General features: G+C 67.3%; 45 protein-coding genes and 1 riboswitch (2 of these 46 only partly in view). Of the genes, 15 read left to right on the forward strand and 30 right to left on the reverse strand.

Annotated elements, in window-relative coordinates; genetic code table 11:
- From OG394_RS12620 to OG394_RS12635, 4 genes are all read left to right on the forward strand, one after another.
- Positions 1–234 carry the final stretch of a beta-ketoacyl-ACP synthase III gene (locus tag OG394_RS12620; protein WP_328995442.1) on the forward strand. It extends 765 nt beyond the left edge of the window, so 234 of the gene's 999 nt are visible here — the last part of the coding sequence; its start codon lies beyond the left edge, outside the window; its stop codon occupies positions 232–234.
- A 111-nt stretch (positions 235–345) separates the two neighbouring features.
- Positions 346–594 carry an acyl carrier protein gene (locus tag OG394_RS12625; protein ID WP_328995443.1) on the forward strand — a complete coding sequence of 83 codons (249 nt, stop codon included), beginning with the start codon at positions 346–348 and terminating at the stop codon, positions 592–594.
- A 126-nt stretch (positions 595–720) separates the two neighbouring features.
- A complete protein-coding gene (locus OG394_RS12630) occupies positions 721–1,956 on the forward strand; it encodes a beta-ketoacyl-[acyl-carrier-protein] synthase family protein (RefSeq protein ID WP_328995444.1) in 1,236 nt (411 codons plus the stop codon).
- A gap of 98 nt (positions 1,957–2,054) precedes the next feature.
- Positions 2,055–3,500: a carboxyl transferase domain-containing protein gene (locus OG394_RS12635; protein WP_328995446.1), complete on the forward strand. Its 1,446-nt coding sequence runs from the start codon at positions 2,055–2,057 to the stop codon at positions 3,498–3,500.
- A gap of 459 nt (positions 3,501–3,959) precedes the next feature.
- On the opposite strand, the gene OG394_RS12640 is transcribed toward OG394_RS12635, so the two are convergent.
- The 4 genes from OG394_RS12640 to OG394_RS12655 form a co-directional block, all read right to left on the reverse strand.
- Positions 3,960–4,457: a DUF3145 domain-containing protein gene (locus tag OG394_RS12640; RefSeq protein WP_328995448.1), complete on the reverse strand. Its 498-nt coding sequence runs from the start codon at positions 4,455–4,457 to the stop codon at positions 3,960–3,962.
- Between the two features lie 160 nt (positions 4,458–4,617).
- The gene (locus OG394_RS12645; RefSeq protein ID WP_328995449.1) at positions 4,618–5,571 is read right to left on the reverse strand and encodes a VWA domain-containing protein; all 954 of its coding nucleotides are present in this window, start codon (positions 5,569–5,571) and stop codon (positions 4,618–4,620) included.
- Positions 5,571–6,530 (reverse strand): DUF58 domain-containing protein, encoded by a 960-nt coding sequence (locus OG394_RS12650; RefSeq protein WP_328995450.1) that lies wholly within the window; start codon positions 6,528–6,530, stop codon positions 5,571–5,573. The genes OG394_RS12645 and OG394_RS12650 overlap by 1 nt, the downstream gene beginning before the upstream one ends.
- Before the next feature lie 38 nt (positions 6,531–6,568).
- The gene (locus OG394_RS12655) at positions 6,569–7,603 is read right to left on the reverse strand and encodes an AAA family ATPase (protein ID WP_328995451.1); all 1,035 of its coding nucleotides are present in this window, start codon (positions 7,601–7,603) and stop codon (positions 6,569–6,571) included.
- A gap of 198 nt (positions 7,604–7,801) precedes the next feature.
- Between OG394_RS12655 and OG394_RS12660 the strand changes: the two genes are divergently transcribed.
- Entirely contained in the window at positions 7,802–8,662 is an 861-nt protein-coding gene (locus OG394_RS12660; protein WP_328995452.1) for a hypothetical protein, read from the forward strand.
- Here OG394_RS12660 and OG394_RS12665 read toward each other — a convergent pair.
- From OG394_RS12665 to OG394_RS12705, 9 genes are all read right to left on the reverse strand, one after another.
- Positions 8,659–8,907, reverse strand: coding sequence for a CBU_0592 family membrane protein (locus tag OG394_RS12665; protein WP_328995453.1), 249 nt, complete (start codon positions 8,905–8,907; stop codon positions 8,659–8,661). The two genes, OG394_RS12660 and OG394_RS12665, sit on opposite strands and share 4 nt — an antisense overlap.
- Before the next feature lie 23 nt (positions 8,908–8,930).
- A riboswitch (guanidine-III (ykkC-III) riboswitch) is annotated at positions 8,931–8,999 on the reverse strand.
- A gap of 22 nt (positions 9,000–9,021) precedes the next feature.
- Positions 9,022–11,289: a right-handed parallel beta-helix repeat-containing protein gene (locus tag OG394_RS12670; RefSeq protein WP_328995454.1), complete on the reverse strand. Its 2,268-nt coding sequence runs from the start codon at positions 11,287–11,289 to the stop codon at positions 9,022–9,024.
- Positions 11,290–11,348: 59 nt separating this feature from the next.
- Complete coding sequence (locus OG394_RS12675) at positions 11,349–12,263, reverse strand: aldo/keto reductase (protein WP_328995455.1); 915 nt, start codon at positions 12,261–12,263, stop codon at positions 11,349–11,351.
- A 232-nt stretch (positions 12,264–12,495) separates the two neighbouring features.
- A complete protein-coding gene (locus tag OG394_RS12680; RefSeq protein WP_328995456.1) occupies positions 12,496–15,129 on the reverse strand; it encodes a LamG-like jellyroll fold domain-containing protein in 2,634 nt (877 codons plus the stop codon).
- A gap of 359 nt (positions 15,130–15,488) precedes the next feature.
- Positions 15,489–16,589 carry a lactonase family protein gene (locus OG394_RS12685; protein ID WP_328995457.1) on the reverse strand — a complete coding sequence of 367 codons (1,101 nt, stop codon included), beginning with the start codon at positions 16,587–16,589 and terminating at the stop codon, positions 15,489–15,491.
- Positions 16,590–16,674: 85 nt separating this feature from the next.
- The gene (locus OG394_RS12690; protein ID WP_328995459.1) at positions 16,675–18,267 is read right to left on the reverse strand and encodes a CocE/NonD family hydrolase; all 1,593 of its coding nucleotides are present in this window, start codon (positions 18,265–18,267) and stop codon (positions 16,675–16,677) included.
- Positions 18,268–18,396: 129 nt separating this feature from the next.
- The gene (locus tag OG394_RS12695) at positions 18,397–19,308 is read right to left on the reverse strand and encodes an oxidoreductase (protein ID WP_328995460.1); all 912 of its coding nucleotides are present in this window, start codon (positions 19,306–19,308) and stop codon (positions 18,397–18,399) included.
- Positions 19,309–19,378: 70 nt separating this feature from the next.
- Entirely contained in the window at positions 19,379–20,863 is a 1,485-nt protein-coding gene (locus OG394_RS12700) for a M4 family metallopeptidase (RefSeq protein WP_328995461.1), read from the reverse strand.
- 135 nt (positions 20,864–20,998) lie between these two features.
- Positions 20,999–21,970 carry a helix-turn-helix transcriptional regulator gene (locus tag OG394_RS12705; protein WP_328995463.1) on the reverse strand — a complete coding sequence of 324 codons (972 nt, stop codon included), beginning with the start codon at positions 21,968–21,970 and terminating at the stop codon, positions 20,999–21,001.
- Positions 21,971–22,033: 63 nt separating this feature from the next.
- Between OG394_RS12705 and OG394_RS12710 the strand changes: the two genes are divergently transcribed.
- Both OG394_RS12710 and OG394_RS12715 read left to right on the forward strand, forming a co-directional pair.
- Positions 22,034–23,128, forward strand: coding sequence for a winged helix DNA-binding domain-containing protein (locus OG394_RS12710; protein ID WP_328995465.1), 1,095 nt, complete (start codon positions 22,034–22,036; stop codon positions 23,126–23,128).
- Complete coding sequence (locus OG394_RS12715) at positions 23,125–24,222, forward strand: winged helix DNA-binding domain-containing protein (RefSeq protein ID WP_328995467.1); 1,098 nt, start codon at positions 23,125–23,127, stop codon at positions 24,220–24,222. The genes OG394_RS12710 and OG394_RS12715 overlap by 4 nt, the downstream gene beginning before the upstream one ends.
- Positions 24,223–24,240: 18 nt before the next feature.
- Here the strand turns inward: OG394_RS12715 and OG394_RS12720 are convergent, their stop codons facing one another.
- The 8 genes from OG394_RS12720 to OG394_RS12755 form a co-directional block, all read right to left on the reverse strand.
- Positions 24,241–25,110 (reverse strand): hypothetical protein, encoded by an 870-nt coding sequence (locus tag OG394_RS12720; protein WP_328995468.1) that lies wholly within the window; start codon positions 25,108–25,110, stop codon positions 24,241–24,243.
- A 296-nt stretch (positions 25,111–25,406) separates the two neighbouring features.
- Positions 25,407–26,537, reverse strand: a complete 1,131-nt coding sequence (locus OG394_RS12725; RefSeq protein ID WP_328995469.1) for a hypothetical protein — start codon at positions 26,535–26,537, stop codon at positions 25,407–25,409.
- A gap of 14 nt (positions 26,538–26,551) precedes the next feature.
- Complete coding sequence (locus OG394_RS12730) at positions 26,552–27,166, reverse strand: hypothetical protein (RefSeq protein ID WP_328995471.1); 615 nt, start codon at positions 27,164–27,166, stop codon at positions 26,552–26,554.
- 278 nt (positions 27,167–27,444) lie between these two features.
- Positions 27,445–29,445, reverse strand: a complete 2,001-nt coding sequence (locus OG394_RS12735) for a hypothetical protein (protein WP_328995473.1) — start codon at positions 29,443–29,445, stop codon at positions 27,445–27,447.
- On the reverse strand, positions 29,442–32,558 hold the full coding sequence (locus OG394_RS12740; protein WP_328995475.1) for an ATP-binding protein: 3,117 nt from the start codon (positions 32,556–32,558) through the stop codon (positions 29,442–29,444). The genes OG394_RS12735 and OG394_RS12740 overlap by 4 nt, the downstream gene beginning before the upstream one ends.
- The gene (locus OG394_RS12745) at positions 32,558–33,115 is read right to left on the reverse strand and encodes a hypothetical protein (protein WP_328995476.1); all 558 of its coding nucleotides are present in this window, start codon (positions 33,113–33,115) and stop codon (positions 32,558–32,560) included. Before OG394_RS12745 ends, OG394_RS12740 begins: the two co-directional genes overlap by 1 nt.
- Positions 33,116–33,400, reverse strand: coding sequence for a hypothetical protein (locus OG394_RS12750; RefSeq protein WP_328995477.1), 285 nt, complete (start codon positions 33,398–33,400; stop codon positions 33,116–33,118).
- A gap of 28 nt (positions 33,401–33,428) precedes the next feature.
- Positions 33,429–34,583 (reverse strand): conjugal transfer protein, encoded by a 1,155-nt coding sequence (locus OG394_RS12755; protein WP_328995478.1) that lies wholly within the window; start codon positions 34,581–34,583, stop codon positions 33,429–33,431.
- 485 nt (positions 34,584–35,068) lie between these two features.
- Between OG394_RS12755 and OG394_RS12760 the strand changes: the two genes are divergently transcribed.
- Positions 35,069–35,944 (forward strand): aldo/keto reductase, encoded by an 876-nt coding sequence (locus OG394_RS12760; protein WP_328995479.1) that lies wholly within the window; start codon positions 35,069–35,071, stop codon positions 35,942–35,944.
- Between the two features lie 416 nt (positions 35,945–36,360).
- On the forward strand, positions 36,361–36,786 hold the full coding sequence (gene trxA / locus OG394_RS12765) for a thioredoxin (RefSeq protein ID WP_328995480.1): 426 nt from the start codon (positions 36,361–36,363) through the stop codon (positions 36,784–36,786).
- 180 nt (positions 36,787–36,966) lie between these two features.
- Here trxA and OG394_RS12770 read toward each other — a convergent pair whose 3' ends face one another.
- Both OG394_RS12770 and OG394_RS12775 read right to left on the reverse strand, forming a co-directional pair.
- A complete protein-coding gene (locus OG394_RS12770) occupies positions 36,967–38,562 on the reverse strand; it encodes a phospholipase D family protein (RefSeq protein ID WP_328995481.1) in 1,596 nt (531 codons plus the stop codon).
- A gap of 289 nt (positions 38,563–38,851) precedes the next feature.
- Positions 38,852–40,114: an NAD(P)/FAD-dependent oxidoreductase gene (locus tag OG394_RS12775; protein ID WP_328995482.1), complete on the reverse strand. Its 1,263-nt coding sequence runs from the start codon at positions 40,112–40,114 to the stop codon at positions 38,852–38,854.
- Between the two features lie 91 nt (positions 40,115–40,205).
- Between OG394_RS12775 and OG394_RS12780 the strand changes: the two genes are divergently transcribed.
- A complete protein-coding gene (locus OG394_RS12780) occupies positions 40,206–41,750 on the forward strand; it encodes a helix-turn-helix domain-containing protein (RefSeq protein ID WP_328995483.1) in 1,545 nt (514 codons plus the stop codon).
- An 88-nt stretch (positions 41,751–41,838) separates the two neighbouring features.
- On the forward strand, positions 41,839–42,309 hold the full coding sequence (locus OG394_RS12785) for a hypothetical protein (protein ID WP_328995485.1): 471 nt from the start codon (positions 41,839–41,841) through the stop codon (positions 42,307–42,309).
- Positions 42,310–42,558: 249 nt separating this feature from the next.
- Here OG394_RS12785 and OG394_RS12790 read toward each other — a convergent pair whose 3' ends face one another.
- The 4 genes from OG394_RS12790 to OG394_RS12805 form a co-directional block, all read right to left on the reverse strand.
- Entirely contained in the window at positions 42,559–43,392 is an 834-nt protein-coding gene (locus tag OG394_RS12790) for an endonuclease/exonuclease/phosphatase family protein (RefSeq protein WP_328995486.1), read from the reverse strand.
- 237 nt (positions 43,393–43,629) lie between these two features.
- On the reverse strand, positions 43,630–44,652 hold the full coding sequence (locus OG394_RS12795; RefSeq protein WP_328995487.1) for an NAD(P)/FAD-dependent oxidoreductase: 1,023 nt from the start codon (positions 44,650–44,652) through the stop codon (positions 43,630–43,632).
- Positions 44,649–45,176: an isoprenylcysteine carboxyl methyltransferase family protein gene (locus tag OG394_RS12800; RefSeq protein WP_328995488.1), complete on the reverse strand. Its 528-nt coding sequence runs from the start codon at positions 45,174–45,176 to the stop codon at positions 44,649–44,651. Before OG394_RS12800 ends, OG394_RS12795 begins: the two co-directional genes overlap by 4 nt.
- 1 nt (position 45,177) lies before the next feature.
- Entirely contained in the window at positions 45,178–46,230 is a 1,053-nt protein-coding gene (locus OG394_RS12805; protein WP_328995489.1) for a type III polyketide synthase, read from the reverse strand.
- 18 nt (positions 46,231–46,248) lie between these two features.
- Here OG394_RS12805 and OG394_RS12810 point away from each other — a divergent pair, with 18 nt between their 5' ends.
- A complete protein-coding gene (locus OG394_RS12810) occupies positions 46,249–47,094 on the forward strand; it encodes a UbiA family prenyltransferase (RefSeq protein WP_328995490.1) in 846 nt (281 codons plus the stop codon).
- Here the strand turns inward: OG394_RS12810 and OG394_RS12815 are convergent.
- A complete protein-coding gene (locus OG394_RS12815) occupies positions 47,084–47,965 on the reverse strand; it encodes a LysR family transcriptional regulator (protein ID WP_328995492.1) in 882 nt (293 codons plus the stop codon). The two genes, OG394_RS12810 and OG394_RS12815, sit on opposite strands and share 11 nt — an antisense overlap.
- A gap of 114 nt (positions 47,966–48,079) precedes the next feature.
- On the opposite strand from OG394_RS12815, the gene OG394_RS12820 reads away from it, so the two are divergent.
- Positions 48,080–49,615: an MFS transporter gene (locus tag OG394_RS12820; RefSeq protein ID WP_328995493.1), complete on the forward strand. Its 1,536-nt coding sequence runs from the start codon at positions 48,080–48,082 to the stop codon at positions 49,613–49,615.
- A 2,040-nt stretch (positions 49,616–51,655) separates the two neighbouring features.
- Here the strand turns inward: OG394_RS12820 and OG394_RS12825 are convergent.
- Positions 51,656–53,149 (reverse strand): lysyl oxidase family protein, encoded by a 1,494-nt coding sequence (locus tag OG394_RS12825; RefSeq protein WP_328995494.1) that lies wholly within the window; start codon positions 53,147–53,149, stop codon positions 51,656–51,658.
- 237 nt (positions 53,150–53,386) lie between these two features.
- Here OG394_RS12825 and OG394_RS12830 point away from each other — a divergent pair, with 237 nt between their 5' ends.
- Positions 53,387–55,534: a fibronectin type III domain-containing protein gene (locus OG394_RS12830; RefSeq protein ID WP_328995495.1), complete on the forward strand. Its 2,148-nt coding sequence runs from the start codon at positions 53,387–53,389 to the stop codon at positions 55,532–55,534.
- A gap of 71 nt (positions 55,535–55,605) precedes the next feature.
- Here the strand turns inward: OG394_RS12830 and OG394_RS12835 are convergent, their stop codons facing one another.
- Positions 55,606–56,379, reverse strand: a complete 774-nt coding sequence (locus tag OG394_RS12835) for an SDR family NAD(P)-dependent oxidoreductase (RefSeq protein WP_328995497.1) — start codon at positions 56,377–56,379, stop codon at positions 55,606–55,608.
- A gap of 118 nt (positions 56,380–56,497) precedes the next feature.
- Between OG394_RS12835 and OG394_RS12840 the strand changes: the two genes are divergently transcribed.
- A protein-coding gene (locus OG394_RS12840; protein WP_328995499.1) for a hypothetical protein crosses the window boundary here: on the forward strand, positions 56,498–57,671 show its 5' portion. Its footprint extends 11 nt past the window's final position; the window shows 1,174 of its 1,185 coding nt (coding positions 1–1,174); the start codon lies at positions 56,498–56,500; the stop codon falls past the right edge of the window.

The raw sequence follows: 57,671 nt of genomic DNA on the forward strand, positions 1-57,671 counted from the left end.
CCGCACCAGGCGAACAACCGGATCACCGACGCGATGATCCGCTCGCTGAAGCTGCCCGAGCACGTCAAGGTCGCGCGCGACATCGTCCGCCAGGGCAACACCTCGGCGGCCTCGGTGCCACTCGCGATCGACGCAATGCGCGAGTCGGGTGAGCTCAAGAGCGGGGACACCGCCCTCATCATCGGCTTCGGCGCCGGCCTGGTGTACGCCGCTCAGGTCATCCGGCTGCCGTAGCGCTTCCTGCCTTACGCAATCATGTTGTCCGTCCCGGCTCAGGTGGACCGGGACGGCGCAGGACCCCTCCACCAGCACTTGTCAGTAGTAAATCCGAAAGGGAATGCACAGATGGCCAGCACCGAAGAGATCCGTTCCAGCCTCGCCGACATCGTGAACGAGATCGCCGGCATCCCGGTCGAGGACGTCCAGCTGGACAAGTCCTTCACCGACGACCTCGACGTCGACTCGCTCTCCATGGTGGAGGTCGTGGTCGCCGCTGAGGAGAAGTTCAGCGTGAAGATCCCCGACGAAGAGGTCAAGAACCTGAAGACCGTCGGTGACGCGGTCGCGTTCATCGAGCGCGCCCAGAACGGCTGATCCAACAGCCCTATACGTGCTGGCGGATCGTTGGCTCGCCGGATCACAAGTCCGGCGGGCCGCGGCCGCAGCTTCTCGCCATCAACCAGTCGAAGCAGTCTCAACCAGTAGAAAGATGGGGTAACCATGTCGAAGACCCGAGTCGTCGTCACCGGGCTCGGAGCGTCGACCCCGGTCGGGGGCGACGTCCCCAGCACCTGGGAGGCGCTGCTGGCCGGCAAGTCCGGAGCCAAGCGGCTGACCGCTGACTGGGTCGAGGAACTGCCCGTCCAGATCGCAGCACCGGCCCTGGTCGAACCGACCGAGAAGCTCGAGCGCGTGAAGGCCCGCCGCCTCGACCGCAACGCCCAGTTCGCCGTCGTCGCCGCGAACGAGGCCTGGGCCGACTCCGGCCTGGCCGACTCCGGTCTGGCGCCGGAGCGTCTCGGTGTCGCGATCGCCTCCGGTATCGGCGGCCTGCTCACCACGCTGGCCAACTACGACGCCCTGAAGAACAACCCGCGCCGGGTCTCGCCGCTGGCGATCCCGATGCTGATGCCGAACTCCGCCGCCGCGAACGTGAGCCTGGTGCTCGGCGCCCGCGCCGGTGTGCACACCCCGGTATCGGCCTGCGCCTCCGGCAACGAGGCCATCTCGCTCGCCGCCGACCAGATCCGCCTCGGCCGCGCCGACGTCGTCGTCGCCGGTGGCACCGAAGGCTCGATCACGGCCCTGCCGCTGGCCGCCTTCAGCCAGATGATGGCGCTCAGCAAGCGGAACGACGACCCCGAGCGCGCCTCCCGGCCGTGGGACCTCGACCGCGACGGCTTCCTGCTCGGTGAGGGCGCCGGCGTGCTCGTGCTCGAGTCGTACGACCATGCCGTCGCGCGTGGTGCCAAGATCTACGCCGAATTCGCGGGCGCCGGTCTGACCGCCGACGGTCACGACATCGCGCAGCCCGAGCCGACCGGTGCGGGCGCGACCCGCGCGATCCAGCGTGCCCTGATCGAGGGCGACCTCGCGGCCGGCGACATCGTGCACATCAACGCGCACGCCACCTCCACCCCGCAGGGCGATATCGCCGAGTCGCTGGCCATTCGTACGGCTCTCGGCAGTGCCGCGGACCGGGCCGTCGCGACCGCACCCAAGTCGATGATCGGTCACCTGCTCGGTGCGGCCGGCGCGGTCGAGTCGATCGCCACGGTGCTCGCCATCCACCACCGGGTGGTGCCGCCGACGATCAACCTGGACAAGCCGGACGACGCGATCAACCTGGACATCGCGACCGAACAGCGCAAGCTGGGCGACGGGGATATCGCCGCGCTGAACAACTCCTTCGGTTTCGGTGGCCACAACGTCGCACTGGCGTTCAAGTCGCTCTGAGGTTCTTAGGTTCTTCAGTTCGCTCTGAGGTTCTTCAGATGTTCTGAGGTTCTTGAAGTCGCTCTGATTCTTCATGCCGCACTGATTCGGAGACCACGATGACCACAGCCCCCGCCGCCCCTGTCGGCGCTGCCAAACCCGTCAAGCTGCCGCGTGAGCAGGACCCGCGCAATCCCGTCACCCGGCTGACCAACCTGCTGGACGAGGGAACGCTGGAGCTGCTCACGCCGGACGACCTGTCCGGGATGCTCGCCGTGCGTGGCACCATTCACGGCGCGCGGGTGATCGCGTTCTGCTCGGACGCCACCGTGATGGGTGGCGCGATGGGCGACGAGGGCTGTGACGTCGTGGTCAAGGCCTACCAGGCCGCGCGGGCTGAGGAACTGCCGATCATCGGCCTGTGGCACTCCGGCGGCGCGCGGCTGGCCGAGGGTGTGCTCAGCCTGCACGCCGTCGGCAAGATCTTCTACGAGATGACCCAGGCCTCGGGCAAGATCCCGCAGATCTCGGTCGTGCTCGGCCCGGCCGCCGGTGGTGCCGCCTACGGCCCAGCGCTGACCGACATCGTCATCCTCGGACCCGAAGGCCGGATCTTCGTCACCGGACCGGACGTCGTTCGCTCGGTCACCGGTGAGGACGTCGACATGCTGCGCCTCGGTGGGCCCGAGCCGCACGGCCGACGTTCGGGCGTCGTACACATCACCACCGACTCCGAGGCCTCCGCTCTCGCCGAGGCCCGCCGGCTGGCCGACCTGTTCGGCAACCAGGGCACGGTTTCGCGCGACGTACCCGACACCGACCTGTCCGGCCTATTGCCGGAATCGGCCAAGCGCGCGTACGACGTCCACCCGCTGGTCGGCGGCGTACTCGACGAAGGCTCCGGTGTCGAGCTGCACCAGCGCTGGGCCCCGAACATCGTCACCACGATGGGCCGCCTCGGCGGTCGCACCATCGGCGTGATCGCGAACAACCCCCTCCGCCTCGGCGGCTGCCTGGACGCGCTCTCCGCGGAAAAGGCCGCGCGCTTCGTCCGCATGTGCGACGCCTTCGGCGTACCGCTGGTCGTGCTGGTCGACGTCCCGGGCTACCTGCCAGGCGTCGGCCAGGAATGGGACGGCGTCGTACGACGTGGCGCAAAGCTCTTGCACGCGTTCGCCGAGTCGGTCGTACCGCGCGTCACCCTCGTCACCCGCAAGACGTACGGCGGCGCGTACATCGCCATGAACGCGCGCTCCCTCGGCGCGACCCGCGTCTTCGCCTGGCCCCGCGCCGAAGTCGCCGTCATGGGCGCAGTCGCGGCCGTCCGAATCCTCCACCGCCGCAAGCTCGCCGAAGTCGCACCGGAGTTGCGCGCCCAGGTCGAGGCCGAGCTCGCCGCCGAACACGAAAAGATCGCCGGCGGCATCCAACGGGCCCAGGAAATCGGCGTAGTCGACGAAATCGTAGAACCCACCAACACCCGCTCCGCCCTAGCCGCCGCCCTCGCCACCGCCGAATCCACCAACGGCCCCCGCCGCGGCCACCACAACAACATCCCCCTCTAGCCACCGCACCGCACGCCCCCTGCGTTGACACGCCTCCTCCTCACGGCGTCGAGGTCGCCCCTTCCCTCCCCTTGCGTTCATTGGTCTGCATCCGCTCGCCCCTAACCGCGGCGAGTCGTTTGGTCGCCTGCGTGGGCGGGCGGATTCGGACCAATGAACGCAAAGCAGGAAGGGGCGCGCCAGCGGCAGAGGCGTGAGGCGCGGTGGAGCGCGTGGGGCGCGGGAGTGGGTGGGCAAGACGAAGGCGCGGGATCCGTGGGGGATCTCGCGCCTTCGCTTCAGGTGGTGCGGCCGCTGTGGTCGGTCACCGGGGTGTCCCTGCACCCGGTGGCCCAGCGGCCACGGCCCCTCCCGCCCTAGTGATTAGTAAGACTCACCAGGTCCGGGAAAAGTTGCAGCGTTTTTCGAACTCCCCGGAAATTCTCAGTATTCGGCGGTTTCGGGCGCTCATTGTGACGGTCAGACCACTTGGTGCAGCCAGCGGACGGGTGCGCCGTCCCCGGCATAACGGAAGGGCTCGAGTTCGTCGTCCCACGGACGGCCGAGCAAGCGCTCGATCTCGTCACTCAGATCAACCTCGCCAGTGGCCGCCTTGAGCATCGCGGCCTTGAGGCGATCTTCCGGCACCATGATGTCGCCATGGACGCCAGTGGTCGCGTGGAAGATACCGAGGGTCGGAGTGAACGAGTAGCGCTCGCCTTCGATCCCGCCGGCCGGCTCCTCGGTCACCTCGAAGCGGAGTTTCGCCCAGCCACGCAGGGCCGAGGCGAGTTTGGACGCGGTACCGGATTCGGCCTGCCAGGACAGCTCGGAACGATAGTTGCCCTGGGCAGCGGGTTGGGGCGTCCAGTCGAGTTTCACGGGCACGCCTAGTACGCCGCCCGCCGCCCACTCGACATGTGGGCACAGCGCGGACGGCACTGTGTGGACGTAAAGCACGCCACGGGTCGTCGCCACCGGGACCTCCTGTGTTCGAGGGGCGCCTTCCCCAGCGTTCTCGAACAACTCGTGTCTCGACAGACGACAGCTAGTACATCTTGCACCACCACCCCCAACGACACCAGCAACCGGGCCGTAGAACCACATCACGGTCCGGTTGCTGCTAGCCCCTAACCCACTATGGGAAGCGGGAGGCGAGGGCCACGGCGGCACCCGCGGTGGCGAGGGTGAAGAGCATGGCGATACCGGCGAAGCGGGAGGTGACTTCCTTGTCCACCTCGTCGAATCCGACCGACGAGCCGATGTCCTTGTAGACGTCCTCGAGCTCACCCGCGGACTCGGCCGTGTAGGCCTCTCCCCCGGTGATCTCGGCGACGGTCCGCAGCTCGGCCCGGTCCGGTGGCACCCGCTGGCGCATGCCGTCCATCTCGATGAAGCCGGAGTCGGTACCGAAGGTGATCGTGTAGACCGGAGTGCTCTTCTCCTTCGCGGCCTGCGCACCCTCCTGGGCCGTTCGGCCGACCGTCCGCTTCCCGTCGGACAGCAGCACGATCCGGGCCGGGGCCGGGTCGTTCGGGTGGTCCGGGTCCGGTGGGACCTGGGTGAGCGCCTGCAGCGAGGTGAAGATGCCCTCGCCGGTGGCCGTCGACTCGGCTAGCTCCAGACCGTCGATCGACCTCTGCACGGTCGCCCGGTCGGTGGTCGGCGGCACGATAATGGACGCCGTACCGGCGAAGCTGACCAGGGAGACGTTGAATTTGGTCGGCAGCTGGTTGACGAAGTTCTTCGCGGACCTCTTCGCGGCTTCGAGCCGGTTCGGGTCTACGTCGGTGGCCATCATCGACAGCGAGACGTCGATCGCGACCACGATGGTGGCACGCTCGCGCGGCACCTTGACCTCGTCCTTGGGCTGCGCGAACGCGACGATGCAGGCCGTCGCGGCGAACAACGCCATCACCACGGCGACGTGCCGGCGCCACTGCGGCCGGCGCGGGGCGACCCGGTCCAGCAGGGCGATGTTGGTGAAGCGCAAGGCGTACTGCGAACGGCGGTGCTGCATGAACAAGTACGCGGCGATGACGATCGGGATCAGCAGCAGGAACCAGAGTCGTCCCGGTGAGATGAACTGCATCAGCGGGCCACTCCCTTCGGCGGTTGGTGCAGGCGCTGGGCCACCCGCCGGTAGGTCAGCACGAAGCGCACGGTGTCGGCCACCCAGTCCCGGTCGGTCCGCAGCACCAGGTGTCCTGCTCCTACCCTACGGAGGGCGGCGCGGGTTCGTTCCCGCTGGGCCAGTGCGGCCGCGGCGTACTGCTCGCGGACCCGGCGTTTGCGGGTGTCGATCTCGCGGACGGCGCCGGTCTCGGGGTCGCCGATCATGACGACACCGACGTTCGGCAACTCCATCTCGCGCGGGTCGACGATCTCGACCGCGAGCACCTGGTGCTGCGCGGTGAGCTTGCGCATCGGGCGCTCCCAGGACGGCTCCAGCCGCCGGTCGGTCTCGCCGTCCTCAGGGGTGAGGAAGTCGGACACGATCACCCGCAGACCACGCTTGCGCTGGGTCCGGGCCATCGACTCGATCGCGCCGGCCAGGTCGCTGCGGGCCTGGTGCTCCGCGTTGTCCTGCTCGGCCAGCAACGCCCGCAACAACCCGTACAACGCGAGCCGGCCCGAACGCGCGGGCCAGCGACGAAGGGTGGAGTCGCGCAGCATCAGCCCGCCGAACCGGTCGCCCAGGCGATGCGTGAGGAACCCGACCGTGGCGACGGCCGCGACGGCGAGCTCGCGCTTTTCCAGTTGGGAGGTGCCGAAGTCCATCGAGGCGGAGAGGTCGACCAGGGCCCACGTCTCCAGCTCGCGGTCGGCGATCAGGTCCCGCACGTGCGGCACCGTCGTACGCGCGGTGACGGCCCAGTCCATTCGCCGTACGTCGTCGCCGACCTGGTATTCGCGGGCCTCGGCCAGTTCCGTACCCGGGCCGGGCAGCAGGCCGAGGTGCTCGCCGTGCAGGTATCCCTCGAGGCGCCGTACGACGGTCAGCTCGAGCCGTCGCAGGGCGCGCTCGGGTGCGAGCTGCGAAATCGTCATGGCGGCTCGCGGATCGCGCGGCTTTTGTGGGGACATGATCAGACGAACTCGGGACGGCCACCGTTGTCGGCACCATCGCGCCAGACCGGCTGCGGCGGCGGCACGGTCGCGAGGATGCGCTCGACCACGGCCCGCGGGTCGATGTTGTCCGCGACGGCGTCGAACGACAGGCCGAGCCGGTGCCCCATCACGTCCAGCGCGACGGTCTGGACGTCACTGGGCAACAGGTAGTCGCGGCCGTGCAGCAACGCGAGCGCCCGGCCGGCCGAGACCAGGCCGAGGGTCGCGCGCGGGCTGACGCCGAGCTCGATGATCGGGGCCAGGTCGGGCAGGTGGAAGTCAGCCGGGGTCCGGGTCGCCATCACCAGACGAACGGCATACTCCGCGACGAGGTTGTGCACGAAGACCTGCTCGGCCGATCGCTGCAGCTCCATGATCGTCTCCGGCCGCAGCACCTGCCGCGCCTGGGGCGGGTCGACGCTCATCCGGCGGAGGATCTCGAACTCCTCGTGACCGCGCGGATGCGGGACGTCGATCTTGACCAGGAACCGGTCGCGCTGGGCCTCGGGCAGCGGGTAGACGCCCTCGGACTCGATCGGGTTCTGGGTGGCGATCACGATGAACGGCTTCGGCATCGGGAAGGTCTGGCCACCGATGGAGACCTGGCGCTCGGCCATCAGCTCGAGCATCGCGGACTGCACCTTGGCGGGCGCCCGGTTGACCTCGTCGGCGAGCAGGAAGTTCACGAAGGTCGGGCCCAGCTCGATGTCGAAGGCCTCGCGGGTCTGCCGGTAGATCCGGGTGCCGACGATGTCCGACGGCACCAGGTCGGGCGTGAACTGGATCCGCGCGAACGAGCCGCCGACCACCTGTGCGAAGGTCCGCACCGCCAGCGTCTTGGCGACACCGGGCACACCCTCCAGCAGGCAGTGGCCCTTGGCCAGCAGCGACACCATCAGGGACTCGACCATGTGCTCCTGGCCGACGATGACCCGCTTGACCTCGTTGATCGCTTCGCCGATCAACTGGGACTGCTGGGCCACCGACCCTGCCAGAGCCGTGGTTTCAGTCATAAACCTGTCGTCCTTCCGCGGTCCGTCCAGGACCAGTGCATTCGCGTGAACCTGCCGCCATTCCATCAGATGCCCGGGTCCGGTGACGACTCATCCCGCCCGCGAGCCCGTGCTGCTCGCCACCATCCTGCCTCTTACCGCAAACCCGCGGCAGTGCCGGACGGGCGCTGCTACCACCGATGTGGTGGGATTGTCCCGATGACCGCGACCGAGTCCCGTCCCGCCGTACCCGCGCAGGAGGTCCCGACCGCGCTGCCGTTGCAGCCGGAGGACCCGCCCCGCGTCGGTGATTTCTGGCTGCGCGGCCGGCTGTCCGTCACCCCGGCGGGCTATCTGTACGCGGCCCGCAACGAGGACGGCATGCACGCGGTCGTCGCGATGATGGCCGAGGGTTCGGCCGATGACGCCGCGGCGCGCGAGCGGTTCGAGCGCGCGGTCGACGAGGTGCCGGCCGACCTGATCGTCGGCCGCAATACCGACGATGACGACGATCTCGCGCTCTGGGCCGCGGTCGGGCCGGTGGTCGCGGATAACGGCAGCAGCTCCAGCGAGGACTCGCGGCAGATCGCCGAGCGGCACGGCGCCGAGATCCTCTCCGCCGTACTGATGGACCGGATCCCGCAGCTCGGCAAGGTTCGTGGCCCCGACTTCCTGCATTACTGGGAGTCGCGACGCCGGCCCGGCCTGTTCCGGTTGTGGCCGCTACCTTGGCCGGCCGCGCTGAAGTCCGCGTCCTGGCTGGCGATCCTGCTGTCGCTGGTGACGATGCTGCTGCTGATGCTCGCGGCCCTGCTGATCGCGTGGCTGCTGTTCAAGGACAAACCGAACGTCGATCCCGATCCGCTGATCCCGCCGCCGAGTAACACGGTGACGGTCACGATCACCCCGACGACCCCGCCGCCGGGCACTCCGTCGACGAGCCCGAGCGGCAGCCCGTCCACGACCGGCAGCCCGACGACGCCGGGTACGTCGCCCACACCGGGTGGCACCGACGGCACCATCCCGACCAACCTGCCGAGCTCGGGCAGCATCCCGACCAACCCGGCCGATCGTTACTAGGTTCGATCGGGTTTGCGCAGTACGGCGATCAGGCCGACCAGGCTGACGATCGCCCAGCTGCCCTCCAGTAGCAGGAAGCCCCAGGACTGCTGCAGCCCGGCCAGTACGGCGAGGACCGCCGAACCGACCAGGTTGAGCAGTTGATAGGTACGAGTGCGCTGCTCGAGCCGCCCGGCCTGTGACGCGGCGAACGCGGCCAGAATGGTCAGGGCACCGGCGATCTCGATGACGTCGACGATATGCATGTGCCAGCCCCCTCCTCAGGAGGCGGGCGTCGTCTTTACCGTTCCGGGTACGGCGCCATCTCGTCCGGGGTGCTGCCTAAGCGCAGCACCTCGGACAAGGATAGCAACGGGATGTCAGAGCGAGTTCCGGATTGCGGTGGCCTTGGTCACCCACGAGGTGGCGACGGCGGCCGGGATCTTCTTACCGGACTGCGCCTTGACCTCATAGATGAACGCGTTCAGGAAGACCTTGGCGGCCTGCGTGTGCCCCTGCTTGATCGCCAACCTCGCCAGCTCGAGCTTGAGCACCAGGCTGTTCTCCAGCCAGGACGGCAGATCCTGCGCCTTCACCTCGGCGATCAGGTCCTTGATCTTGGAATCGGGTGTCGCCGGCGACTCGACGATCTCCAGGGCGCCAGCGTCGCAGTTCGGACCGGCGGGGCGGACCTGCGTGCGCTGGTCCTCGGCGATCGTGCAGCTCGCCACCGGCACCCGCCCGCCGAGCGGACTCGTTGCCGCGGGCAACCGGGTGAGCCGGCCGTCGTTCAGCGCGAGCGGTCCGAGTTGCGGGTCCGCCGCCGTCACGAGGTCGGACGCGATACTCCCGCAGGTCGCGTCGCGATGCACGTTGAACCCCTCGGACACGCCGCCGAACGCACCACCGATACCAGCACACGACGTACCGGTAATAGGCAGGACAAGCGCACTGCGAGAAATCCGGACAGTTGCCGAGGGCACCGCCGCGACATGCGCACCCGTGGTGGCCGTGTCATCGGCCATCGTGACGTGCTTGAGGTTGACCAGGGTCGCCGTGGTGGCCGCCAGACCGCCACCAGTGGCTGCCTGGTTATGGCTGAACGTGCTGTTCACGACGTCCGCGGCGATTGCCGAGACGCGTACGCCGCCTCCGGTCCCGGTCGCCGTGTTGTTCGCGACGGTGACGCGGTTGAGGTTGAGCACCTCGGTCGCGACGTCGAGCCCCGCGCCGTTCGCGCCATCGTTGTTGCTGATCTCGTGGTCGGCGAAGTCCGCGGAGTACGACATACCAAGCTTGAGTCCGCCGCCATCCCCCACGGCCGTGTTGTCGGCCAAGGCCGAACCGCTGTGCACGAAGGCGGTCACCTGGTGGGCGTAGATGCCACCACCCATACCGCTCGCGCTGTTGCCGCGCACCTCGGTCTCGTCGAGGGTCAAGTCGTACGGCCCGGTCGCGTCGGTGTAGTTGAGGCCGCCGCCGTTACCCGTAGTGGTGTTGTTCGTCAGAGATCCGCGGTAGCTGTGGTACTTGCCGATGGCAACATGTACGCCGCCACCGCCACCAGTCGATTCGTTGTCCTCGACAATCACCCGGTCGAGATTGGTGTCGGCGACGCCGCCACCCGGCTCGACCAGCACGGACGGAACGGAGAGCCCGCCGCCGGGGCCAACGCTGCGGTTGCCGCTGATCGTCGACAGGATGACCGAAACGCTCGCCGGACCGATGCCGTCCCGTTGCGACACCGAGAAGAAGACACCACCGGATGCGTCCACGGCGGTCTGGCCGTTGCCGGTCACGGTGCTCTGCGACATCAGGAGCGTGCCGCAGTTGCCGCATCGGACCCCGCCGCGGCCGTTGTTCTGGATGGTCGAGTTGTCGATCGTCATCCGGTTCGTCGGGAAGCCCTGACCGCTGCTGCTGACGCCGACCCGGGTGTTGTTCGAGATGGTCGAACCGGACACCTCGAGCGGATATCCGTCGACCAGCGACACCCCCGAACCCGTGTTGTCGGTGATCGTGCTGTTGAGGATCTGCATCGAGCAGTTGTCGCAGGTCAGAATGCTGCCGGTGTTGTGATGCAGGTTCACGTTCGACAACGCGGCCCGGTACGGCGTGATGCCGTGGTCCCAGCTCGACCAGACCACACTGCCGCCGGGCGAGAGTACGTTCCGGATCTCGACGTTCGTCAGCGCGAGCTCGCTCTCGGACCGGACCGCGGCGCCCTCGATCCCTACCGCGGCGGCATTCGGCCCGCCGTCGATGACCAGATCGTTCAGCACCAGCCGGCCGTCATGGTCGGAGCTGTCGATGATCGCCGTCGCGTCACAGGTCTGCTCGATCACCGCGTCGTTGCCGTCGACAACCAAGATGTGGTCATCGGCATGCGCGAGCGCCCCGGTGACACATTCGTCCAGCGGGTACGTCGCAGCCGCCGCCAGCACGATGGTGTCGTCGACGGCGTTGGCCCCGGCAGTGGTGAATGCCTCACGCAACGAGGTCAGCCCGTCACCCCCGTTCACGACATCGGCCGTCGTGGTGACGGTGATGGTCACGGCCGAAGCCGGAAGTGGTACTGCCACCAGACACGACCCGATCAGGCCGGCCAGGATGACGGCGCGCAAAGAAGACGCACTGAAGCTCAACATTTTCCCCCCACAGGAATTCGAGGCTTCAGAATTACTTACCGCCTCGAACCTGGCAAGAGTCAAACGGCGTTGATCAAGCCTTGGTCGGAAAGTTCCCGCCACAAATCCGGCGGTACGGCCTGGCGAACCAGCTTGGCGTCGGACCGGATCTCCGCCGGACTCGCCGCCCCGACCAGGATCGAGGTGATGGCGGGATGGCGAACCGGAAACGCCAAAGCCGCCTGCGGGAGCGAGACGCCGTACTGCTCGCAGACAGCGGCGATGCGTTGGCTGAGGATGACGAGGTCCGGGTCGGCCGCGGCCGACGCCTGTCCCGAGAGCAGCCCCGAACCGAACACGCCACCAGCGATGACGGCCACACCTCGCTCCCGGCAGAGGTGCAGCAGCGGTCCGGCCGATTGGTCGAGCAACGTGTACCGCCCGGACAGCAGTACGACGTCCAGGTCCGTCTCGCGCACGAGTGGTGCCAGCTCATCAGGCTTCCGCGTGGTCACGCCGAAGGCCTTGATCGCGCCTTGGTCGCGGAGCTCGCGCAGCACCGGGCAGACCTTCTCCCAGCACTGCTCGGCCTGGTCAACTAGGACGAGGTCAACCGCTTCGAGGCCCATCCGATCGAGACTGGCGGCCAGTGAACGCAGCAGCCCGTCGGCCGAGAAGTCGTACTCCAACTTCCCGTCGACGATCAGCTCGCCTGCACGCGTCGACACCAGGTAGTCCCGGCGCGGGTGTCGCGACAACGCCTCACCCAGACGTCGTTCGGAGGCGCCGAGGCCGTGCCGGGGTGCCGTGTCGAAGTAGCGAATACCCGCGCCGTACGCCGAGTCGATCGTGGCCTGCGCCAGTGCGTCGCCCACGGGCTCGGGCAGTCGGCCGATCGGCCCGCCGCCGAACCCGTACCGAGGCGGCCGGAAGCGAAGCCACGAACCGCTGGTCGCGGTGCTGCGTGGCCCAGGTGATCGGCCGGTTGTCGACACCGGTCTCCTCCCCTGGTCGGGTTGTATCCCTTCCAGCATCAGGGAGGAGCGCCGGTGACGCATCTCGAATGTGTTCCGTCGGTGGTGTTGGTTGACTGATGGCGGTGGTCAGGTGCGTGCATCGCTAGGCGGAGAAGCTGCCTCGATGCTCTTTATCGTGGCTGCTTCTCCAACGACGCGAGGTGCGTGCCTGGGCGCCGCCAGCAGTTGACCAACACCACCGACGGAACACTCAGTTGCCAGACGTGTACAGAGTCTTAACTTCGGTGGGCGTGAGGGCTCGATCAAACAGGTGAACTTGGTCGACCGTGCCGTCTAGGTGGTCGACCGGGTTGCCGCCGAACTTGCCGCGCCCGATGACCGTGTTGCCGGCCGAGGACGCGTCCAGGCTGCATGCGCTGCGGGTGGCGACGAGCTCGCCGTCGACGTACAGCTTGAGCTCGCCGCGGGCGGCATCCCGCACGCCGGTCAGGTGGTACCACTGGCCGACGACGGGTTTCGTCGGTGCCAGTGCACGCTGCCCGGTGAAGCTCATCGCGAAGCGCTGGTCGGCGCCGGAGTACTGCAGGAAGAACGCGCTGTCGCGATCGCCGTCCTGACTCACCACGGTCTGGAATCCACCGTCGGCCTTGTTGAGCTTGACCCATGCGGAGGCGGTGTAGTTGCCGTTGGTGTCGATCAGGTTGGCGCCGGTGTCGATGAACTGGCCGTTGCCGTTGAGCGCGACGCCATTGCCGTTCTTACCCGGCCCGAAAACGGCACCACCGATCAGAGTGGCATCCGCGTCGCCCACGACATCCTCGGTCGTCGTACCGGTGGATTCGTTCAGTGGGTAGAAGTGGATGCCGTCGGCGCCGGGAGTGCCGGGTGGCGGGGTCGGGCCGTTCGTACCAGTGCCGTCGGCCGATCGGATGATGGCCTGGTTCACCGCACGGACTTGCGCGACGTCCATCTTGGTGACTTGGCGGTCGTACGTGAAGAAGCCGTTGAGCTCACCCTCGACATCGGTGATCTGGGTGTAGACCGAGGCGCTGATGCCGCAGGTGTTGGCCGAGCGGATCACGTCGCGCTGGTTCTCGACGTACCGGCGGGTGAGGGTGGCCTTGTCGGGCGTCATCTCGTACGCGAAGCCGTCGCCGAACCACATGTGGTCGGGCGTCTTCAGGCCGAAGCCGCCGTGCTCGCCGTCGACCGCGACGCGGTTCTCGTCCGGCGAAGACGTCGCCGGGCCGAGGTAGGCGTGGTGATCGATCATGTCGCCTCGACCCGAATCGCCCTTGGAGTTGCAGCAGTTCACGCCGGAGTGTGCGTTGACCAGGCGGGACGGATCCTGCGCCTTCACGCTGTCGGCGATCTGCCCGGTCTCCTCGCGAATCCACTCACCCCAGCCCTCGTTGAACGGCACCCAGGTCGTGATCGACGTGAAGCTCTTGTGCTCCTCGATCATCTCGCGCAGCTCGGCCTTGAATTGCGCACGCCACGGCTCGGGCATCGCGTCGGTCTTCGAGGACGGCATGTCCTGCCAGACCATCAGCCCGAGCTTGTCGGCCCAGTAGAACCAGCGATCCGGCTCCACCTTGATGTGCTTGCGGACGGTGTTGAATCCGAGCACCTTGTGCTGTTCGAGGTCGAACCGCAACGCCTCATCGGTCGGCGCGGTGTTGAGCCCGTCCGGCCAGAACCCCTGGTCCAGCGTGGAGAGGTTGAACAGGATCTTGCCGTTCAGCGTCAGCCGAAGCTTGCCGTCGGCCCCTTTCGCCTTGCCGACCGAGCGCATCCCGAAGTACGAGCCGACCTGGTCAACGGTCTTGCCTGCGTCTATAACCCGGACTCTTAGGTTATAGAGGAACGGGTTGTCGGGCGACCAGAGTTTGGCGTTCTTGATCGGCAGGCTCAACGGGGTGTCGGCCTTACCGCGCACCTGGCCGACGACCTTGCTTCCGTCGTACGCCGTTGCCTCCACGTCCACCCCGGCCGGGCCGCTCGTGTCAGCCGTTAGTTTGAGCGCCTGGCCGGGTACATCTGGTGTGAGTTGGAGGCGGTCGATCGCGGCGGTCGCGATTGGTTCCATCCAGACGGTGCGCCAGATGCCGGAACTGCCTTGGTAGAAGATGCCGTGGTCGCCGGTGCGGCGTTGTTTGCCGATCGGCTGGAACGTCGCGTCGGTGAGGTCCTCGGCCCAGACGATCAGCTCCTGCGGGCCGGTCCGGCGCAGCACGTTCGTTACGTCCACGCTGAAGCCGTCGTAGCCGCCGCGATGGGTGGCGACCTGGCGGCCGTTCACCCAGACCTTCGCGTCGTAGTCGACGGCACCGAAGTTGAGCTGGAGGCGGTAGCCCTTGCCGACTTTCCAGTCGGTGGGAACGGCGAACGTACGCCGGTACCACATCCGCTCTTCGCTGCGCTGGATGCCGGAAAGAGCCGACTCGATCGGGTACGGCACGAGGACTCTCTCGGCGAGCGCCTCCCCGATCGGCGGCGCTTCGCCTACTGCCGCACCGGCGAACTCCCAAACACCGTTGAGGTTCTGCCACTTCGAGCGGGTGAGCTGAGGACGCGGGTATTCGGGCAGCGCGTTGGTGGGCGACACATCATTCGTCCACGGCGTAGTAAGCGGCGGCACCCCCATCCGCCAACCACCAGCATTCGCGGCGGACTTCACACCGCTCTCGGCGGCCTTTGCACCGGACTCGGCGGCCTCTGCGCCGGACTCAGCGGCCGAAGCAGGGTCGGTGGGCGATGCGGTGAAAGTGTTGGTGAGAGGGGCGGCTTGAGAGGAGCCGCCGGCGAGCGCAGTCGAGGCCAGGGCTCCGGCGGCGGCCAGCGCGGTGACGCGATGGCGCCACAGTCGGGTCGATCGCTTCATGACACGTTCCTTCGTCTGGGCGGAGAGACTCGGGACCGCTTGGAAACGTTGCCGACACGCGACGTAACCAAACGGATACGCACGTCATTCAACGATTACAACGACAGAAAAACAAGACCCCGCCCAAAAACCAACACCACCCGGCCTCCCAGGGGCAGCCGCGCACCTCCTCAGCCAGACCGCGCACGCCTACTCACCAGAGGGCACACACCCACTCAAGACTGCGACGATCGGTCCCAATTTGCCGCTGCAAGCTCGCCTGCACCTGACAGGTAGCAGAAGAGCGGCAAATTGGGACCGATCGTCGCAGTCTTGTGCACCACCCGAACGCAAGTCGTCGCGCAGCGCCTGCCCCGGGGTTAGACCGGCAGAACGCAGACCGGTACTGGCGTGGTGAAAGTGGGGCCAGCAGTGAGGAGGCCGGTCTGCTTGTCCACCTGGAAGCTGGTGATGCCGTTGGAGCGTTGGTTCGCGACGAACAGCAGATTCCCAGTCGGGTCAAACGCGAGATGCCGCGGCCAGTCCCCACCGCACGACGGAGTCGCCACCCGGCGCAACGACGCACCGCCGCCCTCCACCGCGAATACCGCCACGCTGTTATGCCCGCGATTCGTCAAATACACGAACCGCCCGTCCGGCGACACGACCACCTCAGCCGGGTAGTTCGTCGTACCACCCGGTGCCGTCGCCTGCACCTCCCCCGGCGTGAGCTTGCCGCTCGCCCCGTCGTACGCACAAACCGCGATCGTGCTGTCCAACTCGTTCGCCACATACGCATACGCCCCCGACGGATGGAACGCGAGATGCCGAGGGCCCGCGCCGGCCTTCAACGTCGCCTGGGACTTCAACGCCAGCTTCCCGGCCGTACTCAACGTGTACGTGTAAACCGAGTCAGTCCCCAGATCCACCGCCAACACATACCGACCGGACGGATCCGCCACGACCTGATGGGCATGCGGCTCATCCCCCACATGCTTCACCAAATCCGTCCGCGCCCCCAAACTCCCGTCCGCCTTGACCGGATGAACGGCCACGTCCCCCGAACTGTAGTTCGCACTCAGCAGATACTTGCCCCCAGCAACCAACGCCAAATGGCACGGCGCCGACCCACCTGTGGACTGCCGGTTCAGCACCCGCAACTTCCCGGGCGCGTCGACCGCGATGGCCGTGACGCCGCCGTTCTCCTGCTCATTCACGGCGTACATGAATCGCCCACCCGGCGCGAGAATCACGAACGACGGATCAGCCACGCCGGTCAGCGACCCGGTCGACGTGACCTTGCCCGACGCCGTGTCGTACTTGGCCAACCCGATGCCGGCACCACCACCCGCCTGCGACGTGTACGCCCCGACGTACATCGTCGAAGTCACGCGGCGGCATGCCTGCGCGATCTCGGCATGAGTGAGACCGGCCGCGGCGGCAGCGGTCAGACCAAGGAAACGACGGCGGCTCGTAACCATGAAATCCTCCGAGTAGGTGATCGTCCGACCACACACAGTGGCGCAGGCGATCCCAAATCGCAAGGATTACAACCACGATTGCAAACTACGCAGCGATAGGTACCGAAAGCCAAGACGGATCACCAGCAGGCGAGCTGAAGCTGACCGAACCCCCGAGCTTGCTCAGACCGCGATAGCGCGGATCGACCGTGTCCACCACGAGCACGAGCCGATGCCCCGCGGGCACCTCCCAACTGGTGGACTCCAACCGGAAGTCGACCGTTTTCGCCAGCCCCGGCGTCGCATCCAGCAGACTGAACGGCTTGTGCGCCACCAGCGAGCCAAACCCGAACGCGTCGACGTCGTACAGATAAGCGAACAGCGACGTATCGGCCGCACTCGGCGTCACGGTCAGATGCACCCTCGGCGACCCGTTCACAATGGTCTTCGACGAGTACGCCGGACCCGACCAAACGCCGGCGAAACTCCGATCCACCAGCCCGGTCGCAACCCCAGTCGGGATCGACAGCAAACCCTGCAAAGCCCCGGAAACAAGGATGATCCCGCTATCGGCCACAGTCGGAACACCCGCGCCGATCCGGCTAGACCAGTCGCCCGACGGCACACCGGCCAGCCCGCCCGTACGGCTCAGGCCCGCAGGTTTCGTCAGGTACGACGTACGCGTGGTGCCGACGCTCGCCCAATCCGGATACCCGCGCCACGTTCCGCGCTGGGACTTCAGCTGGACGGGTGGTTCCGCGTCCGCGCCGTTCGCCGCACTGGTGAGGTAGTGCCGCAGCCATCCGGCCAACTCGTCCCACGTCTCGTTCGGCAGCCCGACCGCGCCGGTCCCCTCGGGCGTCGCGTGATCGCCATGGGCGAAGTGCAGCCGCTTCGGCACGGTCAGCCGGGTGAAGAAGTCGGTGTACTGCGTGGGTGGGAAGATCGAGTCCTCGAAGGCGTTCGCGAGGAAGACTGCGGCGCCATTCGCGTTAATGCGGTCGACCACGGTCGACGCCGACCGAACTGGCGCGAGCGCCTTGGCCTCGGTGATCGCGGAATCGATCTCGCCGGTGATGAACTTCGTCTGCAGCGACGCCATCTCGGGACCAGGGCGACCAGTGATGTTGCCCAGGGCAAGTAACGCCGCGACTGCCTGGAAGTTGACCGTGTCATTGGGATCCAGGGACGCGATCAAGTCGGCCCAGCCGCTCAACGCACCGACTGCCTTGATCCGCGGCTCACGTGCCGCCGCGAGCAGCGAGGCCCCGGCGCCGTACGAGATGCCAACCGCGGCGACGCGGGTCGTGTCGGCCGGAGTATGCGTGTCGGCCCAGTCGATCACCGCGCTCACGTCCGCGATCGTCGGCGGCCCGGCGATGTCGATACCGCCCTCGGAGTCCCAGAAGCCGCGACTGGAATACGAGATGACCTGGAACCCGGCCTTCGCCAGCTTCGCGCCCTGACCGACGTACTCGAGGTTCGGCACGCCCCAACTCGACGGCATCACCACCAGCGGAAACGGCCCAGTCCCCTGGCCTGTCGGCGTCAGCACCGCCGCGCCGATGCCGGTCCCGCCCCAGCCCGGGATCCGCTCGTACTCGATGGCGAACCCGGCCGCCTCAGTCTGCGCGGTCGCCGGCGGGGCGACGCCGATGGAGGCTAAAACGAGCAAGAAGGCTACAAATACCCTGCGCATGGCAACCTCCGGGCGGGCGGGACCTGGGCGATTACCGCAGAGTAGCCACGGATTTACGGGGTTGTCACTAGCTCGTTACCGACGAGTTCTACTCGCGGGTCACCAAGGCTCCGGTCACAGCGGCTCCGGTCACAGCGGCAGGTCCACACCCGTCGCGTCGGCGGACCAGGACCAGAGCAGGCGAGCCAGCTCGGGATCGCGCGCGGTCCGCGAGGCCTGGACGACCTTCGGAGTCCCGCGCCACTCGGCAAACCCCGGCCCAACGAACGAACCCGGCGGCAGATCGCGTTTGGTAGCGGCGTACAGGCTGGGCCAGGCGCCGGCCGCGGCCGGTTGAGCGATGACGGCCGTCGCGACCTTCAGCGCCCGGGCCTCGAGGTTGACCCCGCCCAGGCTTGGGCCCGTCGTCTGCAACTCGGTCGAGGCAAAGCCCGGATGCGCGCCAAAACTGCTCAGGTACGAACCGGCGCGGCGCTGCAACTCGTACATGAAAAGGACGTTCGCCAGCTTGGACTTCCCGTACGCGTCCCAGCGGCTGTAATGCCCGGCCGCGCGCAGATCGCCGAGGCTGATCCCCCGCACGGTGCGATGCATGAACGAGCTGACCGTCACCACGCGCGGCGCCGGCGCCTTCACCAGCAACGGCACCAGCCGCATCGTCAGCGCGAAATGGCCGAGGTGATTCGTCCCGATCTGCAGCTCGAACCCATCGGCCGTCCGGCGCATCGGTGGCGCCATCACGCCCGCGTTGTTGACCAGCAGATCGAGCGACTCGTACGACGCGACGGCCTTCGCGGCAGCGGTCTGCACGCTCGACAGGTCGGCCAGATCGAGCTCGAGCACGTCCGGCGTACGCCCGGATTCGCTGGCCAGCCGACGGGCGGCATCGCCAGTCCGCGCGGGGTCGCGCCCGGCGATCACCACGTCGGCGTTCTTGCGCAGCAACGCCAGCGCGGTCTGATACCCGAGCCCACTCGTCGGCCCTGTCACCAGTGCCCGGCGCCCGGTCAGATCCGGTATCAACCGCTCGCTCCACCTCATGCCATCACCCTATCCAGACGGAACGCGGGGCCCGCGCCGCATTGGCACGAGCCCCGCGTCCGTACAGCCTTCAGAGAATCTTGCGAGCCTTGAAAGCGGTGGTGACCTTCTCGGCGGCCGCCTTGCCGTAGAGCAGACGCGCGGACTGCACGGTGACCCGCGCGGCGTCGGCGAAGGAGGTGTCCGGGGCGTAGAAGAACGTGCCCTGGAGGATCACCTTGTTGGCCTTGTCCCGGCCAAGCGCGTTGTGGATGTCCCACAAGGCGTGCGACCAGATCTCGCCGTCGGAGTGCACCTGGCCGACCAGGTCGTCCATGGTCTTACCCGTGTCGGTACGACGCAGGCAGTGCGGCTCTTCCACCGTGTACGAGGTGGCGTCCCAGTCCATCACGCAGGGCAGATCGAAACCGCGGCTGACCGGCACGGACATCGTCACCGCCCAGTAGTCGCCGAAGCCCTCGCCGATCGAACCGGCCTGCAGCGACTCGCCGTACCCGGGCACGATGTCGTCCTGGATGGCGTGACCGTATTCGTGCCAGATGACCTCGGCGTCCTCGCCGTCGTCGACGCCGCCCGAACCCATCGTGATGGTGTCGGTGGACGGGTCGTAGAAAGAGTTGTCACCGGTGAAGGTGTTGATCTCGAAGTCCTGCGACTCGTTGTTGACCTCGGTGAATCCCAACTTGTGGATGTACTCCTGGGTCTGGTTGACCTGGTAGTACGCGACCACCTGCTCGAATCGGTCGTCGTCGCGCTCGTACAGGAACCGGTTGTTCTCACTGACGGCCACACCGCCCTCGGCGGCGACGATGCGGACGTACTTGCCCTCGAGTTTGCCGTTGCCGTCGAGGTTGCGCAGCACCACGTTCTTGTGTGCCGGCCACAACTCGTCGGTGCTGGCGTCGTCCGCGTCCTGGAGCTTTTCGTTGCGCTCGCTGACCACCGGGTTCGGATCGAAGACGGTGCCGCGGCCGTCGGCGTTGCGGGTGATCACCTTCGACTCGACTGCCGCGCCGGACTTGGCGTCGACGAGCGTACGGGTGACGCCCTCGGCCGAGCGGGACGTGACGTTCCAGACCAGGCGGGCGTTCTTGCCGCCGACCACGGCGAGCTGCGCGGTGCCGTGCGTCGCGGTCGGGATCAGCGTCGTGTTCTTGCCGCCGATGCCGCGGCTCCGGGCGGCGCGTTCGGCGACGGCCTCGTTCGCCGTATCGGTCGCGGTCTCGGCCGGGACCTTCGCGCTGGTCGACAGGTTCGCGGGTACGGCGTCGCGGCCGTCCTTGATCGCGGTCACCTTGCCGGCCTTGTCGACGTGCCGGGCGAGGTATCCGCCGATCACGGGCAGGCCGTTGTACGTCTGCTGGTACCAGTAGTGCTTTCCGAGCAATGAAGTCTTGGTACGGATCAACTTCAGCGCCTGCCCGCTCTCGGTGGTCGCCTCCTGACTCGCCGGTGCCGCCCCCGCGGCGTTGGTCAGGGACAACCCCAGGCTTACTGCCACAAAGCCGGCTGAGGCGGCCGCGATCGCCTTGCGGCGATACACGCTCTTCGCCATGCTCTTTCCCTCCCATAATTCGGTGTGTTCGTACGACTACGAACGGTTCGGACCCTAGTTCGCCGACACGGCTGAGGGGAAGCAAGGTTCCTTGCCAATTCGGGGCAACTCCGGGGCAGTTCGATCAACTTCTGGTCACCGCGGCCTTGGTGAGGCTGTCGCGGCGTGGGTGAGTCTGTCGGCGATGGTCTGCAGTGCGGGTTTGAGCTCCGGCGGCTCGATCACGTCGAAGCCGACACCGAGCATCGCCAGGTATCCGGCCGACATCTCGAGGTTGTCCGAACCGGTCGACAACTCGCACGTGTTCTCGTCGATGGCCTCGAAGTCGCCGACGTACATCGGCAACCGGGCGAGCATCTCCTCCTTCGACGCGTGCAGCCGCACCCGGACCCGGTAGCGCCAGGACGCCGTCGAAACCCCCTTGGTGACGTACGACGCGAGGTCCTCGGCAGGCGCTTCACGCGGGCTGAAACGCGGGCCCATCGGCGTACGCGGCTTGATCCGGTCGACGCGATACGTACGCCAGTCGTCGCGATCGACGTCCCAGGCCACCAGGTACCAGCGGCGGCCGCGTGTGACGAGGCGGTGCGGCTCAGTACTCCGCAAGGTGGGCGTGCCCGTGTGGTCGAGGTAGTCGAACCTCAGACGCTCGTGATCCCTGCAGGCGCCCGCAAGCAGCACTAGCAAGGACGGGTCGACGGTGGGACCTGTGCCGGGTGTAGCGACTATGAAGCGTTGTAGCGCGTCCACCCGGTGTCGTAGACGTGAGGGCAGCACCTGCTCGAGCTTGGCTAGAGCGCGTACGGAGGTCTCCTCGATCCCACTGACCGAGAAATTGGCGGCCGAGCGGAGGCCAACTGTGACCGCTACAGCCTCCTCGTCGTCTAGTAGCAACGGCGGCAGCGCCGAGCCGGCCCCGAGGCGATAGCCGCCAGTGATGCCCGTACTCGCGTTGACCGGGTAGCCGAGCTCACGAAGCTTGTCGACGTCGCGGCGGACCGTACGGGTGCTGACGCCCATCCGCTCGGCCAGGTCCGGGCCGGTCCACTCCCGGTGCAACTGGAGCAGGGAGAGCAGCTTGAGGAGTCTTGCCGAGGTCTCCAGCATGAATCCGATCCTGGCAGACCTTTAGGACAACAGCTGACCGCAACTCGTTTTACAGTCTTCAGCATGACGAATGTCCTCAGCCTTCGTGCCCTCAATCGCGCCACCCTGCAACGGCAATGGCTGCTCGAACGGCAGGACCACACCGCCCTCGACGCGATCGAGCACCTACTCGGCATGCAAGCGCAGATGCCGCTCGCGCCGTACGTCGGTCTCTGGACCCGCCTGACCAATTTCGTACCGGACGACCTCGCGTCGTTGCTCGAGAGCCGGCAGGCGGTCCGCGGATCGATGATGCGGGCAACGATCCACCTGATGTCGAGCCGGGACTTCCTCGGCATCAGGCCGCTGGTCCAACCGTGTATGGACCGTGAGATCTACCAGAACCAGACGTACGGCCGTCAGCGCCTCGAAGGCCTCGACATCCCCGCACTGCTCGCGGCAGGTGAGGCGTTGATGGCCGAGGCGCCGCGGACGGCGGTCCAGTTCCGGGAGGCGCTCGGCCCGCTCTGGCCGAACCACGAACCGCCTTCGCTCGCGCACGCCGTACGCTGCCTGCTCCCCACCATCCAGGTACCGCCGCGCGGGATCTGGGGCAAGGGCGGCAATCCGACCATGTCGACGGCCGACCTCTGGCTCGGCAAACCAGTCGAGGCGATGCCGATCGACGACGTGGTACTGCGCTACTTCGAGTCGTACGGCCCGGCGAGCGTTCTCGACGTACAAGCGTGGTCCGGTCTGACCCGGCTCGGCGAGGTGGTCGATCGCCTCCGGCCCCAGTTGCGCGTCTACCTGTCGCCGGAGGGACGCGAACTCTTCGATCTGGCCTCTTCTTCGTTGCCCGACGAGGATGTGCCGGCGCCGACGCGGTTCGTGCCCGAGTTCGACAACGTACTGCTCTCGCATGCCGATCGGACCCGGTTCCTCGACGACACCCTGCGCGGCCGACTACTGATCGAGGAGCGGATGAGCCGGGGCGCCGTGCTGTACGACGGCCGGGTCGCCGCATTGTGGAAGCTGGTCCGGACTGGCGGGGACAAAGGGCTGGAGGTCGAGCCGGTGACTTCGCTATCCCGTGCGGCGCTTGAGTCGGTCGAGGCCGAGGGCAACGAACTGCTCGCCTTCGCATTGCCCGGTTCGCGTCTACGGTTCATCTCATGACGGACCGCCTGACCCTTCGCCAACTCAACCGCGCGCTGCTCGACCGGCAAGGCCTGCTCGAACGCCGTACCGGCTCCGCCCTCGCGATGATCGACCATTTGGTCGGCATGCAGTCCCAATCCCCCCTCGCCCCTTATGTCGGCCTGTGGTCACGTCTATCGGGCTTCAAACCCGACGAACTAGTCGACCTCATGACCTCACGCGAGGTGTGCCGGATCGTCCTCATGCGCGGCACCATCCACCTGGTCAAGGCAAACGACGCCCTCGCCATCCGCCCCTTGGTAGCCGAAGTGATGCGCCGCGGCCTCGCGTCAAACAAACCCGTCGCCGCCGCTGCCGCCGCCGCACCTTCCCTCGTCGAAGTCGGCACGCGCCTACTTTCCGAGTCGCCCCTAAACCCCACCCAACTAGCCGCAGCCCTAGCCGACGCCTACCCCGGCCACGACCCCGCCCTCCTTTCCCGCGCAGTCCGAGACCTAGTCCCCTGCGTCCAAATCCCCCCACGCGGCCTCTGGGCCAAAGCCGGCCAACCAACCCTGACCACCCCCACCAACTGGCTAGGCACAGACAATCCGTCGCCGTCACTTTCAATCGACGACTTGGTACTCCGCTACCTCAAGGCCTTCGGCCCCGCCAGCATCCAAGACGCCCAAGCCTGGTCAGGCCTAACCCGCCTAACCGAAGTCTTCACCCGCCTCCGCCCCCAACTCCGCACCTACTCGGCACCCGACGGCCGCGAACTCTTCGACCTAGCGTCCCTCTCGCTGCCCTCCGAAGACGTACCAGCACCAGTACGTTTCGTCGCCGAGTTCGACAACCTGCTGCTCTCCCACGCCGACCGCACCCGAGTGATCGCCAACGACCACCGCCGCGAAATCATCACCATCAACGGCATAGTCCGCGGCACCGTCCTCATCGACGGCTTCGTAGCCGCCTGGTGGAAGGCCACAGTCACCCGCACAGACGCCACCCTCCGCGTAACCCCACTAGCCCCCCTCCCCACCGACGACCTCCTCCCCGAGGCCAACCACCTCCTAACCTTCCTAGCCCCCTCCCTCCCAACCACCATCGACCTGCCGTCGACCGGGCGTTAATCCGATCCGACGGATATGTCAGGGCCTTGTCAGTGCGCGCTGATAGATCTCCAAGGCACGAATCCGCTGCGAGATCACCCGGTTGCTATCGAGCCACACCAGTTGTCCGTTGCCCGAGCGCTCGAACTGGGCTTTCTGTTCCGCTTGCCACAGGTAGAACACCTCGATCAACTGCGGCCCGAAGCCAAGATCGGCGGCGGCGCGATCAGCCATACGCTCGTTCCAATGGCGAACACCCGCAAGAACGAGCGGCGCGAGCAGCGGTAGCAAGTACAGGAGGGGGCCGACCGGATCCTCGAAGAAAATCACCGCTGCGAGCACAACGCCAAGGTAGGAAAGCACAAGAAAGCTGAAGATCGCCCAGCCGATCACCGGCACAGTTCGACTCAGTCTGATCAGAGACCGGATCGCGACGGCCACCAGCCGGGCGGGAATCGAGTACCAAGACCCCAACCTGCTCAACGAACTCCTACTCACCATGTGGGACGCAAGCTCTCGCACCATTACCGCTTCCAGCAGGGCGGGCGAAAGCTTGTTGAGCGCCCAATGAGTGACTCCAACCGTACGGCCGATCGTGATCGGGGTCGTGACTTCCTTGGAGTCCTCAATCCAGAGTGAGTGTCGCGGGCCTGCCATCCCGATCTTTGCAGCAGCAGACTTCCAGACTGGACCGATCCTGGCCTCTTCAACGGTGGTTGGTAACCGCACGCCCAGAAGAATCTTGCTCAGCATCCCATCGATACCTGGCAATACGGCGAGAAGTCCGGACAACACCCAGACGAAGATGACCAGCCACTTCGTATCGCGTAGGTCGAGTGCCTCGCACGCCCAGTAGACGATGATGAAGCTGAAGAGCGTCCAGATCGACGCGGCCAGCACCTCGGACACGAAAAGAGCACGCGAGCTGAGCCTCGCGCCGCTGTAGGCAGCTCGCGCCCTCTCGGTTACGCCTCGCTGGGCCGGTTGAGGAGTCCGAGCCTCCCAGTCTGGGGGGCGCGGAGCAGGCACCTGACCCGACGGACCGTTCCCGACCGGAAGCCCTGATGGACCGCCCGCATCACCGACACCATTCATACTCAGCTCCAACTCGCATACAGATCGCAGAAAGCAACTTCGAACGACAACCAGGGTCGGCTACCAACCTGAACCTGCTGCTCCGGTCGGTCCGCTGACCTTAACTTCGTTCAGTACAAGGACACATGAACGTGATCAAAGTGGCCGCCAGTGGCGTCCGCGGTGTCGTATAGGCCTCCCCCACCGTCGTACGCCTTCCATTCGCCCGTCCGTGCGCTCCAGATCTGCCCGTACCAGATCACATACTTCACCCCGGTCTTCGCCGCCGTCTGGATTGTCCAGTTGGCGATGCGGTCGCCGGTAGCCCGCGCCGGCGGTGACCGACGAGCGTCCGTTCCGACCATCAAGTCGCATGCACGCCCGCGCGGGTGATCACTCCGAGGGTTCCAGAGATGGGCATCCCAACAGGTCATGCTCAAATTGCTCAGCGCGGCTCTGGCAGCGGTGATCCAGAGCGCGGTGCGCGGCGTGATCCTTCCACTGGACGTCGGATCATCCACTGAAGCGCGTTGAACAGGCCAGACTCCGTTGACGGGCTTTCCAGCAAACAGTGACTCGCCATTACAGTCGTCAGACGTCAAGCTAGATCCGGTTCCACCACTCGGCTTCGCGCCGGCGCGTCCCGCGTAAGGGTCACCGCCGCGGCGCACATCGATGCCGGCTTGCGCTGCGATCGACCGTGCCGTTCGCTCATGTCTCGCGTACGCGTCCGGGAAGGCAGACACCTGGACGGCCTGAGCGGCTTCTGTATAGGCCATTGAAGGCCAGTTGTCGATGTCGACCAAGCCGGGAGGAGCGGGAGGTTTCGCCCCGCCAAAGAATGCCTCCGCGGCATATCGCGGATCGAGGATCTGCTCGCGTGAACCCCAACCTACTGAGGGGCGCTGCTGGAACAGGCCAAGAGAATCCCTGTCGCCATAGTTGATGTTCTGCAACTGTGACTCTTGAAGTGCTGTCATCAGAGCGACCAATGTCGCCTGTCCGGGCAAGCCACGTGCCACGGCAACCTCGTCGATGACCTTCGCGTAAGCGACCTGGCGCGTGCGCAGGTTCCCATCTATCTTCGGGTCATCGGCGTTGCCTGGCCACGCGGGAGGGCAGCTCGCCACCGCGGTGTCACCACCCGCTCCGAAGGGTGCCAGCATCACCAGGCCGAGCACACCCACGATCGCGGCGGTGGCCGCTAGCTTGATCACCAGGCCTTTGGAGGAGCCGTGGCCCCCTGCATCCATGTCAAACATCGACGCTGCCCCCATCACGGGCCTGTCCCGCCGTTGATCTCGCTGATCAACCATTTACCCTCGTATGGCACCAAGGTCACCAAAAGTGGCAGTTTGATCCGGTCCTTTGTCTTGCCAGTGATATCGATAGTGACTGTGACCAGCCGACTGATCCTGGTCGGAGTGTCGACAGGAGCCGATCCCTCCCGCGGCGGCGTCACAGGTGCGGCGACGACCACCGACTTACCACCGTCGGCCCGAAGCGCTTCATAGGTCGGGTCTCCTGAAGACTTCAGGCTGTCCGACACCTCGGCCGTTTGATAGGTCGCGACCTTGTCCACTAACGCCTCGTATGTCTCAGCAGCCGGGTTGCGCGTGTAGAACGCATGCGCCCACAGGTTCACGACATGGCTCGCAACAGTCACCGCGTCGCCTGACGGCCCACTGGTCACGACGGGTGGGAGAGGAATGCTTGAACTCTGGCTCGTTGAGGGAGTGGTCGGGCTGCCGCCGAGATCAGGCGGCTCCTCTGATGTAAGAGGAACTGCGGGGGTCAACAGCCCGACCGCCGGTTCATCCGGATCGTCCCTGCCGAGCAGCTTCGGTAGGCCACCGCCAATACCCAATACGATGATGGCAAGCAGCAGCACCGCAACAACAGCAGCAACCGGGCTCCCCGGCTCAGCTTGCCTTCTGTCACGAAGCCACGCCGTCCGTTTGGCATGGTCGTCACTTCGCCACGACCGCATAGCCTTTCGCCGCTCCCGCCGACTCAGATCCTTGAAATCGTCTGGGTACTCGTAGTCAGCGCGGACAAAGTCGGCCCACCCGCTCGGGGAGTCAGGGCTCTCCACCGGATCCCGGCCAGCGCGACGTGCCTGTGCGTCGCGACCTCCGTCATCGGCACCCCTGCTGTCAGGCATGCGCGTCACCTACTTCGAGGGACAAGGACGGTGACACCGTCCTTGGTCACCGTCGAATAGTCCCGGAATCGTCGCTGTGGCCCCGATGAAGACCGCGATCGGCGGTCGCGATGGGCCTTCGGCGGCCCGTCACGCAAGCTGGCCGAATAGGTCTGGTTTCGCGGCTCGTACCTCGGGCCTGCCGCCTGCGCCGCCGCGTTCTGGCGGACGTGACGCCCCTTGCGCGTATCCGACTTGCTGGATTGGCCGGACGTTGCCACTGTGCTGGCGCCAACTGTGACGGCACGCCGACCACCTCGGCCACCGCCGTCGACCTTTGCTCCAGACAGACGAGCGGCGACCACCCCGGCCGAGTCACTGCCCTGCCGATTTCCCTGCGAGTCGCGATGCAGGGCGGCATCCTTCCGTCCACCTGGACCGCCGACTCCACCGGCAGGCGCAGAGCCGATAGCTCTGCGATCCGCAACACCTGGCAACTCGTGGGCCGGTCGAGCGGCTCCACCGAGCCCCTTCGCAGACATCCCTGGTGCCGGTGACTGCCGATACACCCGGACGCTCGACATCCTTTCCGCTCTCTCCTGCGGCATGGCCCGGTCGCGGCCACGGTCAGTTGATGGAATGGGACTCGCCGCACGGCTGTTGACAGCGCCCATCATCCGGCGGACCGCGCGCATCGCACCGCGACGCGCCATACCGCCCATCGCAACACTGGCCATACCTGGCCGCATCATCGTCGCCATGCTCTCGACCATTCGCCGCAGCCGGAAACCTGCTACCAGCACTGCGATGGCAAGACCACTGACTGGAAGCCATCCGAGTGTGTCCGTCAGCCCGAACACCGCTGTCAACAAGGTCAGCGTCACTGAGAAGATGAGCATGGCAAGGAACGACTGCAGGACAAGACCGACCAAGGCCTCGAACCAGTTCATACCCCATTGCCGTGGACGCCCTGGAATGATCCACATACAGACGAAGAACATTCCGATGATCAGCAACAACAGGCAACCCACAAAGGCCATCAACGCCGTGAAGGCGAGGCTCAAGGTGAGTGCGGCGAACAATGTTGCAACGATCGCGCCGAGTGTGAGGACACCGACACGACCGAAGGGATTCTCGCCCTTCGCCCATTGGACTGTGGCAGCGTCGGACCCGCCTTCGGCATCCACCAACTCGTTGTCGATGAACTTGTTCCGCGCCTCACCGTCCGTGCCCTTATCGAGGATCGCCTTGCCGTAGCGTTCGCATGCGGCCAGCGATCCGAACTCGGCGACGCACCAAGGCATCACCACGAACGCGCGCCAGCTCGAGTCACCTGACTTCCGAAGCAGATTGTCTTCTTTCTGGCCGGTGAAACTGGGTTCTGGCCAAGCGATCGGCGCCTTGACCGTGTCCCCTAAAGCATCGGTCGAGGTCGCGACGACGACGTCGGAGCCGAACTTCCGCGCACCATCGACGCCGTCCAACCAGGTGGCCGGAGCCACCGAGAAGCTAGTCGCGATAACACCGGCCGCGAGCACCCAGGTCAGCTGCCCCATCGCGCTTCCCCCCGCACGGCGCTGCGAGTATGCGGCGACCGCACCGAAGGCGAGCGCCGAGGGCAACAGCCACCCGACAAGGTTCGTGTTCACGCTTCCGATCGCGCTCGTTGCGGTCTCAGTCAACGGCTTGATGTCCGTGAAGGAGAACAGCCACCACCCCACGGCTATCGCTCCGCGGGTAATCGCGACGATGTACATCATCACGAGATGCGCATAGCCGTTGAACACCGTTTCGACCGGGTCGCGGACGCTGGCATCGAAATCGATGCCGTAGGCCATCGGGCTGTAATTCTCGAAGAGAGTCTTCCCGTCGCTGTGGCTTAGGTCGGGGGTGGGGAGGAGGTCGGCGAAGCCGGTGGGGGTGGTGGGTTGGGGGTCGGGGTCGGCGGCTAGGGCTAGTTGGGTGGTGGTGATGAAGGAGATGGCTAGGACGAAGAGGGTTTTTCGTGCACGGCGCGCCCATCTCATGCGACGTGCTCCTTCTTTCCGGAGCTCTTGCGGTTCTTGGGGCGGTCGTCCGGGTCGTCGTCATCGTCGTCGTCGAGGTCGTCTTCGTCCTCGTCGGTAAGGTCGTCGGCGTCGGTGTCGGTGAGGTTTTCGTCGTAGACGCCGTACATGGCCTCGTTGTAGGCCGGGTCGGCTTCTTGGTCGTAGAACTCGTCGTCGGTTACGCCGTAGCGGGCCGCTTGGGCGGTCGCGGCGGGCATCGGCTCGGCGGCGGGGGCCTGGTAGGGCTCGGGGTGGGGGTCCATCCCGGCCTGCATCGGGCCGACGGTGCCGTACCCGCCCGGTGCGTATGCGGCTGCTTCGTGCCCGGCTGCCGGTTGCCCGGGTGCCATACCGCCAGCCGAGGCATCCGCTGGCATGCCGCTACGCGTCGGGTCGACGGCCGGCACGGCGGCGGCTTGCGGCGTACCAGTGGCCGGGTTGGCTCGCGAAGCGGGCGCTGGGGCGCCCATTGGGTGACCGTTCGCGTGGGCGTTGGCCTGGGCGGTGGTGGGTTCGGTGTGGAGGTTGGTTAGGGCGTGGAGGGCGGCTTGGGCTTCTAGTTCGTCGTCTTCGAGGTCGGTGGTGAAGGGGTCGATCTCGGGTTGGACGGTGGGGGCCGGGGCCGGGGTGTTGGCGTGTTCGCTGGTGGGGGTGGTGCGGAGGAGGTCGGCTACGCGCTGGCTGGGGATGTCGACCTGGACGGTCGCGACCTCGTCCCAGCGGTCGCGCATGATGCAGTGACCGTGGCGGATGGACTTGCCGTTGCCGGCGGTGTTGATGCCGCGGACGAGGGTTTGGTACGGCGCGGTCTGCGGGCGGCCGAGGAGTTCGAGCAGGGAGTCGACCTGTTCGCGGGAGCGCAGGCTGAAGGCGAACAGGGTGGTGATCTGCTCGACCAGGCCGGGCAGTTTCAGGATCGAGGCCGGGTCCTGCGTGTCGAGCACCAGGGAGGCGCCGAGGGCACGGCCGACCCGGGCGATGTAGTCCAGGAACGAGGCGCCATCGGGGGTCTTCGTGAGCAGGTGGACCTCGGGCACGATGACGACCTTCGAGCGGCCGCGGAACTCCCGGCGCCCCGTGGTGCGGACCATCCAGGCGAGGCAGCCGCGCAGACAGGCCATACCGACGCGCTCGATCGGGGACCACGATTCCGGCGCCGACTCGGGCGACGGCAGGGTCAGACCGGGCATCTGGACGACCCAGAGGCCCGGGTTCGTCGTGAGGGAGGACAGACCACTCGGCGGTCCGGCGACAACGCTGCCCAGGCCGGTTTCGACCAGGTCGCGCAGGGCGAAACCGACCATGCGGGTGTTCTCGTTGTCGTCGGCGCAGAGGCGCTGGATCACGCCCCACGACGAGGGATCGGGTGATTGCAGCTCGGCGCGAGTCGCCGCCATCACTGGGGCTTCGGCCGCTCCGCGCAGGTGTTGCGGCAGCAGCAGCATCAGCTGGGACGGCGCCTGCAGCAGCGCGTCGTCGGCGGGAAGCACGCGGAGCAGGTCGGCGGCACCGGAGAAGCGGGCCGTGATCTCGATGACCGCGGTCGGCACGCCGTACTCCGAGGCGACGGCCGAGACACCGGCGGCGTCACCCTTGAGGTCGAGCAGCGGCACCCAGGCGCCGGCAAAAGCCGAGTCGAGGCCCGCCAGCATCGCGGCAGTGGTCTTGCCTCGACCCGATCGGCCGAGGAATACCGAGGTGGTCGCGTCGCCGAGGGCCGAGCCTGCTGCCGCGTCGAAGCGGACCAGGCCCGGGGTGGAACCGGTCAGGTAACCGATGGCCGGGCCGGAGGCGTCGCCAACCGAGGCACCGCCCCAGAACCACGAGCCGAAGAAGGCGGTGGACTCGCGGACATGCCCGAGGTCCGGCACGCGGAGTTGGTCGCCGGGCAGGGACTCGAGCCAGAGGTCGCGCTGCTCGTCGGCACCAGCGGCGACGGTGATACCGCGGTCGGCGTAGTGCGCGATGACGGCATCGACGTACGTCTCGAGGTCTTCGCGGGTGTCCGCACTGACCAGCAGGCGCGGGTGGTCCTCGACCAGGGTCAGGCCGCTGCGGTTGATATCGCGTTTGACCTCGCGCATCACCCGCTCGGTCTCGACGATCTCGTCGGCGGTCTCCTCGGCGGTGCCCTTCGCGGCGGAACGACGCTGCTCCTTGGCGCTCTTGCGGGTCTCGTCGACGAGGTGGCGGGCCGTCTTCTTGGTGAGGACGCGGAACCGCACCGACGCCTCGACCGTCACGTCGATCTCGTCGCCGTCGTCGTCGATGGCCTTGATCTCGCTCAACGTACGCAGCCACTCCCCGTTGCCCGGAGTCTCGAGCTCCTCGGGGAAGTCGGTCATCGCGAGGACGGTCGTGTATGCCGAGATCTGGCCGCGGGCGTCGTAGATGCGCAGGTGATCGGTGTACGGCACTACGCGGCCGGAGGTCAGCCGGGCCAGCGAGGCGCCGGTGATGAGGCCGCGCTTCGGGGCCGCGATCGCGCCTCGGTGCATCTCGCGGCTGACCAGCCAGGAGATCACCTCGGCCGGCGCGGCGTGGGCCCGCCACACGGTGCTGGCGAGCTGGCGGCCGAGTTTGCGGACGCGCTCGTCGAGGTGGGCCAGTTCGCGGGCGCTGACCCGCCACGACGTCGTACCCAGGGCGTCGCTGATGGCGCCTCGGACCTGGGCGGTGGCGCGCGGGTCGCGGTCGCTGAGGTGGACGCCGAGTGCGACGTACCGCTCGGGCATGCGCATCTCGTCGATGCGGTCGGCGCGGGTCTGGGCCCAGGCCTCGTGGTCGCCGAGGCGGTAGTGGCCGTCGACGCTGTCGATGTAGTCGCGGCCGGTCGAACGGCCCCAGACCACCTTGAGGTGGCTGAGCCGGTCGCCGAGGATCGTCGCGGCCGCGCTCACCGCGGCGTCGAGGGCGGCGTCCTGCTCGGCCTCGGTGGCCAGGTCGGTGTTCGCGACGGAGATCAGGTACCACGCTTCGGCGTGGCGCTCGCTCACGAGCAGGCCGTCCGCGATGGCGACCAGCCGGGGTGGCGGCAGGCCGCGATCCCGGCCGATTCCCACCAGGTTCAGGAGCTTGTCAGCGATCTTCATCAGTGCCTCTTCCCCGTGGTCCGGCGCCGAACCCGATCTAGCTGGTCCGTCCCGAGTAGACGGGCCCGCTGGTTCACCGTGATGTCCGCTCCGGCGCGGACTCTCGGGTCGTGCACGACGACTTCCTCGCGCTCCCATTCGGGAGTCACCCGGGCCTTGGCCAGGTTCGCCACCTTGTGCGTGGCGACCCGGTCCCGCCAGGGCAGGTATTCGCTCTTGTCGGCCGCCCGCGCACCCAGCCCGATGATCGGCCGGTGCGAACGCAGGGCATAACGCACCGCGAGCGCCCATTCGGTCACCCGGCGGCGGCGCTCGTGGAACTTGCCCGGCCGCCAGCCGAACGCCGTGATCACGAACGGCGGCACGATGTAGAAGCTGATCGTGGTCTTACCGGGCACCCCGAGGATGGGGATCAGCAGTAAAACCCAGGCGAGCACGATCACCGCGCCGAAGATGATCATCCGGCGACGGGCACCCTCTCCGAGGTCGATGCCGAGCAGGTCGTACTGCCGGGTCTCGATCTCGAAGTGATGGGTGAGGGTACGGCCGACACGCATTCAGCTACCCCCGGACACCAGAGTCCAGAAGCCCTTCAGCACGTTGATGGTCTGGTTGTTGGCGTAGATCAGCCCGCCGACCAGCACACCCGCGGCGATGTGGCCGAACAGCTCGCCCCACTCGCGCTTGAAGTAGTGCCCGATCGAACGCAGCACCAGGATCGCGATGAAGATGTTCCCCGCGATGACGAGAACCCAGTCCTTGAAGTCCGCGCCCGTCGGGACGTTGCTGTCGGCGAGTGGCGCAGCGAGCTCCACCACGCTCGCGACCAGTTGGTGAGTCATCATTGCGGTATCTCCCTTGTAACCGTGGTCATCCGACGGCAGCCACTTGCCATCGTTGCGCTCCGTCCGCGGCGACGGTCCGCCGCAGGGTGAGCGAGTAGGTCTGGTCGAGGGTGGTGTCCCCCGAACCGGACCAGGTGACAGCGGCCGTCGCGTGACGTTCGTTGTCGTCTCCGGTGAAGACCTGCCAGTCGGCCAGTTCTTTCAACTTGACCGAGCCGTTCAGGCTGCGAATGGCGGCGCCGGGCGCGGTCACGGCCGCCACCTTGGCGTCGGATTCGCCGTACGCCCCGAAGAACGCCTTCGCGTCGTTCAGCGTGACGGCGGTCAGGTCGTCGTCCGGCACGCCTGCCTCGGGCATGTTCTCGGGCAGCGCGGCCGGCAGATCGGCGACGTACGTCGGGGGGCCGCTGACGACGACCCGTGCCGACGTCCGGGCCACCGGCACCGAGATGCGCTGCCAGGTCGGTTTGCCGCGGACGAAGACCCGTCCGTTGCGGACGAACGGCACGACCATCACGCGGACGTCGACCTGGGCGGCGACACCGCCGGGATCGACGGTCACCTCTCCCGGGTACGCCGCGGCGGCGGCCTGGCGACCCCGCCCGTTCCAGCCGACGCGCTCGTCCAGCCCGGTGGCCAGGTCGCGTTTGATCGCGGCCGGCCGGGCATCCGGGTTCAGCTCGTCCCAGGACAGGTACGACATGGCGAACCTCGTCCCGACGGCCTGCGCCTCGTCCTTCGGGTACGTCGAACTGGCGCTTCCGGCGACCGGCGGCGCGCTGTTCGGGCGGATCCACGAGCGCACACCGCTGATCGCGGCGAGCAGCAGAACGACGACCACCAGACCGCGCAGGAAGCGCCGTGCCCAGGTGGTGAAGGACGACTCCGGCTCCGTCGCCCACGGGGTCGCGCGGCTGTCGCCAGGACCGGGCGCGCCACGATGCTGCGGCGTCCGGTGCTGCTGCGGCCCGGCCGGACCCGGTGCGGGCTGGCCGGTCGTGGGCTGATTCGGCGTCGGCCGTCGCGGCGGCGCCATCACGCCACCGGCGGGAGGCTGTGCGGGACCGGAACTACGGTGCGGACCGGTGGATCCCTTGGCCTGCCGAGGCGGCAGCGGTGCCGGCGCACCAGGGTGCGTCCACCAGTCGGCCTCGACATCTTCTGGACGGAGCTCGTTCACCGGGCCATTCGGGCGCCGTTTGTCCGACCAGTGCTCACCCTTTGGCGGCAAGTTCAACAGGCTGCGCCACCAACTCATCTCTCCCCGCCCCTCAAACAGCAGTTGTGCGGACAGTAGCCGGGAGAATACGGCAAGCAATTGTCCGTCGGGAGTCCTGGGACCAGCATCTGGTTCCCTCATCGCCGACGGCGGTCATACCGTTACGTCTTGTCGTCGTAACGGCACACTCCGGTGACGGGAGTGACGTCCTCGGTGCCCTTGCCATAGTTCCTCTCCTATGCCTGCCTACATCCCCAGGCCCGCGCAACCATGCCATACGACTCCGACAGTTTCGAAAATCCGTGCGAACAACATGGTAAAGAACGACACAACCGATCACACAGCGTGACCATTCTCGGGTGTGTCGTCCCTGTGGATAACCCTCTCATCTGTCTGGTGTGAAGGCTAGGCTCGCGGTGATAAACACGCTCGCCAGGAGGGTCACGATGGAGAAACGAAGGCTTGGGCGGCTCGGGCACGAGAGCTCGGTGCTGATTTATGGGGCCGCCTCGCTGGGTGGGGTGGACCAGGATCGCGCGGACGCCTCGATCCAGGAGGCGCTGGACGCCGGGATCAACCACTTCGACGTCGCGGCCGACTATGGCGACGCCGAGATCCGGCTCGGGCCGTGGATGCCGCAGATCCGGGACCGGATCTTCCTCGCCACCAAGACCGGGCGGCGTACGGCGGAGGAGGCCTGGGCGGAGATCAATCGTTCGCTCGAACGGCTGCAGACCGATCACGTCGACCTGATCCAGATGCACTCCGTCTGCGATCTGGAGAACCTCGACCTGGTCACCGGGAAGGGTGGCTCGCTCGAGGCCGCGATCCGGGCCAAGGAGGAGGGGCTGGCGAAGGCGATCGGTATCACCGGTCATACCGCGGCGGCGCCGAGTGTGCATACCGAGGGGCTGCGGCGGTTCGACTTCGACAGCGTGCTGACTCCGCTGAACTATCACCTCTCGACCGATCCGGAGTATGCCGAGGCGTATGCGGGGCTTGTCGCGGCCATTGAGGCCTCGGGTGCCGCGCTGATGACGATCAAGATGATCGCCCGGCGGAACTGGCACGACGGCGAGGAGAAGACGTACGACACCTGGTATGCGCCGTTCGACGAGCAGCGCTACATCACCGCTGCGACCGCCTGGCTGCTGAACGGGCATCCCGAGATCACCGGCCTCGCGACGGCCGGCGAGACCCGGTTGCTGCGCCAGATGGTGATCGCCGAGCGCGAGCGGGCGGAACTGAGTGCCGAGGACGCCGCGGCCATCCTGGAGGAGGTGAAGGACTACTCATCGCCGTTCATCACGATGCCGTTCTGACCGCCCACCGGGTTCTGACCACCGGTCTGACCGGCAGCCGAGGCCTGTCCAGGGCGCCTGGCCGCCGTTCTGACCGCCCAGTAATCGGCCGCGCCGCTGTTCTGACCGTGGCGCCGCCGTTTCGCCCGCACCGCTGTTCTGACCGCGCCGGTCTGATCCGCTCGGTCGGAGCAAGGTCGACCGGGCGAAGGTCGTCCAGGGCGAGGTGGTCCGGGGCGAGGTTGTACGGCGTGGGGGTGTGTTGGGGTGGGCGGGTGGCGTGAGAGGCTCGGCGGGCCGCCTTTGGGCACGTCTGCCCTTGTGGCGGTTGTGCTCGCGGGCGGTCCTGCTTTGACCGGGGCGTCGGGAACATTCGGCCGGGCTGTTCTGTTCTAGGAGCAGGAAAGACTTTTCATCCGAGTGCGGAGGTCGTAGTAGTGGCAACGGTCGAGGTGTCCCAGCAGAACTTCGACGAGGTCGTCGGTAAGGACGGCATCGTTTTGGTCGACTTCTGGGCTGAGTGGTGTGGTCCGTGTCGCCAGTTCGGCCCCATCTTCGAGAAGGCGTCGGAGGCGAACCCGGACATCACGTTCGGCAAGGTCGACACCGAGGCACAGCAGGAGCTCGCGCAGGCGTTCGAGATCCGGTCGATCCCGACGCTGATGGCTGTTCGCGACGGCGTGGTGCTGTACTCGCAGGCCGGCGCGCTGCCCGAGGCGGCGCTGACCGACCTGATCGGACAGGTTCGCGCGGTCGACATGGACGAGGTCCGTGCCCAGATCGCCAGCCACGAGGGTCACGACCACGACGGCGATGACGGCCACGGCCACGGTCACGGCGACCACGCCGGTCACCAGCACTGACCCGCAGCCGTCAGTCTCACTGAGCGGACAGACGCCAGGTCACTGGCCAGGCAGGCGTCGGCGCTGAGGCCAGCAGACGTCAGGGCGCTGAGCCAGGTAGGCGGCAGGCGCTCTGAGCTCGGTGGGCGGCAGGCTTCAGGACTCCCCGGGACCGCGTTGGCGGGCCGGGGAGTCTGGCGTTTAGAAGCGGTTTTCGCGGCGGTGTTTGCGTGGTCGGCCATCTGGGTCGTAGATCAGGCGGTACAACGGGCGCGCCCAGATCGACTCCAGCCGGCTGATCGGTTGGGGTTGATGGTGGCGGATCTGCCCGGGCGGGCGAGGACCGCGCTCGCCAAGCGCGTGCCATGCGTCGAGGTCAGCGGCACACCGGCGCCAACGCTCGAAGGCCTCAGGCGGATCATTCAACGCCGGATCCGCGCGCGCGTCGCCCTTCAACCCCAGATGCTCGGCCCACGCGTCTAGGCGGAACTCACGAGCGAGCACGCGCGCGTCGTCGTCCGTGCCGAAGGCGGTCGAATCCACGACCGCACAGGTCAATTCGCTGTCGTTTGTCCACGAGCGACGGCTGAAGTTGTCCGAGCCGCAGGTGAACCACACGTCGTCCACAACGCAGATCTTGGCGTGCACGTAGATCGGCACACCGTCAGCGTTCTCCAAGTTGTAGATCCCGACCCGATCAGGCGCAGCCCGCTGCAGCACCCGCAGGGCTTCCAACTGGCCGAACCGCGCAGGCGGTCCCGCCAGCCGCGAATCGTTGTCCGGATAACGCGGCACGACCACGATCACCCGCAACTCCGGCGAACGCTCCAGCGCATCAGCGATCCCTTGGGCCACCACTGCCGACCACAAGTACTGGTCCTCGACGTAGATCAGCCTCCGCGCCTGCCCGAAGGCCTTCATATAAGCGCGAGCCACACTCCGCTCCCCCTCCGGCGCGAACGGATAGCCCGGCCGCTTATGGGCATACGTCCGCAGCACCTGTACGGCGTGCGGCCCGGCAACCGGCGGATCCGGGAAGGCCTCGGGCAGCGGCTCCGGGTGGCGCGGCATGTGGGCGAGCCGCTGGATGACGGCCCGGTACGGCGTACGGCGGTCGAGGGGGTGGCCGTCGTCCCAGCGTTCGATGAAGGTGCGGAGTAGGTCGCCGACGACCGGTCCGCGGAGTTCGAGGGCCGCGTCGTGCCAGGGCGCGCGATCGCCGTACCGCGGGTCCATCGGCGCGGTCTGCGGGTCGCCCGCGTGGTCGGCGTCATCGCGGCGACCGTGGCTCAGGTCGATACCGCCGACGAAGGCAACGTCGCGTTCGGGCTGGCCGCGGTGCCGGATCACGAACAGCTTCTGGTGGTGCGAGGCGAGGCGTCGTACGCGTTGGTCGAGCAGCACCTCGGCGCCGGCCTCGTTCAGCTCCGTGCCGAGTCGCTGGTTCTCCTGGGCGTTGAACTGCACGTGGTCCGAGTGCGACCGCCAGAGCAGCCCGCGCACCTCGACACCGGCACGGGCCACGTCGCACAGGACATCGCCGACCGTCGGGCCATCCGGCAGCAGCAGCTCGTCCGCATCGCCTCGCCAGTCGGTGAAGTAGACATGGTCGCCCGGCTCGAGCTCGCACAACTCGTCGTACAACCGGCGGAAGTAGGTGGCGCCGTGGATCAGCGGCCGCACCAGGTTGCCTTCGACCCAGGATTCCCCGGCCTCGCCCAGCTGGTCGATCTCGGCCGCCGGATTCCCCCGCTCGTCCGGCGCGAGGAACCAGCGTCGTACGGCGTCATCGCTCATCCTGTGTCCCGTGTTTGAGGTTGTTTGACGGTTGGCTGTGTCCAGGTGCGTGCATCGCAAGGCGGAGAAGCTGCCTCGATGCGGGGTTCATCGTGGCTGCTTCTCCAACGCCGCGAGGTGCGTGCCTGGGCGCCGCCAACCGTTGAAGAACCTCGAACACGGGACACAAGCACCTGTAACCGGGGCCAAACGCGGCGAGACTCCCGGGCCCCGCAGGGGCGGGTCCGGGAGTCTCGTCGGCAAGCGCGTCCGGATCGGGGCAACCGGACGCACTACCCGCGCGCTTGAACTACCGCAGCGGGTTGAAGGGGGCAAGCTCGGCAGGGCGCCGGCCCGTGGTCATGGTCTCGGCTAGCAGCTGACCGGTGACCGGTCCGAGCGTGATACCCCACATGCCGTGACCGCCCGCGGCGTAGACCCGCGGGGACGCCGTGGCGCCGATGAGCGGCAGACCGTCCGGCGTGCAAGGGCGGGGACCGACCCATTCGTCGGTCCGGGCGTCGAGATCGGCATCGCGCAACAGCGGCCGGGCCGCGTTCACGATCGCTTCGATCCGGCGCGGATCAAGGGCGGCTTCGGGCCGCTTGAACTCCATCATCCCGGCGATCCGGAGCCGGTCACCGAGCGGCGTGCAGGCGACGCGCTGGGCCGGGAAGTACACCGGACCGGCGGGCACGTGCTCGATCGGGACGCTGAAGCTGTAGCCGCGACCGGCCTGGACGACCGTCTTCACGCCGAACCGGCGGGCCAGACCGCCGAGCCAGGCGCCGGTGGCGAGCACCACGGCGTCGTACGACCCGGTCGCGCCGTCGGCGAGCACGACCCGCACGTCGCGGATGCCGTCGACCACGTCGGCCACGTTCGCGTTGGAGACGATGTCGCCGCCACGCTCGACGACGGACTCGGCCAGCATCCGGACGTACTCGCCCGGGTTGATGAAGCGCTGGTCGTGCAGCCGGATGGCGGCACCGATCTCGTCCGACAGGGACGGCTCGATCTCGCGGGCGTCGTCACCGGTGATGGCCTCGAACTCGATGCCCTGGCCGGCCGCGTGGATGTGCTCGATCTCCTCGAGCAGGACGGCGCGCTCGGCCTCGGTGCGGTACGCCGCGAGGAAGGACTTCGCCTCGTACGTCTTGGCCTCGACCCCGGCTTCACCCAGCGCGTCGAACGCGGCGAGGGCGATCCGGTTGATCCCGACCAGGGACTCCATCGAGGTCTTCCACCGGCCGGCGGTGCTGTTCCGTGCGAAACGGGTGAGGAAGGACAACAGCCTCGGGTTCGCGCTTGGGGGCACGTACACCGGTGAGGAGGGGCTGATGACCGCCCGTACGCCGTACTTGAGCACCGCCGGCTCCGGCAGAGGTGTCGCCAGTCCAGGGGTCAGCCAGCCCGCATTACCCCAGGAGGCACCAGCGCCGACACCCTCGCGATCGAGGACCGTGACGTGGATACCGCGCTCCTGGAGGAACCATGCGGTGGAGAGACCGACCATGCCGGCGCCGATGACGGCGACGCGCTCGGGAACCTGGAACTGAGAGGCAGCGACCATGGAACGATGGTGCGGCCGTTCAGCAGGCCCTGTCATGGTGTGATCGCACCACTGGTGGCGCGAATGATTGTGCTCTGCGCACAATAACCTCATGATCTCAGCACCCGACCTGATCACCGCCATCGGTACGGCGCTGTTCCAGGTGGTCACCGAAGGCAAGGGAGATGCCGAGGTCAGGGACGTGTTCCTGGCCGATCCGCAGGAGCCCGCGACCGGTCAGCGGGGTGATCTGGTGCTCGGTCTCGGCCTGCGCAACGTCGAGGAGGCCAAGGAGCTGATCGAGCGTTGTGCCGCCGGTAATGCCTCAGGCGTCGTCATCCGCTCAGGCCTCGCGGAGCATCCCGAGGTCGCTGAGACGGCCGATCGCTGGCTACTCACGCTGGTGGCGCTAAGGCCGGGTGTGTCCTGGGCACACCTGGTTTGGCTGCTTCGAGGCGTCATAGATCGCGCAGCGGCTCCAGACTCCCCTGCCGCCGGTGACGCCGGGGTCCACCAGGAGCTCTTCGCACTGGCTGACGCGGCTGCAGCGATCGTGGACGCGCCAGTGACGATCGAGGACAACCAATCGCGCGTGCTGGCCTACTCCTCGGGGCAGGACCTCACAGACCCCACACGAATCTCCACGATCGTCGGCCGCCGGGTGCCGCCAGAGATCATCACGCACTACCGAGCGCGTGGGGTCTTCCGGCAGTTGGCCAAAGCGAGTGAGCCGTTCCTGGTGCCCGAGGGACCGAATATCCGGCCCCGACTGGTTGTGCCGGTTCGAGCCGGTGGTGAGTGGCTGGGCTCGATCTGGGCGGTAGTGAACGGCCCGGTTAGCCCAGAGGTCACCAACGAACTCAGCCACGCCGCCTCCGTCCTAGCCCTCCACCTACTCCGCCTACGCGCTCAAGCCGACGTGGCCCGGCGTAGCGCGATCGACCGCCTCCGTACGGTCCTACGCCAGTTCTCCCCCGACAGCACGCCTGAGGTCCGCCTATCGCCACAACCTTGGCGAGTGGTCGCACTCGATCTCCCCGCCGGGTACGACGTACCGCAGCAGCTAGACCTCTGGGACACGACAGGACGTCGTGCCGGTTGGAACGAGCCTGCCCTGGCAGACCTCGACGGCGTCGTACTGGCGGTAGTAAGCGACGCAGACGGCCCCGGCTCCTGGAAGTGGCTCCGGAAACTAGTGATCGACCTAGCCAAAGAAGCACCCGGCACGGTCGCGGCAGCGGGTGGGATTGCCCGAAGCCATGCGGATCTCCCGACGTCCCGTACGCAGGCGGTGGAACTACTAGGTCTTGTACGACGTGAGGAGGTCCCGGGCCCGGCACTTCGCGTAGAGCAGGCGTGGCACGCGTTAACCGTGCACAGGGCGGTGAGTGCGCTCGACACCAGCCAGATGGATGGGCCGCTCGCGACGTTGCTGCGGCACGACATCGCTCAGAGCACGGACTACGTCGCCACGCTCGCGGCCTGGCTCGCATACCCGGGACAACCGCAGCAGGCGGCCCGCGAGTTGCACCTGCACACCAACACCTTGCGGCACCGGATGAAGCGGATCGGCGAGATCACCCGGCTCGATCTGGCGAATCCGCGCGAGCGGCTCGCCCTGCAACTCCAGATCGAAGCGGTCCGCACCGCGCACTGAGGCAGCACTGAGGACCAGTGATCAAGTGGTCAAGGAGTAGTCTGCGGCGAACGCCTGGCCCGTCCGCGCAACGGAGCAGATTTCCAGCATGAACGAACTTGTCCTGACCCGGAACGACATCGTCGTCGCCCGGCACCCGCATGACACCTACTTCTTCATCACGATGCCGCGCAACGTCCAGCGGGTTCATCCGCTCACGGTGCACATGCGCGGTGCCGCGGACCATTCCTGCGAGGCCGGCGAACGGATCACCGAGGTGGTGATGGCCGGTGGCGAGATGTTCTCGGCCGACTGGGTGGTGACGCGGGCCGAGTGGGGCGTGCGCTGGTCCGTCGCGACCGACCGGTACGGATGGCGCGGCGTCAGCGCCCAGGTGGCGTACGACTTTGCCGTGGTGCCTGGTGGGACCCGGCTGACGCGCGAGATGACGGTGGAATTCGCCACCGGACATCAGGAGTGCAGAGCCTTCCAGCGAACGATCGGCGATGCGTCCGTACAGGAGCAGTTCCTGCTGAACATCAAGAGCGCCCTCGAGCAGCAGCCCGCCGCCATGGCGTAAAGGGCCTTATGCGCCTGAGTCGCAGGTTTCGTGGCCGTTCCCGACTCATGCGAAAAGATTCACATTCGGGAAACAGACCGGCAACATCGCGCTGGCAGGGTTATACCCACAGAGCCCCACCGGGTAACCGGTGGATGGAGGCCCCAGCTTTCACCAGGATGCTGGGTCCACCAGCGGGCCCCGGCTTTCACCAGGATGCCGGGTCTCCAGCACCGGCCCGGCGCCCCTCGTGGGCGCCGGGCCGTTCTGCTAGTTGTACGTGTAGAACGCCGACACCAACGGGTGGTCGGACCAGTTGCGCTCTTCGAAGGTTCGATCGACCTCCCAACCGGCAAAACCGATCTGACCGGCACCGAAGATCCAGTCGACGCCCGGGTAGCCGGACACCGGGCAGGAGCCGTTCGCGTTCGCCTTGTAGCCCGTCGCGGCCTTCATCACCTCGTTGGTGGTGAAGAAGCAGGCGGCCGCCTCGTTCTCGTTGAAGTCGCCGAGCAGCAGCACGTGGTCGTGGTTGGCCTTCAGCTCGCGGATCTTCTCCCGCTCGAGCTGCCGAAGCGCGGCACGCCAGTCGGCGGCATCCGCGCCACTCGGGTTGTGCACATTCATCACGGCCACGCGCTCGCCGTTCGCGGTGTTCTTCAGCACCACGATCGGCATGTGCAGCTCGCGGCGATTACCGACCTTGGCATGCAACTGGAAGGACGACATCAGGTCCCACGCGTGGTCCTTCCACATGATCGCGTTGCCGCCGTAGTTGCCGCCGGCGTATTCGCTGTTGGCGTCAGCCCGGTATAGATCCCAGGTGCCGTCATTCCGGACCACCTCGGCCTGCGGCGACTCGAACTCCTGCAAGCCGACGATTCCGATCCCCTTCGCCTCGATCCGGTTCAGCGACTCGCGCATCCGCACGCGACCGTCGAACCCGCCAACGGTCAGATGCCACCCCTTCACGTTGTAACTGGCGACCCGTACGTCCGGCGCCGCCTCAGCCATATCCCGCGCCTGGGCCTGGGGCGCCGCCAGCAACCCGGTCAAGGTCAACGCCAAACAGGCGGAGAACACCAGGCCAGTTCGAAGCTTCATCAGTCCAACCTCCGCATAGGTTCCTCACAACCAGAAACAGCCAGCCACAGCCGGCCGCACCAAGTCCCGCTTCCCGATCGAATCCGGTCAGCGTTAGAGGCCCTAAAACGACAGCCGGTTCCCAACCTCCTTTGCGTTCATTCGTCGCAATCTGCCCTCTCAGCACAGCGCACCGGTGCAGGTCGGCGGCCGGAAGAGGGCAGATTGCGACGAATGAACGCAAAGAACTGACGCGTGTCAGGTCAGGCGGTTGACGATGTTGGTGAAGGTGGTGGGGAGGCGGGTGGCCAACGGGACGATCCGCGGGGCCAGGAACGGGCGGTTGCGGGCCCAGAGCAGCGTTCCGGTGAGGAGGCGGCACTCCCACGACGCGCGGCGCCAGGCGAGTTCGTAGGCCAACGGGCGATCCGCCCGCACGCAGCGAACCAGCTCAGCCGACGTACGCAAGGCGACAGCGATCCCCTCCCCCGTCAACGCGTCCACATACCCCGCGGCGTCCCCCACCAGCAGCACCCGGCCCGACACCCGACGCCGCACGCGTTGCCGCAATGGCCCCGCACCCAGCACCGGCCCGGCCGTCCGCAAGGACCCGGAAAGCCTTACCCGCAAGGCCGGAAAGGCCCGCAGGAGTTCGTCGTACGGCCTCCGCTCCGTGGTCAGTATCGCCACCCCGACGAGGTCATCCGCCACCGGCGTCACGTACGCCTCGCCGATCGGTGACCAGTAAACCTCGACCAGATCCGTCCACGGCTCGATCGGGAAATGCCGCCGCAGCCCGTGCCGCGCCGATCCCGCGCGCGCCGCCTCCAGACCGAGCCGGCGGCGGATCGGCGAGTGCAACCCGTCGGCCGCCGCGAGGTAGCGCGCCTTGATCCCGGCCGCCTCGACGCGATCCTTGAACTGGCCGAGCTCCTCGACCCGGCCGGGAATGACCGGAATCTCCAGCTCCCTCAGGCGATCGCTGAGCGCGGTTTGCAGCACGGTACGACGTACGCCCAGGCCGGGTCCGTCGCGGAAGAGCGCGTCCACCTCGTGCCCGAAGGAGTCGAGATAGCGGATGCCGAGGAACGGGCGCCCGGCCGGTTCGACCCCGAGGCCGGCGAGATCCCGCACGGCGCTGTGCGCGATACCTTCGCCGCAGGCCTTGTCGATCGGGCCACGACGCGGCTCGACCACGACCACTTGGAGTCCGGCGAGTGCCGCCCTGATGGCCGTGGCCGCTCCGGCCGGACCGGCGCCCGCGACGAGTAGGTCGATCATCTAGCCGCCGCGAGGGTCAGCGCGGCTTCCTCGGTACGGATCCGGACCGCGAGCAGCGGGATGTTCAGCACGGTGAAGACCACGGCGGTGATCCAGGACGTGTGCACGAGCGGAAGCGCGGCGCCTTCCAAAACGACCGCCACATAGTTCGGATGGCGCATCCACTGATAGGGGCCCTTGGCAACCAACTGCAGCCCCGGTACGACGATGACGCGCGTGTTCCACTGATGCCCGAGGGTCGTGATGCACCACCAACGCAGGGCCTGCGACGCCACCACGACCGCGAGCATGATCCAGCCGAGCGCCGGGATGAACGGACGGTCCGCCAGGATCGCCTCGACCAGACACCCAGCGAGCAACCCGGTATGCAGCACCACCATGAACGGGTAGTGCCCCTGGCCGGACTCCACGCCGCCCTGGGCGAAGCTCCATTTCGCGTTGCGCAGCGAAACCACCAGCTCCGCGACACGCTCGAAACCGACCAGCACCACGAGTACGCCGTACAGCAGCAGGGAGGTCTCCATATCACCACTCCAGCAGAACGAGTTCGGAACAGAAACCTGGGCCCATCGCCAGCAGCACACCCGGCGTGCCTTCGAGCGGCTTGGCAGCCATGGTCGCGCCGAGCACCTGCAATACCGACGAGGACGAAAGGTTGCCGACGGCATCGAGTGACTGCCAGGTCAGGTCGAGCGCGCCGGGCGGCAACTCGAGCGCCGCCTGGACGGCGTCCAGCACTTTCGGACCACCCGGATGACTGACCCACGCGGTGACGTCGGGCACGGTCAGGTCGTGGTCCGCCAGGAACCCGCGGACATCATCGCCGAGGTATTGCCGGACGACATCAGGCACATCCGCACCGAGCACTACCCGGAATCCGCCGGACCCGATGTCCCAGCCCATCACCCGCTGGCTGTCGGGGTAGAGCCGGCTGCGCGTCGCGACCACGGACGGCCCAGCCGCCGCGGGATGGTCCGACCCGGTCATCACCACCGCGGTCGCGCCGTCGCCGAACAACGCGCTGGCGACCATGTTCGGCATCGAGGCGTCATCGCGTTGCAGCGTGAGCGAGCACAACTCGACCGAAAGCAGTACGGCGACGTGGTCCGGCCAGGCCTTGAGGTAGTCGTGCACCCGCGCGATCCCGGCCGCGCCGCCGACGCAACCGAGACCGAACAGCGGTAACCGGCGAAGGTCCTCGCGCAGCCCGAGCCGGCCCGCGATCCGCGCGTCGATCGATGGCGCGGCAACCCCGGTGACGGTGGTGAACATCAGCAGATCCACGTCCGCAACGGTCAGCCCGGCCGCCTCCAGCGCACCCGCGACCGCCTCCGAACCGAGGTCGACGGCGGCCGCGATCCACGCGTCGTTCGCCTCGCCGAAGTCCTTCAGCGCCTTGTACTGGTCGAGCGGAATGGCCAGATGGCGAAAGGAGACGCCGGCGTTCGCGTGCACGCGTTTGAGCACGCCGTGACTGGCGCCGTCGGGCAGGCAAAGCGTGGCGAAGGCATCGGTGAGCTCATGCTGCGGATAGCGATTCGGCGGCAGCGCGCCGTGCACCGCGGCAATGCGCGTCATCGTGGCATCGTATGTCCGGTGGCGGCGACAAGCGACGTGAAGCGTGCCATTCCGCGCGCCCTGGCCGGCCTCGCCCGGGCGTGTCACCCGGGTCCGACCATCGCCGTGACCACTTTGGTGACAGTTGTCGCCGCCTCGGCCGGGCGCGATCCGCTCGGCTGTGTGTACGTCGGGGCCGCCGTGCTGACCGGCCAGTTGTCGATCGGCTGGAGCAACGACGCGATCGACGCGGAGCGGGATCAAGCGGTCGCCCGTGCCGACAAGCCGATCGCGTCGGGCCTCATCAGTCGTCGGGCCGTATGGACCGCCGCGGTGATCGCGTTAGTCGCCTGCGTACCGCTTTCGCTGGCGAGCGGATGGCTTGCGGGTACGGCGCACCTGGTCGGCGTCATCGCGGGCTGGGCGTACAACTTGCGGCTCAAGTCGTCGGTCGTCTCGTGGCTCCCGTACGCCGTGGCGTTCGGCCTGCTGCCGTCATTCGTCACCCTCGGCACTCCCCCGGATCACGCGTGGGCGCCTTGGTGGGCGATGACCGCGACCGCCTTGCTCGGCATCGGCGCCCACCTCGCGAACGTCGTACCCGATCTTGCCGACGACCTCGCCACCGGAATCCGGGGCTGGCCGCAACGACTCGGTGGCGCGGCGCGGTTGGTGGCGCCGATCCCGCTGGCTGTTGCGACCGTGTTGTTGGTCGTGGCGCCCGCGGGCGCGATTGGGTTGGCGGGGTGGATCACGCTTGGCGTGGTCGCCGTACTGCTGGTGGTCATCGCGAGTTGGCGGCGGGCGCCGTTCCTGCTGACGATCGCGGTGGCGGCGGTCGATATCGTGCTGCTGGTGCTTCGGGGCGACGCTCTTATCCCGTAACCGGCTCCAAGGGTTTGACGGCGGTGCCGAGGATGGCGGAGGTCAGCGCCTCGGCCGGCTCCTTCGCGACCCGCGGGTTCGTGATCAGGACGAGCTCGACCGGCGGCAGCTCGGGCAGGCCCGCGCTCGGTGGTGGTTCGACCAGGTCGGGCGGCATCAGGCTGCGGGCGAAGATCGCGATGCCGAGACCGGCTCGCACTGCGGCGAGCACGCCGTTCACGCCTTTGACGATGCAGGTGATGCGGCACGCCCGGCCGGCCTGCTCCAACGTCTGCACGCCGAGCGATCGGCTCAGGCTCGGCGCCTGGTACGCCACCAGCGGCACCCGATCCTCCGGGCCGATCCGGGTCCCCTCGATCCCCGCCCATACCAGCGGATCGCGCCGGACCAGCCGGCCGTTCGGCTCGTACGTCGTGCCGACGTTCTGCTTGAGATACGCGAGATCCAGATGGCCGGACTCGACCCGGCGAAGCAGATTCGGGCTCTGGGCAACGGTCAGCTCGAGGTCGATCCGCGGATAGAGCTGGCGAAAGTCCCGCAGGATGCGCGGCAACGGCGTCAGCGCGAGATCGTCGGTCACGCCGAACCGCAGCCGCCCGCGCAACTCCGAGCCGGTGAAGTAGCCGACGGCCTGCTCGTGCGCCGCGAGGATCGTCCGGGCGAAACCGGCCATCGCGTCACCGTCGGCCGTCAGCGTCACGGTCCGCGTGTCGCGGACGAACAACGGCCGCCCGACCGCCTGCTCGAGCTTGCGAATGTGCTGGCTGACCGTCGGCTGACGGATGCCGAGGCGCTCCGCGGCCTGGGTGAAACTGAGCGACTGCGCGACCGCGAGAAACGTGCGCAACTGTTCCGGGTCGTAGCTGGCCATCGGCACCTCTCATTGCGGGACGTTATAAGACTAATACCACTGATAGTCCTTCGCATTTGACCGGACAAGGGTGAAGGTGGATACCGAAGCCAATCCACGATCGAGGGACTTGCCTTGACCACCCGGGCCACCGGAACCGTCCAGCCAACCGACGACCACACTCATCCCCGTACGACCACCGGGCAACGACCCGGTTGGCGCGAAACCTTCACTTCCCTGCGAATCCGCAATTTCCGGCTCTTCCTCATCGGCCTGTTCGTCAGTTCGGCCGGCGGCTGGGTGCAACGCATCGCCCAGGACTGGCTGGTGCTCACCCTCACCGGCAGCGCCACGGCCGTCGGTATCACCACCGCCCTGCAGTTCCTGCCGACGTTGTTCCTCGGCCTGTTCGGCGGTTTGATCGCGGACCGATTCCCCAAGCGCCTGGTGCTGCTCGTCACCCAGAGCTCGATGGGATTGCTCGCCGCCGCGCTCGCCGTACTGGCGCTCACCGGCAACGTGGAGGTCTGGCACGTCTACCTGCTGGCGCTCGGCCTCGGCATCGCGACCGCGGTGGACAACCCGAGCCGGCAGGCGTTCGTCAACGAGATGGTCGGCCGGGAGAACGTCCGCAACGCGATCAGCATGGTCTCGTCGACATTCCAGCTCGGCGCCCTGATCGGCCCGGCCATCGGTGGCGCGATGATCGGGGTGGTCGGCACCGGCTGGGCGTTCGGGGTCAACGCCGCCACGTATCTCGGCTCGATCACCGCCCTCTTGCTGATCCGGGACGGCGAGCTGCGCGCACGAGCCCCACGTCGTACGGGCGTCTCGGTGCGCTTGCGCGACGGCCTCAGCTTTGTCGCCAGCGAACCGGCCGTGCTCTGGCCCGTCGTACTCGTCGGGATCTTCGGCTTCTTCACGATGAGCCTGCCGGTGACGCTGGCCGCCTTCGCGGATTCGGTCTTCCGCTCGGGTGCCGAGGGCTACGGTCTGCTCAACTCGGTCGTTGCCTTGGGCGCACTCGCGGGCGCGTTGATCTCGGCCCGGCGGCGGCACGCGCCACGACTGCGCAATCTCGTCACGGTCGCAGCAGCCTTGACCGTCACCGACGTGCCCGCCGCGTTCGCGCCGTCACAGTGGGCGTTCCTGCCGCTGTTGGTGGCGCTCGGCCTGGCGACGCTGATCTTCCTGAACGTCGCGCAGTCGATGGTCCAGCTCACCACTCCCGACGCGATGCGCGGCCGCGTGATGGGCGTCTACATGCTCGTGTTCATCGGTGGCGGCGCGCTCGGTGGACCTGCTGTCGGCTGGGTGGCCGAACATGCCGGACCGCGGATCAGCCTGTTGCTGGCCGGCCTCATCCCGGCCGCCGCGACGCTGGTCATCGCGATCAAACTCGCGCGCTCGGGCCGCCTCCGCCTGGTCCTCCGCCCGGTCGCCACCCGCTCGCCCTGGCGTCAGCCGCCGGTGAGGCTATCCATCGAGCCGACACCGATCCGGCTAACGCGGGACGAGTGTCACGGTGTCGAGGCGGAGCCAGGAGTCGGCGTTCGGTGCCCAGTACCCGGCGAAGACCGTCATCGTGGTGTTCGCCCCGGAGTTGAAGTCCACCGTCACCGGCCCGTACGACGCCGCCGCGCCGAACCGCGTCTCGGCGTACGTCGCTGACCCGGCCCGAACCCCGAAGAAGCCGTCGGCGAAATTGCCCGAGTTCTGCACCCATCCGGTCAGGCGGTAGTTCGTTTCGGGCTTCACCGCAACGACCTGCTTGATCGCGTTCCACGCCGTACCGCTGGTGTGGATCCACGCGTTGTTCGAGCCCTGCTGGGCGAAGCCGAGGCCCCGGTCGATCCCCTTCTGACCGGGGCCCTCGCCCTCCCAGGGCACGGCGATCGCGCCGGCCGGTTGGGCTTCGAACCCCGAGTCCGTGACGGCCGTGGCGTGGTAGACCTCCAGCTCGGCGATCGAGGTAAACGTCTGGGAACCACCCGGTACGCCGATGAGGCGGATCCCGTCCCCAGTGGTCGCGTCGAAGCCGAGCACGAACGTCCGGTTCGTCCCGGCGGCATAACCCGGCGTGATCCGCACACCGGTCGCCGGCGTCCACACCCCGTTGCGCCGCACCTCCACCGTGGGAGTCGCGCCGAACCAGCCGCCGTCGCCGAATGTCGTACCGCTGGTGAAGACGAGCCGGTTCAAGTTGTACGCCCGCGGCCAGGTGTAGCCCCACCAGCTCAGCGGTTTGCGCTCGTCGTTCCAGTCGTCCTCGTTCTGATCGCGACGGCCGTCGGCGAGGATCGGCGTACCGAAATGGATCGCGCGTTCGATCGGGACCGTGCCGGCCTCGCGGGCGAGGTTGCGGGCGCCGTCGACGGGATTGCCGGGCGTCGTCGGCACCGACGGCTCGAGCGACATCCGGCGAAGCGAGTAGGTGTACGCCCAATGCTCGCCGGCCGGGAAGCCGCCGCCGCAAGGGCAGACGTTGGACTGCAACCACATCGACTTGCCGTCCGCGCTGATGTACTTCGACGGGATGGTGGTCGCGTAGCCGCCGTGCTTGGTCCGCGTCCACGGGTAACCGCCGAAGTCCTTCGGGGTGAATCGTTGCCAAGGGCCCCAAGGTGTGGCGCTCTCGTAGAACTCGAAGGTGTACTCGGTCCAGGAGGTGTAGATGTACCGGTTGAGCGGCTTGTTGTAGACGACGCCGCCCTGGCTGATCGTGGTCATGTCGCGAGCGCGTCCCGCCGTACCGACGTCGCGGTAGACCCGCCGATCGTCGTGCAGGGAGGCGACGCGCTGGTCGATATCGGCCGTCCACATCGGCTGCCCGTCCGTGTCGGTGCCGGCGAAGAACCGCCAGGCTGACCGGTCTTGGATGCTGCCGGCGGGAACACGTGCGAGATAGAGGTCGACCGGATCGGGCACCCGGTTGGAGAACCGCCAGTTATGGTCGAGGCCGTACGCGTAGACGAAACCGTCCGGGCTCTCGGCGTTGTCCTTGCCGTAGTCCAGGAACATCACCGTGGTGAACGTCGAGCCGCTGAACATCGGCGCCGAGCGATCCCACGTCCAGGTCGCGCCTTTGTCGGTCGACTTCGCGATCGTGGCCGCGGGTGCGTCGTCGAAGTCGAAGGCGAGATCCTGCACGGCCAGGTAGAGATGACCGCCGACGCAGACCATGCCGGTCGGTTTGCGGCTGTGGTTCGCGGTCCAGACCTGGCCGACGCCGTTGCCACTCGCGCGCTGCGTCCCGGTCAGATTGCCGGGCAGACCACTGATACGGGCCACCCCGATATCGCTGGAAGCGCTGCCGAATCCGATGCCATCGCCGTACGCCGTGTAGAGCTGGTCGTCCCCGGACCAACACGACGGCCAGAGGTCGCCGTGGTCACGGTTGTCCCCCACCGCGGGCGCACCAACCGTGGCGCCCGGCTCGATCCCAACGGTGGAAAAGAACGTACTCTCCGCCGGACTCGCCGCAACGGCAGCGGGTGCTTTCACGGCGGCAAGGGCCGCGCCGGGAGTGAGCACACCAGCGGCCAGCAACAAGCTCAGAACCAGACGCACGGTGGCTACCTCCCGCGTGAGAAATCGATTTCCTGAGCAGGAAGGTAGCCACCGGGCACGCTATGGGTCAAGAGTTCGGGGGCCCAGACCAGGGCGGTGGTCTGGGCCCCTCAGGTCAACTCAGGACTGCTGAGAGGTAGCTCAGCCGTTCCAGTTGACCAGGTCGTGCGCCGGCACCTGAACGGTCCGGGCGCCCTTGACGCCGCCCAGGATGACCTTGCGCAAGGCCATGTTGTTGGTGGTGTTGGACTCGTAGAGCCGCTTCTCCGGGTTGGCGAGCACCTGGATGAAGTAGGTGCCGTTCGGCAGGTTGGTGATGTCGAACGACTGGCCCGGACGGGTCTGGTCGTAGGTGTCCCCAGCACCCACGTCCAGCACCTCACGCACCGCGAGCGAGCTGTAGCTGCCGCAGGCGGTGTGCAGGTCGGTGTTCATCGGGTGCCAGTTGGCGTTCTTCGCGAGCTGGTCGATCTGGTCGGTCGCGGCCAGGCAGAACGCCTCTTTCTGGCTGCGCACGATCTCGGTCTGGTTGGCCTTGAGCAGCCGGTAGCTGGCGAAGTCGGTGAAGTGCCAGTGGGTGTGACCGTCGCGCGCGTCCCACTCCATCGTGCCGGTCTTGGCGTGACCGACCTGCTGGCCCTTCTCGTTGTAGAAGTACTGGTAGGCGTCCATCAGGTCCTGGCCCTGGCGGCGGTAACCGTCCAGCACGAGGGTCGACGGTCCACCGTTGTAGACGGTCGCCGCGAACTGCAGGAAGTCGTTATTCGCGGTGGGCGTTCCCTCGTCCCCCTTGGAGATACGCGCGCCCCAGGCGGGCAGCGCGACGAGGTCCGGCTTGGGGCCGGCGGGCACGCTGTCCTTACCGGTCGGGGCTTTCGCGTTCGGCTTGGGCTGCGGCTCGGCCGCCTTGCGCGCCTTGTCCTCGGCGGCGACCCGCTGACCGACCCGGTCGTGACCGCTTTCGGGCGCCTTGCGCACGGTCACGTTGATCGTCGTGCTGGCCTGGTTCGCCGGGATGCCGAAGAGCGCGCGGTACTTGGGCGCGATCTCGACCTTCGCGGTGTACTTGCCCATCCAGAGCTTGATCTGCGTGCCGGTCTCCCCGGTCGGCGCGGTCCAGCCGGACTGGATGCCCCACACGCTGCTGACGGTGAACCCGTTCTGCGAGCAGTCCTTGGGGTACGGCGACTTGTCCGGCGCGTCCGGACGGGTCCGGGCCGATTCGTAGTTGTTCGGACAGAAGGCCTGCGAGCGATCGACGAGTTTCTTGCCCTTGGCATCGGTAATCGTCAGCCGGCTGAAGCCCGGCAAACCGCTGTAGTTGTTGGTAAGTCCGGCAGGCAGCGCTTTCACCTTGCCGTCGACGATCTGCTCGACGACGACCGGGTCCTTGAACGACTTGCGCTTGACGCGAAGCTCGAACGGCTTCGCTCCGGCGACCATATGCGTGCCGAGATCGACGTACACGCCATCGTCGTAGCGGTCGAGAATGACCGACTTCGACGCGGTGACGAGCTTCAACTGCGGCTCGGCGGCGGCCGCGAAAGTGGTGCCACGGGCGGTGTTGTCAGCCGATGGCACGGCCGATGCGACGGCGGTTCCCCCGGCGAGTACTGCGGCGAGACCGGCCGCCACGAAAGCGGCACGGCGAGACTGCTGATGGCTGGTAATACGGATCCCCTCCAGATCATTGATGAGTCCGCGACCCCCTCGCGAACCCTTATGGCAACTAGGACGCGAGGACCGGCGGCGATGTTGGCCGGGGATCGTTGCACTTCCGTCTCAGGATGTTACGGAGGTATTACTTGACGATAGAAAGTAACTGACCCTACAGTCGCCCTACCGCCTGGACACAACGGAGGTATTGAGCGCATGCCCCACAAATCCCCACGTTCCGGACCGGGCCGCCGCAGGCTTCGGCTCGGCCTGACCACCGCCATCGCGGCCGCCCTGGTGCCGGCCGTGCTGACCTCGGCCGGGCTGACGGCCGCAGCGAGTGTCGTTCCTGCCGCATCGGCTCAGGTGCCGCAGGCCGTCACCGCTCCGGCCGTCGACCCCGCCACCGCGGCCACTGCCGCCACCGCCGCCGCCACCGTTGCCGCCGAGACCGGCCCGGCAGCGGCCAAGCCGTACATGGGCTGGAGCAGTTGGAGTCTGCAGTCCACCAACTACCCGGGGGTGAACCCCGACGGTCCGGGCAGCTTCATCACCGAGAAGAACATCCTGGCCCAGGCGCAGGCGATGGCCACCAAGCTCAAGCCGTTCGGCTACGAGTACATCAACATCGACGCGGGCTGGCAGCTCGGCGGCGACCAGTGGGGCCGCCCGGTCGCCAATACCAAGCGCTTCCCGCGCGGTATGAAGGCCGTCGGCGAGGACATCCACGCACTCGGGCTCAAGTTCGGCATCTACACGGTCGTTGGTCTCGGCAAGGACGTCTACAACGAGGGCAACATGCCGGTCTACGGCACCACGGACTGCTTCAGCCGCGACCTCGTGTACCCGGATCTGCGCACCACCAACGGCTGGGACATGTCGTACAAGATCAACTACGCGAGCCCGTGCGCGCAGAAGTACGTGGACTCGATCGTGAACACCTTCGCCGACTGGAAAGTCGACTACATCAAGATGGACGGTGTCGGCCCGGGCTCGTTCCGCGGCGGCGAGAACTACGACAACCGCGAGGACGTCGAGGCCTGGTACCGCTCGGTGCAGGCGTCTGGCCGCGAGATGCTCTACACGCTCTCCTGGTCGATGAGCCACAAGTACGTCGATGACTGGAAGGCCAACTCCAACGGCTGGCGCATCGACACCGACGTGGAGTGCTATTGCGACACCATCGTGCGCTGGGACGCGTCGGTGAAGCAGCGCTGGTGGGACGTCGTGCAGTGGATCGACGACACCGGGCCTGGTGCCTGGAACAACCTCGACGCGGTCGTCGTCGGCAACGCCGAGATGGACGGTCTGACCGAAGCGGAACGCCAAAGCCACATGACGTTCTGGGCGATCCAGGCGGCGCCGCTGTTCTCCGGTGACGATCTGACCAAGCTCGACGCGTACGGCCTGAAGCTGCTGACCAACCGCGAGGTGATCGCGATCAACCAGGCCGGCCGGCCCGCGCGTCCGGTCAGCCAGTCCTCGCTGCAGCAGACCTGGTACACCAAGAACGCCGACGGCAGCACCACGGTCGCCCTGTTCAACCTCGGCGACTCCCCCGCCAGTGTCACCGGTCGATTCGACGAGGTCGGCATCACCGGTTCGGCGCGAGTGCGCGACGTGTGGGCCGGGCAGAACCTCGGCTCGACCACCGGTCAGGTCAGCGCGACTCTTCCTGCGCACGGCTCGAAGCTGTTCCGGATCACGCCGAACAACCTCGGCGCCCTGGGCAAGCCGTCCGGCGTACACGCGACTGACGTCAGCCGCACCACCACCTCGCTCGCCTGGGACGCTACGGCCGGCGCTACGTCGTACCGGGTGTACGCCGGTGGGCGCGAGCTTGCCCGCGTCTCCACGCCGAAGGCGACCGTGACGGGTCTGACGCCTGCTACGGCGTACAAGTTCGAGGTGAAGGCGTACAGCGCGGCGCGTTCGTCGGCGGCTAGTGCGCCGGTCGAGCTGACTACGTCGAAGAACGGCGGGCCGGTCAAGTACGAGGCTGAGGCCGACACCAATCCCTGTACGGGCAATGCCAGTGTCTCGGGGTGTGGTGCCTGCTCTGGCGGTAACAAGGTCGGCAACATCGGCGGCGACGGCACGTTCACATTGACGGGTCTAAACGTGCCGGTGGCCGGGACGTACTTGCTGAAGATCGCTTATACGGATGGCGATTCCAGCCGGCAGGGCATCCTCACGGTGAACGACACGACGCCGTACTGGGTGAACTTCCACGGCACTGGCGACAACGACTGGGGCACGCCTCAGGTCACCGTCCAGCCGGTGCAGCTCAAGGCGGGGGCCAACACCATCAAGGTGAGCAACCCTGGCGGCTACATGGCCGACATCGACTACGTGATCCTGTAGTCGCATTTGTTGAGCAGCGGGCCGGTTCCCTTTGTGGGACCGGCCCGCTGTCGTTCGCTCGACGGTTCGCCTTAGATCGTTGAGGTGCGGGCGCCGTCCATTGGGATGATGGCGCCGGTGACGTAGCTGCTCGCCGGGGAGGCCAGGAACAGTACGACGTTCGCCACCTCGGCTGGTTCGCCCGGACGGCCCATCGGGATCTCGGCGACCTGCTCGGCCAACAGGTCCTCCTTGGTCCGGCCGGTCGCGCGTACGGCGGCCTCGAGGCCTTCGTCAACGCGCGACGTACGGGTCATGCCTGGATTGATGACGTTCACCCGGACTCCGCGGGCGGCGTACGCCTGGGCATAGCCGACCGACGCGAGCATCAGCGCCGCGTTCGCCGCGCCGCCACCGATGTGCAGCGGGTTGGCCTGGCGTCCGCCTTGGCCGACGACGTTCACGATCGCGCCCTCACCACGCTCGGCCATGCCGCGGATGACCGGGTCGGTGGCGTGCATATACGTGAAATACTTGGCGTCCATCGTCGCGTGCAGCGCCGCGCTGTCGAGCTCGGCCGGCGGCGTACGACGAGCGGCGCCGGCGCAGTTGACGAGGATGTCCACGCGGGGAATGGCGGTCAGCACCCGGCGGGCCGCCGCCGCATCAGTCAGGTCGACGGCCTCGACCTGGAGTTTGAGGCCGAGCGATGCGAGGTGCTGCCGGGCGGCCTCGAGGTTGGCGGGGTCGCGGGAGATGCCGATCACGTCGGCGCCTTCGCGCGCCAGCGCCTCGGCACACGCCAGGCCGATGCCCTTGCTGGCGCCAGTGACTACGGCCGTCTTACCAGTCAGCTGAAGATCCATGTCGGCAAGTCTTACTCATGTGGGTTAAAAGGTGGCTCGCCGTCTAGCTGATGGGTTGTCAGGGGTGGCTCGCCGTCTGGGCTCGCGGGGGTGGCTGGTTGGTTGGAGCATCGAGGACATGCGGATCAATCGCTTGCTTCCCGTGCTCGCGTTACTGCTCCTCGGCATCACCCCGCCTGCCCAAGCCGCCGCCACGTTCCCGCGGATCGACGCGTCCGGGTTCGCGTTGACGTCCGGAACCACCTTCACGACGTACGCCGAACGCGTCGCGGCGCTGGAGGCCAACCCGCAACTCGCGCCCGTCGGCGTACCGGAAGTGCTGGCGGCGTCGAACCGCGTCGGCCGCACGTTGTGCCATCCGACGTACATCACCGCGTCCCTCAATCCGCAGGGCTTCTGCTGGCAGGACGGCGAGGATGACGACCTCAACGTCTGGATCCCGCAGGGCGTCACCGGCTCGGGCGACGCCTCCCCCACGGGCACGGTCGGTGGCAAGCGCGTCGTACTCGCGTCCTGGCACAACGCCGACGACACCGCGATCCGCGTCTCGTTCCTGGACCTCGCCACGCTGAAATACCGGCACGTGTTGCTGGTCGAGCCGACGTCCAACGGCAACTTCGCCGCCATCGCCGGGCACGGCCACGGGTTGTTCTGGGCGGGCAACAAACTGGTCGTCGCGACGGGCGGTTCGGTACTGCGCGTCTTCGACCTCACCCACATCTGGCGGACCGACACGTCGACCGGCGAGGTCGGCCTCGGTACGGACGGCAAGTTCCACGCCCGCTGGCACGCCTTCGCGCTGCCGCAACTCGGCGCCTACTGGTACGCGGGTGGCGGCTGCGCCAACACCACCGGCGTCAAACCGTGTTTCGCCAGCCTCGCGATCGACCACGGCGGCTCGTTCGTCGCGGTCGAGCACACCACCCGCGGCGGCGGCCGAATCGTCCGCTGGCCCCTCGACCAAGCGACCGGCCTACCCCGCGCCGGCACCGACGGCGCCGTACGCGCCCTCGAAGCCTTCAACTCCCCGGTCTGGGGCATGCAAGGCGCAGTTGCCTCAGGCAACAAATTCGTCATCGCCGGCGTGTGCCCGGAGTATGCCGACAACATCGGCGACGGCGTCGACTACCCGAGCTGCCTCCACCGCGGCACCGGCGGCGCCTCCACCTCAACGTGGACCAAAGCCCCCAAAAACACCGAAAACCTCTCCCACTGGCCCGCCACCAACGAACTCTGGCTCCTCAGCGAACAACTCCGCGAACGCGTAACCCTCCACCTCCCCGCCCCCACCG

It is taken from the genome of Kribbella sp. NBC_01245 (genome assembly GCF_036226525.1).
Taxonomy (GTDB): domain Bacteria; phylum Actinomycetota; class Actinomycetes; order Propionibacteriales; family Kribbellaceae; genus Kribbella.

Bases quoted from the DNA above. Each gene is read 5' to 3' on its own strand.
- OG394_RS12805 (WP_328995489.1), bottom strand. From the start codon at position 46,230: ATGACGCGCATTGCCGCGGTGCACGGCGCGCTGCCGCCGAATCGCTAT.
- OG394_RS12715 (WP_328995467.1), top strand. From the start codon at position 23,125: ATGACGGACCGCCTGACCCTTCGCCAACTCAACCGCGCGCTGCTCGAC.
- OG394_RS12830 (WP_328995495.1), top strand. From the start codon at position 53,387: ATGCCCCACAAATCCCCACGTTCCGGACCGGGCCGCCGCAGGCTTCGG.
- OG394_RS12670 (WP_328995454.1), bottom strand. From the start codon at position 11,289: ATGTTGAGCTTCAGTGCGTCTTCTTTGCGCGCCGTCATCCTGGCCGGC.
- OG394_RS12630 (WP_328995444.1), top strand. From the start codon at position 721: ATGTCGAAGACCCGAGTCGTCGTCACCGGGCTCGGAGCGTCGACCCCG.
- OG394_RS12725 (WP_328995469.1), bottom strand. From the start codon at position 26,537: ATGTTTGACATGGATGCAGGGGGCCACGGCTCCTCCAAAGGCCTGGTG.
- OG394_RS12710 (WP_328995465.1), top strand. From the start codon at position 22,034: ATGACGAATGTCCTCAGCCTTCGTGCCCTCAATCGCGCCACCCTGCAA.
- OG394_RS12685 (WP_328995457.1), bottom strand. From the start codon at position 16,589: ATGGTTACGAGCCGCCGTCGTTTCCTTGGTCTGACCGCTGCCGCCGCG.
- OG394_RS12660 (WP_328995452.1), top strand. From the start codon at position 7,802: ATGACCGCGACCGAGTCCCGTCCCGCCGTACCCGCGCAGGAGGTCCCG.
- OG394_RS12665 (WP_328995453.1), bottom strand. From the start codon at position 8,907: ATGCATATCGTCGACGTCATCGAGATCGCCGGTGCCCTGACCATTCTG.
- OG394_RS12835 (WP_328995497.1), bottom strand. From the start codon at position 56,379: ATGGATCTTCAGCTGACTGGTAAGACGGCCGTAGTCACTGGCGCCAGC.
- OG394_RS12635 (WP_328995446.1), top strand. From the start codon at position 2,055: ATGACCACAGCCCCCGCCGCCCCTGTCGGCGCTGCCAAACCCGTCAAG.
- OG394_RS12785 (WP_328995485.1), top strand. From the start codon at position 41,839: ATGAACGAACTTGTCCTGACCCGGAACGACATCGTCGTCGCCCGGCAC.
- OG394_RS12645 (WP_328995449.1), bottom strand. From the start codon at position 5,571: ATGCAGTTCATCTCACCGGGACGACTCTGGTTCCTGCTGCTGATCCCG.
- OG394_RS12650 (WP_328995450.1), bottom strand. From the start codon at position 6,530: ATGACGATTTCGCAGCTCGCACCCGAGCGCGCCCTGCGACGGCTCGAG.
- OG394_RS12780 (WP_328995483.1), top strand. From the start codon at position 40,206: ATGATCTCAGCACCCGACCTGATCACCGCCATCGGTACGGCGCTGTTC.
- OG394_RS12775 (WP_328995482.1), bottom strand. From the start codon at position 40,114: ATGGTCGCTGCCTCTCAGTTCCAGGTTCCCGAGCGCGTCGCCGTCATC.
- OG394_RS12815 (WP_328995492.1), bottom strand. From the start codon at position 47,965: ATGGCCAGCTACGACCCGGAACAGTTGCGCACGTTTCTCGCGGTCGCG.
- OG394_RS12700 (WP_328995461.1), bottom strand. From the start codon at position 20,863: ATGGCGAAGAGCGTGTATCGCCGCAAGGCGATCGCGGCCGCCTCAGCC.
- OG394_RS12795 (WP_328995487.1), bottom strand. From the start codon at position 44,652: ATGATCGACCTACTCGTCGCGGGCGCCGGTCCGGCCGGAGCGGCCACG.
- OG394_RS12800 (WP_328995488.1), bottom strand. From the start codon at position 45,176: ATGGAGACCTCCCTGCTGCTGTACGGCGTACTCGTGGTGCTGGTCGGT.
- OG394_RS12735 (WP_328995473.1), bottom strand. From the start codon at position 29,445: ATGAGATGGGCGCGCCGTGCACGAAAAACCCTCTTCGTCCTAGCCATC.
- OG394_RS12745 (WP_328995476.1), bottom strand. From the start codon at position 33,115: ATGCGTGTCGGCCGTACCCTCACCCATCACTTCGAGATCGAGACCCGG.
- OG394_RS12655 (WP_328995451.1), bottom strand. From the start codon at position 7,603: ATGACTGAAACCACGGCTCTGGCAGGGTCGGTGGCCCAGCAGTCCCAG.
- OG394_RS12625 (WP_328995443.1), top strand. From the start codon at position 346: ATGGCCAGCACCGAAGAGATCCGTTCCAGCCTCGCCGACATCGTGAAC.
- OG394_RS12790 (WP_328995486.1), bottom strand. From the start codon at position 43,392: ATGAAGCTTCGAACTGGCCTGGTGTTCTCCGCCTGTTTGGCGTTGACC.
- OG394_RS12740 (WP_328995475.1), bottom strand. From the start codon at position 32,558: ATGAAGATCGCTGACAAGCTCCTGAACCTGGTGGGAATCGGCCGGGAT.
- OG394_RS12770 (WP_328995481.1), bottom strand. From the start codon at position 38,562: ATGAGCGATGACGCCGTACGACGCTGGTTCCTCGCGCCGGACGAGCGG.
- OG394_RS12690 (WP_328995459.1), bottom strand. From the start codon at position 18,267: ATGCGCAGGGTATTTGTAGCCTTCTTGCTCGTTTTAGCCTCCATCGGC.
- OG394_RS12680 (WP_328995456.1), bottom strand. From the start codon at position 15,129: ATGAAGCGATCGACCCGACTGTGGCGCCATCGCGTCACCGCGCTGGCC.
- OG394_RS12760 (WP_328995479.1), top strand. From the start codon at position 35,069: ATGGAGAAACGAAGGCTTGGGCGGCTCGGGCACGAGAGCTCGGTGCTG.
- OG394_RS12705 (WP_328995463.1), bottom strand. From the start codon at position 21,970: ATGCTGGAGACCTCGGCAAGACTCCTCAAGCTGCTCTCCCTGCTCCAG.
- OG394_RS12695 (WP_328995460.1), bottom strand. From the start codon at position 19,308: ATGAGGTGGAGCGAGCGGTTGATACCGGATCTGACCGGGCGCCGGGCA.
- OG394_RS12750 (WP_328995477.1), bottom strand. From the start codon at position 33,400: ATGACTCACCAACTGGTCGCGAGCGTGGTGGAGCTCGCTGCGCCACTC.